The organism is Photobacterium proteolyticum, assembly GCF_001939735.1.
In the GTDB taxonomy this organism is placed as follows: domain Bacteria; phylum Pseudomonadota; class Gammaproteobacteria; order Enterobacterales; family Vibrionaceae; genus Photobacterium; species Photobacterium proteolyticum.
Map to the genome: position 1 here is coordinate 239,971 of NZ_MJIL01000099.1, position 57,336 is coordinate 297,306.

48 protein-coding genes (1 of these 48 only partly in view) are annotated in these 57,336 nt (G+C 44.3%); 18 read left to right on the plus strand and 30 right to left on the minus strand.

What is annotated here, in order from left to right; translation table 11 throughout:
- On the minus strand, positions 1-695 hold the 5' portion of the coding sequence (locus tag BIT28_RS27290; protein WP_075768104.1) for a BCCT family transporter. It extends 865 nt beyond the left edge of the window; the window shows 695 of its 1,560 coding nt (coding positions 1-695); its start codon is at positions 693-695; the stop codon falls past the left edge of the window.
- Between the two features lie 383 nt (positions 696-1,078).
- On the opposite strand from BIT28_RS27290, the gene BIT28_RS27295 reads away from it, so the two are divergent.
- The gene (locus BIT28_RS27295; protein ID WP_075768105.1) at positions 1,079-1,798 is read left to right on the plus strand and encodes a phosphatase PAP2 family protein; all 720 of its coding nucleotides are present in this window, start codon (positions 1,079-1,081) and stop codon (positions 1,796-1,798) included.
- Positions 1,799-2,138: 340 nt separating this feature from the next.
- Here BIT28_RS27295 and BIT28_RS27300 read toward each other — a convergent pair whose 3' ends face one another.
- The 8 genes from BIT28_RS27300 to BIT28_RS27335 form a co-directional block, all read right to left on the minus strand.
- Positions 2,139-2,804: a hypothetical protein gene (locus tag BIT28_RS27300; RefSeq protein WP_075768106.1), complete on the minus strand. Its 666-nt coding sequence runs from the start codon at positions 2,802-2,804 to the stop codon at positions 2,139-2,141.
- Between the two features lie 603 nt (positions 2,805-3,407).
- On the minus strand, positions 3,408-4,073 hold the full coding sequence (locus tag BIT28_RS27305) for a hypothetical protein (protein ID WP_075768107.1): 666 nt from the start codon (positions 4,071-4,073) through the stop codon (positions 3,408-3,410).
- Between the two features lie 18 nt (positions 4,074-4,091).
- Positions 4,092-4,646, minus strand: a complete 555-nt coding sequence (locus BIT28_RS27310; protein ID WP_075768167.1) for a hypothetical protein — start codon at positions 4,644-4,646, stop codon at positions 4,092-4,094.
- A 729-nt stretch (positions 4,647-5,375) separates the two neighbouring features.
- A complete protein-coding gene (locus tag BIT28_RS27315) occupies positions 5,376-6,212 on the minus strand; it encodes a CsgG/HfaB family protein (protein ID WP_075768108.1) in 837 nt (278 codons plus the stop codon).
- Positions 6,213-6,223: 11 nt separating this feature from the next.
- On the minus strand, positions 6,224-6,625 hold the full coding sequence (locus BIT28_RS27320; RefSeq protein ID WP_075768109.1) for a curli assembly protein CsgF: 402 nt from the start codon (positions 6,623-6,625) through the stop codon (positions 6,224-6,226).
- 11 nt (positions 6,626-6,636) lie between these two features.
- Positions 6,637-7,092, minus strand: a complete 456-nt coding sequence (locus BIT28_RS27325) for a CsgE family curli-type amyloid fiber assembly protein (protein ID WP_075768110.1) — start codon at positions 7,090-7,092, stop codon at positions 6,637-6,639.
- Complete coding sequence (locus BIT28_RS27330) at positions 7,089-7,751, minus strand: LuxR C-terminal-related transcriptional regulator (protein ID WP_075768111.1); 663 nt, start codon at positions 7,749-7,751, stop codon at positions 7,089-7,091. The genes BIT28_RS27325 and BIT28_RS27330 overlap by 4 nt, the downstream gene beginning before the upstream one ends.
- 388 nt (positions 7,752-8,139) lie before the next feature.
- Positions 8,140-8,496 carry a helix-turn-helix domain-containing protein gene (locus BIT28_RS27335; protein WP_075768112.1) on the minus strand — a complete coding sequence of 119 codons (357 nt, stop codon included), beginning with the start codon at positions 8,494-8,496 and terminating at the stop codon, positions 8,140-8,142.
- A 357-nt stretch (positions 8,497-8,853) separates the two neighbouring features.
- Between BIT28_RS27335 and BIT28_RS27340 the strand changes: the two genes are divergently transcribed.
- Together BIT28_RS27340 and BIT28_RS27345 are read left to right on the plus strand one after the other, a co-directional pair.
- The gene (locus BIT28_RS27340; RefSeq protein WP_075768113.1) at positions 8,854-9,240 is read left to right on the plus strand and encodes a hypothetical protein; all 387 of its coding nucleotides are present in this window, start codon (positions 8,854-8,856) and stop codon (positions 9,238-9,240) included.
- Between the two features lie 90 nt (positions 9,241-9,330).
- Positions 9,331-9,774 (plus strand): DUF411 domain-containing protein, encoded by a 444-nt coding sequence (locus tag BIT28_RS27345; protein WP_075768114.1) that lies wholly within the window; start codon positions 9,331-9,333, stop codon positions 9,772-9,774.
- 97 nt (positions 9,775-9,871) lie between these two features.
- Here the strand turns inward: BIT28_RS27345 and BIT28_RS27350 are convergent, their stop codons facing one another.
- Positions 9,872-10,837 (minus strand): hypothetical protein, encoded by a 966-nt coding sequence (locus BIT28_RS27350; protein WP_075768115.1) that lies wholly within the window; start codon positions 10,835-10,837, stop codon positions 9,872-9,874.
- A gap of 134 nt (positions 10,838-10,971) precedes the next feature.
- Between BIT28_RS27350 and BIT28_RS27355 the strand changes: the two genes are divergently transcribed.
- Together BIT28_RS27355 and BIT28_RS27360 are read left to right on the plus strand one after the other, a co-directional pair.
- Positions 10,972-11,670 (plus strand): DUF2786 domain-containing protein, encoded by a 699-nt coding sequence (locus tag BIT28_RS27355; protein ID WP_075768116.1) that lies wholly within the window; start codon positions 10,972-10,974, stop codon positions 11,668-11,670.
- Between the two features lie 173 nt (positions 11,671-11,843).
- Positions 11,844-13,148 (plus strand): inosine/guanosine kinase, encoded by a 1,305-nt coding sequence (locus BIT28_RS27360; protein WP_075768117.1) that lies wholly within the window; start codon positions 11,844-11,846, stop codon positions 13,146-13,148.
- A gap of 98 nt (positions 13,149-13,246) precedes the next feature.
- Here the strand turns inward: BIT28_RS27360 and moeB are convergent, their stop codons facing one another.
- The 5 genes from moeB to hrpA form a co-directional block, all read right to left on the minus strand.
- On the minus strand, positions 13,247-14,668 hold the full coding sequence (gene moeB / locus BIT28_RS27365; RefSeq protein ID WP_075768118.1) for a molybdopterin-synthase adenylyltransferase MoeB: 1,422 nt from the start codon (positions 14,666-14,668) through the stop codon (positions 13,247-13,249).
- Between the two features lie 63 nt (positions 14,669-14,731).
- Complete coding sequence (locus tag BIT28_RS27370) at positions 14,732-15,178, minus strand: M67 family metallopeptidase (protein ID WP_075768119.1); 447 nt, start codon at positions 15,176-15,178, stop codon at positions 14,732-14,734.
- Positions 15,156-16,067, minus strand: coding sequence for a PLP-dependent cysteine synthase family protein (locus BIT28_RS27375; protein WP_075768120.1), 912 nt, complete (start codon positions 16,065-16,067; stop codon positions 15,156-15,158). Before BIT28_RS27375 ends, BIT28_RS27370 begins: the two co-directional genes overlap by 23 nt.
- Positions 16,068-16,276: 209 nt before the next feature.
- Positions 16,277-18,361, minus strand: coding sequence for a methyl-accepting chemotaxis protein (locus BIT28_RS27380; protein WP_075768121.1), 2,085 nt, complete (start codon positions 18,359-18,361; stop codon positions 16,277-16,279).
- 452 nt (positions 18,362-18,813) lie between these two features.
- Positions 18,814-22,695 (minus strand): ATP-dependent RNA helicase HrpA, encoded by a 3,882-nt coding sequence (gene hrpA / locus BIT28_RS27385; protein WP_425439661.1) that lies wholly within the window; start codon positions 22,693-22,695, stop codon positions 18,814-18,816.
- A 272-nt stretch (positions 22,696-22,967) separates the two neighbouring features.
- On the opposite strand from hrpA, the gene BIT28_RS27390 reads away from it, so the two are divergent.
- The gene (locus BIT28_RS27390; RefSeq protein ID WP_075768123.1) at positions 22,968-23,501 is read left to right on the plus strand and encodes an LA_2272 family surface repeat-containing protein; all 534 of its coding nucleotides are present in this window, start codon (positions 22,968-22,970) and stop codon (positions 23,499-23,501) included.
- Between the two features lie 149 nt (positions 23,502-23,650).
- On the opposite strand, the gene BIT28_RS27395 is transcribed toward BIT28_RS27390, so the two are convergent.
- Positions 23,651-25,057 carry an MATE family efflux transporter gene (locus BIT28_RS27395; protein WP_075768124.1) on the minus strand — a complete coding sequence of 469 codons (1,407 nt, stop codon included), beginning with the start codon at positions 25,055-25,057 and terminating at the stop codon, positions 23,651-23,653.
- 129 nt (positions 25,058-25,186) lie between these two features.
- On the opposite strand from BIT28_RS27395, the gene BIT28_RS27400 reads away from it, so the two are divergent.
- Together BIT28_RS27400 and BIT28_RS27405 are read left to right on the plus strand one after the other, a co-directional pair.
- A complete protein-coding gene (locus BIT28_RS27400) occupies positions 25,187-26,041 on the plus strand; it encodes a helix-turn-helix transcriptional regulator (RefSeq protein WP_075768125.1) in 855 nt (284 codons plus the stop codon).
- 145 nt (positions 26,042-26,186) lie between these two features.
- The gene (locus BIT28_RS27405; RefSeq protein ID WP_075768126.1) at positions 26,187-26,636 is read left to right on the plus strand and encodes a tellurite resistance TerB family protein; all 450 of its coding nucleotides are present in this window, start codon (positions 26,187-26,189) and stop codon (positions 26,634-26,636) included.
- A 136-nt stretch (positions 26,637-26,772) separates the two neighbouring features.
- Here the strand turns inward: BIT28_RS27405 and BIT28_RS27410 are convergent, their stop codons facing one another.
- The 3 genes from BIT28_RS27410 to BIT28_RS27420 form a co-directional block, all read right to left on the minus strand.
- Complete coding sequence (locus BIT28_RS27410; RefSeq protein WP_075768168.1) at positions 26,773-29,151, minus strand: DEAD/DEAH box helicase; 2,379 nt, start codon at positions 29,149-29,151, stop codon at positions 26,773-26,775.
- 149 nt (positions 29,152-29,300) lie between these two features.
- Positions 29,301-31,469, minus strand: a complete 2,169-nt coding sequence (locus BIT28_RS27415; RefSeq protein ID WP_075768127.1) for an EAL domain-containing protein — start codon at positions 31,467-31,469, stop codon at positions 29,301-29,303.
- Between the two features lie 8 nt (positions 31,470-31,477).
- Positions 31,478-32,455, minus strand: coding sequence for a phosphate/phosphite/phosphonate ABC transporter substrate-binding protein (locus tag BIT28_RS27420; protein ID WP_083652188.1), 978 nt, complete (start codon positions 32,453-32,455; stop codon positions 31,478-31,480).
- Positions 32,456-32,900: 445 nt separating this feature from the next.
- Between BIT28_RS27420 and BIT28_RS27425 the strand changes: the two genes are divergently transcribed.
- From BIT28_RS27425 to BIT28_RS27450, 6 genes are all read left to right on the plus strand, one after another.
- Complete coding sequence (locus BIT28_RS27425; RefSeq protein WP_075768129.1) at positions 32,901-34,589, plus strand: NAD-dependent malic enzyme; 1,689 nt, start codon at positions 32,901-32,903, stop codon at positions 34,587-34,589.
- Positions 34,590-35,014: 425 nt separating this feature from the next.
- Positions 35,015-35,374, plus strand: a complete 360-nt coding sequence (locus BIT28_RS27430; protein WP_075768130.1) for a hypothetical protein — start codon at positions 35,015-35,017, stop codon at positions 35,372-35,374.
- 10 nt (positions 35,375-35,384) lie between these two features.
- On the plus strand, positions 35,385-36,194 hold the full coding sequence (locus tag BIT28_RS27435; protein WP_075768131.1) for a DUF2145 domain-containing protein: 810 nt from the start codon (positions 35,385-35,387) through the stop codon (positions 36,192-36,194).
- A gap of 154 nt (positions 36,195-36,348) precedes the next feature.
- Positions 36,349-37,317 carry an RDD family protein gene (locus BIT28_RS27440; protein ID WP_075768132.1) on the plus strand — a complete coding sequence of 323 codons (969 nt, stop codon included), beginning with the start codon at positions 36,349-36,351 and terminating at the stop codon, positions 37,315-37,317.
- Positions 37,318-37,542: 225 nt separating this feature from the next.
- Positions 37,543-38,265: a SanA/YdcF family protein gene (locus tag BIT28_RS27445; RefSeq protein WP_075768133.1), complete on the plus strand. Its 723-nt coding sequence runs from the start codon at positions 37,543-37,545 to the stop codon at positions 38,263-38,265.
- A gap of 757 nt (positions 38,266-39,022) precedes the next feature.
- Entirely contained in the window at positions 39,023-40,393 is a 1,371-nt protein-coding gene (locus tag BIT28_RS27450; protein ID WP_075768134.1) for an SLC13 family permease, read from the plus strand.
- 84 nt (positions 40,394-40,477) lie between these two features.
- On the opposite strand, the gene BIT28_RS27455 is transcribed toward BIT28_RS27450, so the two are convergent.
- Positions 40,478-41,467: a Gfo/Idh/MocA family protein gene (locus tag BIT28_RS27455; RefSeq protein ID WP_075768135.1), complete on the minus strand. Its 990-nt coding sequence runs from the start codon at positions 41,465-41,467 to the stop codon at positions 40,478-40,480.
- Between the two features lie 316 nt (positions 41,468-41,783).
- Between BIT28_RS27455 and BIT28_RS27460 the strand changes: the two genes are divergently transcribed.
- The gene (locus BIT28_RS27460) at positions 41,784-42,866 is read left to right on the plus strand and encodes a ketoacyl-ACP synthase III (protein ID WP_075768136.1); all 1,083 of its coding nucleotides are present in this window, start codon (positions 41,784-41,786) and stop codon (positions 42,864-42,866) included.
- Between the two features lie 77 nt (positions 42,867-42,943).
- Here BIT28_RS27460 and BIT28_RS27465 read toward each other — a convergent pair whose 3' ends face one another.
- From BIT28_RS27465 to BIT28_RS27505, 9 genes are all read right to left on the minus strand, one after another.
- On the minus strand, positions 42,944-43,537 hold the full coding sequence (locus tag BIT28_RS27465) for a DNA-3-methyladenine glycosylase I (protein ID WP_075768137.1): 594 nt from the start codon (positions 43,535-43,537) through the stop codon (positions 42,944-42,946).
- A gap of 73 nt (positions 43,538-43,610) precedes the next feature.
- Positions 43,611-44,909: a GGDEF domain-containing protein gene (locus tag BIT28_RS27470; RefSeq protein ID WP_083652190.1), complete on the minus strand. Its 1,299-nt coding sequence runs from the start codon at positions 44,907-44,909 to the stop codon at positions 43,611-43,613.
- 298 nt (positions 44,910-45,207) lie between these two features.
- Positions 45,208-46,476 (minus strand): DEAD/DEAH box helicase, encoded by a 1,269-nt coding sequence (locus BIT28_RS27475; RefSeq protein WP_075768138.1) that lies wholly within the window; start codon positions 46,474-46,476, stop codon positions 45,208-45,210.
- A gap of 114 nt (positions 46,477-46,590) precedes the next feature.
- Positions 46,591-47,499, minus strand: coding sequence for an N-acetylglucosamine kinase (gene nagK, locus BIT28_RS27480; RefSeq protein WP_075768139.1), 909 nt, complete (start codon positions 47,497-47,499; stop codon positions 46,591-46,593).
- 204 nt (positions 47,500-47,703) lie between these two features.
- Positions 47,704-48,420: a tRNA-uridine aminocarboxypropyltransferase gene (locus BIT28_RS27485; protein WP_075768140.1), complete on the minus strand. Its 717-nt coding sequence runs from the start codon at positions 48,418-48,420 to the stop codon at positions 47,704-47,706.
- 90 nt (positions 48,421-48,510) lie between these two features.
- Positions 48,511-50,550, minus strand: a complete 2,040-nt coding sequence (locus BIT28_RS27490) for a methyl-accepting chemotaxis protein (protein WP_075768141.1) — start codon at positions 50,548-50,550, stop codon at positions 48,511-48,513.
- A gap of 257 nt (positions 50,551-50,807) precedes the next feature.
- Positions 50,808-51,155: a DUF3802 family protein gene (locus BIT28_RS27495; protein ID WP_075768142.1), complete on the minus strand. Its 348-nt coding sequence runs from the start codon at positions 51,153-51,155 to the stop codon at positions 50,808-50,810.
- A gap of 128 nt (positions 51,156-51,283) precedes the next feature.
- Positions 51,284-52,282: a sensor domain-containing diguanylate cyclase gene (locus tag BIT28_RS27500; protein ID WP_075768143.1), complete on the minus strand. Its 999-nt coding sequence runs from the start codon at positions 52,280-52,282 to the stop codon at positions 51,284-51,286.
- On the minus strand, positions 52,279-53,256 hold the full coding sequence (locus BIT28_RS27505) for a response regulator (RefSeq protein ID WP_075768144.1): 978 nt from the start codon (positions 53,254-53,256) through the stop codon (positions 52,279-52,281). Before BIT28_RS27505 ends, BIT28_RS27500 begins: the two co-directional genes overlap by 4 nt.
- Before the next feature lie 409 nt (positions 53,257-53,665).
- Between BIT28_RS27505 and BIT28_RS27510 the strand changes: the two genes are divergently transcribed.
- The 3 genes from BIT28_RS27510 to BIT28_RS27520 all read left to right on the plus strand — a co-directional run bounded on the left by BIT28_RS27510 (position 53,666) and on the right by BIT28_RS27520 (position 56,087).
- On the plus strand, positions 53,666-54,025 hold the full coding sequence (locus tag BIT28_RS27510) for a glutaredoxin family protein (RefSeq protein ID WP_075768145.1): 360 nt from the start codon (positions 53,666-53,668) through the stop codon (positions 54,023-54,025).
- 183 nt (positions 54,026-54,208) lie between these two features.
- On the plus strand, positions 54,209-54,889 hold the full coding sequence (locus BIT28_RS27515; protein ID WP_075768146.1) for a DUF3334 family protein: 681 nt from the start codon (positions 54,209-54,211) through the stop codon (positions 54,887-54,889).
- Between the two features lie 136 nt (positions 54,890-55,025).
- Positions 55,026-56,087, plus strand: a complete 1,062-nt coding sequence (locus tag BIT28_RS27520) for a ParB/Srx family N-terminal domain-containing protein (protein WP_075768147.1) — start codon at positions 55,026-55,028, stop codon at positions 56,085-56,087.
- Between the two features lie 56 nt (positions 56,088-56,143).
- Here BIT28_RS27520 and BIT28_RS27525 read toward each other — a convergent pair whose 3' ends face one another.
- Positions 56,144-57,040: a LysR substrate-binding domain-containing protein gene (locus BIT28_RS27525; protein WP_075768148.1), complete on the minus strand. Its 897-nt coding sequence runs from the start codon at positions 57,038-57,040 to the stop codon at positions 56,144-56,146.
- Positions 57,041-57,336: the final 296 nt, after the last annotated feature.

The following is a 57,336-nucleotide window of genomic DNA, read 5'->3' on the forward strand; positions in this document are numbered from 1 at the left end:
ACAGTGTTCTCTATCCCCATCACAGATTCAAGGCTATAGCCCAACTGCGAAGCCAGAAAGCCGATTGGGCCAATAGTGCCAGCCGCAACAGCAATAATAGAACAGGCGTCAATCACAGAACCCAACCAGTGATTCTCTAACCGATCACCCATCAGCGGATAAAGCAATGCCCGCGGGCGTAGTTTCACTCCACCTTGGTGGTGAGCGTACATAAGAACAATTGTTGCAAGCGTACCCAGAACTGCCCAGGCTAAAAAGCCCCAATGAAGAAAACTCTGACTCAAAGCGGGGGTTACGGCTTCTACAGAAGAGCCCACGAGCCCATCAAAGCTCGGAGGGGGTGTTATAAAGTGATAGATTGGTTCCGCAGCAGACCAAAAAACACCACCGCCGGCAAGTAAAGTGCACATGATCATTGCCAACCAGCGGAAAGTACCAATGGTCGGTTTCGCTTGCTTACCCATACGAATTTTTCCGTAACGGGTAACAGCGATAAGCACAGCCACTGCAAAATTGATAACCATCAACCATTGCCAAGCGTACCCAAAATGTGAAGTCACTGAAGAGAACATTGACTGAATCACACGGGTAACGAGTGACAGGTCGATGAGAGAAGAAAGCAGGAACAAACTGATGAACCCAATCGTTAGAGCTGGAACCAGTTTATCACCAACTTTATGTGTCGTGCTATGCATAATATACTCACGGTTACTGTGAGGGGCGGCACATTATCAGCTTGTGGGCTATATAACCAGAAAAAAATGCCTTTTTTTATGAAAGAAAATTCAAACATGGCAGCCAACAGACACCTTTCAGTCCATAACGATGGCTTTATACACATCACTCTAGCTTGTTTCAGTGCATGGCTATTCATTAGAGTTCAAATTGTTTTATATCACTCGATACACAGCTCGGTATAGTATGGCAGTTTGCTGCCATTCCCCTTTTCAACCAGTTACACTTACATTAAATAGACAGCAGAGCGCTTTCCAGTCATGGCTAGGTGGTAAAATGACATAAATTTCACTTTGTTAGCATTAGCCTCTGATACACTGCGAGTCCAAATTAATCATCCTTTATGACAATGCCAATCTATTCGTTCCTTCGTAACAAAATTCCTGGCTACATTGCCTTGCTCATTTTCGCCACCATTATGTCTGGCCTACTTATGTTTTTCTCATCTGTCGAGCTGACAGGCCACGTTTCAGATCTCACAGGCCAAACTTTCTCATTGCTTACCGCCTCAGCCGGGAACCCCTATTTCCTGGTCACCGTTTGTGTTCTGTGCTCAGCGCCGATAATTTCAAAGCTCCCCAAAAAAGCAGTTGTTCGGCTTATTTGTCAGTTTGCTATTCTGCTAATACTCAGCTTTATTGCCAAAACTGCACTGAAGCATATTACTGAAGTACCAAGGCCATATAGTTATCAATTGCAAAGCTTAGGTATCGTGCATTCAGTAGATGAGTTCTATCAGTTAAGTGCGGCTGAAAAAGAAAAAGCGGTTCAAATGGCTACGGCGAATGTTAGTGGTTGGCGCACATCCCATTGGCAAGGTGAGACGAACTACTCATTTCCTTCAGGGCATACTATATTCGCCGCTGTCTGTGTGGTTTTCTGGGGAGGATTCTTCTGGCATAGACGCCAACTAGCGGCTGCAAGCCTTCTGATCCTGTGGGCAACAGGTGTTGGAATCAGCAGAATCTGGCTTGGGATGCACTGGCCAACAGATATACTTGCCTCTATAGTAAGCGCCGGACTGTTATACCTTCTCATTCCTGAATGGAATGACACAAACTAACAAACAGAAACAAAAACGCTTCCTAGGAAGCGTTTTGAGTTTTCATATCACAGTTTCTTTGAATCACTAACGACTCAGAATGACCTGTTTCTAGCGTCACCGGGAACTGTGACTTGCTTAGAGTTAACGAACTCGAGCTATTACCCCTTCCACCTGAAACCATGACATTGTTAGTACTAGATACGATTCTTATATGAACAAAATCACTACTTTCATTTTTCAGAATCAATCTCACCCTATCCGTCTTCGATTCACAGGTAATACCTAGTGGTGGAAAAGTCGCTGCATTCACATGGAATGCAGCGATTAGAAAGGCCGTAATTAACGTTACTTTCATGTATTAGTACTGAGTTACATATACTGTGTTGTAAGATGAGCCATTGGTAATTTCTACATTGGAGTAATCGTTATTTGACTGCTTAACAAAAACAGTGTTGTACTTAGTTGGTCCATTGTAGTAATCATCAATGAGTACAGTAGACTTAGAGTAATCCCCAAGCTGTTTCACCGTTACATCGTTGTAATCAGCATTCTCTCCTAAAATATCAATATCAGAGTAGTTACCATGGCCGTACTGCTTAACGTAGGCACTATTCCAGTCACCTGCCTTAATACTAACTGAAGAATAGTTATAGGCCCCTTTTTGGTACACATCTACATCATTGTAGTCAGCATAATAACCAATGTTAACTCGAGATTTATTACGATAACCTTTTTGGTTCACAGTCACATAGTTATGATCTGAGTTATGGTTAATATATACACCTGAACGATTCTTTTTACCGTACTGAGAAACATCTACATCATTATAATCTGAACCATACTTGATATACACTTTTGACTTATTGCCTTTGTAGTTTCCAGGTGACTGCTGATACACAGACACATGGTTACCATCACTATTTTTCTTGATTTTAACATCAGACTTGTTGTCAGTGTAATAACCTGTTGCTGCAGCTGAAGTAGAAACAAGTGCAGCTGAAATTAATAGAGATAACTTTTTCATGATAATTCCTTTAATTGTGTTATCGTACAATACTAATCTTGCATTTATTATTCAGGTGATAATCAACACCAAACATTACAAATACGAATTAAAACAACCGTTGCAATAATTCAGTTATTATTGTAAGTAACCTATCCTTGGTTATCATCCCTGTTTGTTTTTTGATAAGACAACTTGCATTTAACTTAGCGCAATCTCTCAGCGAGATAATTCTCTTATAGTCATACACTATTCAAATTAGATTGATTATTTGCATGCCGTTATTCACACATTTAACTTGTATTATTAGTATCGGACTTTCTAGACAGCATTCCATAAACCTAATTATGAAAATATCTTCTCACCCTTAATACTTTTATTAATATTAATAACCTATACTCTAGTAATTTTCACTGATGACACTATTGAATTTCTAGTAAAAAAGCCAACCCAATTGAAAGTTATAATTTAACAAGACCTAAAACACAAAAGCAATCAACAAAGACTAATTTTATTACCCACAGAGTATATCAAAGATACATTTATTATTAAGGAAAATAAAAATTCGCTGCATTCATAATGAATGCAGCGAAAACACATCAATAATTCACACGTTTACTTAGATTAGTATTGTGTTACATACACAGTGTTGTACGAAGAGCCGTGTGTAATTTCTACATTCGAGTAATCATTATTAGTCTGAGTTACGTAAACAGTGTTATAGCTTGTTGGGCCATAGTAACCATCGCTGATTAACACCTTAGACTTGCTGTAGTCCCCCCCCTGGCTTACAGATACATAGTTGTAATCAGCATTTTCACCAAGGATGTCCACATCAGACATGTTGTAGTTACCATACTGGTCTACGTGAACATTGTTCCAATCGCCCTTGTTAATATACACATTGGAGTAGTTAAAGTAACCATCCTGATACACACCAACTGTATTCTCATCAGCGTAGTTATGTAGACCAACCTTGGAATCGTTATAGTAACCACTTTGGCTTACATAAACAGCATTGTTATCCGAGTTATAAGTGATATCAACATCTGAGTTGTTCTTTTCGCCATATTGATTAACGGTAACGTAGTTGTAATCTGAATCATAATCAATTAGGACGTCTGATGTATTACCATCGTAGCTACTTGGAGACGCTTGATATATTGTGACATGGTTGCCATCACTGTTATTCTTAATTTTAACTGTCGACTTGTTATCACTATAATATCCTGTAGCTGCGGCAGAGGTTGACACCAGCGCAGCTGAAATTAATAGAGCTAGATTTTTCATGACAATTCCTTAATTGTGTTATCGAACAGTAATGCTTTTGTTCATACCATTGATGATCACATGTGTCTGACCACCAGTTTGGTTGATATCGGATTTAAAATACCTAACGTTACTTTTTTGGACGATTAGCGCTTTATTGTCATTTCCATATTGCGCTATCTCGCCCCGGTTTTTGCTTCCCTTTTGTATTATTGCTGCTTTATTATTACTACCATACTGAAGAATTACCCCAGTATTATCAAAACCATCTTCAAGAACTGCAGCGTAGTTATCATCGCCGTTTTGATCGATATAAGCCTTATTACCGCTTCCTTTTTGAGCAATATACGCATCATTGCGACTACCACTTTGCTTGACCTTGGCTGTGTTACCTAACCCACCATATTTATTTTCCTGCACAACGGTAGCTGTACTATTGTACGCACCATTTTGTTTAACACTTGATATATTATCGTAGTCTAGTTGTAACTCTGACAACTTGCTGAGTTCGTTGTACGCAAGATCACCCGACAGTACATTAAAACTAATACCTGATAGAAACAGAGGAATAATTAGTTTTTGGTAACTTTTCATTCTCACGGCCATCCATTTAATTTGTACTATCAGTATCGAATTTCTTAAGTTTTGTTCCATCAACCTAATCATGAAACTCTTCTCTTACTGTTAATACTTTTATTGAGAATAAAAAACCTCTAACCTAGTTAAACCAAATGAAATAAAAACGATGAAACTAATAAAATAGTTTAATCATTTAAAAAAAACCAACAAACTCAACAATATAAAAACGTAACATCAAGGTTTATGATAATGGCTAAAACGACTTACAGAAAAGTTAATTAAACTCACAAAGAAGGACTAACGAAGCCATCTGAAAATTAGTTTTCATAATCAAAGACTTACAATTTACTTATACGTTGATTTCAATCTCAAAGCTGAGAATCATGTGTTGAGACCGAATGAGAGTTCGATATATACCCTAGCTACCTCAAGATGCTCGATTCAGCGAGAATTACTTAACCACTAGGCTAGGCACCGATTAGAGGATCTAGTGGCTCTAAATGAATAATCGTAACAACGCATAGTGTACAAGTAAACTCGCCCTTTGGGAGTGAACCAGTTGGTTCCACACTTTGATGCCTATTTCTGTGTCAAATAACGTTGAAAGGGACTACCATTCCTACCGTTACTTTCCTTGAACAGAACCCGCTGGTCTCACTTTGAATCCTGCAAATTGTGGTAGCTTGGGTATAGAACAAAAACCCTCTTGCAGAGGGCTTTTAATGTTATCGGAAGGGAATCAAACTATATGATGGGTCTGGCGCGAAGCATGTACTCCTGGATTATAGGGTGCTGAAGATCCGCATCTCTTAATGGTTCCCATAGGCCAGCCTGGATACCATCAACTATCACGTGTACAACTGCCGCGTCGATTGCTGACATGACAGCAAGATTTACAGGCTCGTTGGTTGTATAGCCTAGCTCTGCTTCTAGTAGGTCTTTATAGTCGATAAACTTAAATACACCCGTTTGAAGCTCTTTGGAAAAGATCGTTTTACTGGTCGTTACGCTTAGCAAAATTCTTCCACTTCTAACATCAACAGCCCGTACATTGACGGTAACCTGATCTGTGCGATACTGTCCTGAACCACCAATCCCCAAATAACGAGCCCCAGCACCACCAGTTCGGACGTTACTGTCATAGGCCACTATACCGCCTTCTACCATAATATTCGCCGAAGCCAATGAGGGTAAATGAACACCATGGTTCGTTGGTATTTCATCCTTTTTCTGTGCGGCACGGATGATTTTCCTTTCGGTTAACAAGTTCTGCAACCCTTCGCGTTCCAGCGGTATAAACCATTTAGAATCAAGCAGTGCTGTTGTTAGCAATGCGGCTCCGCCCTGTGGGACTGCGGTTGAGAAGTTACTATTTGGCTGTGGTTTATATTGGCCTGTTTGATCCCTAAAATCATATACAGAAACAAAGACTTTCCCTTTAGGTAGAGGTAAGGATACTAGATCCTGATATGCAACCCCCCTCGCCATTAATGTTGGTTCCTTACTTATCTCCGGCGTTTCCAGCGACATAGAACACCCGGATAATAAGAGAAGCAAGCTCCCCCAAACTAGCGCTTTCATCCACCTTCTCCCTATAAATCCGGTACCAGACCACTCACCTGAATTGTTGATGATTCGCCCGTTTCTTTATCTGTTATTTGAATAACCAAGCTGCCATTGTTATCTACGATGTTTAGGACAAAATCATTTGTAACAAGTTGCCCTGTATTTCCATTACCGACATCAGATAACAACTGACTTATCAGGCGTGACTCAAGACTTGCCGCCAAGCGCTCTAGATCAGATTGCTCATTAAGCAAACCGTCATCTGGCGCTTTGTGATCATTAATTGCATTGGCAACCCCCAACAGGTGAGCACTGTTTAGTGGGTTACCACCAAAACTGGGGTTTATTGGTGTGTAAACCAACTCTGTCGCCGAAACCTTAGCAGATAAAGCTAACAGGCAGACTAAGGCTAATTTGCTCCCTTTCATGATTAGTCCTCTTAAATTTCGTCATAATCAACATCAAAGGTATCTTTTAGATATCGCTCTATTCGCCACCGCACGACATAAGAACTGACCGTTTTTATTGCATCGTCCACCTTCGCTTCTATCTGATCTCTTCCAGGCGAGATAGCCGTTCGGTAGATAATAGTTTGTCGGTGAAATACGGTGATAATACTGCCAGACAAGGCTGTCGGTCGTTCTTTTACCGTCAAGTTCTCTTCCAAATCTTCGAATTCATCATTCAACTTCTGAGAAAAAAGCGAGTAGAACTCTTCTCCGAGCCGAGTCATGGTTCGGTCAAGAACCACACCACTGATTTCTCTTAAATCATCAAGTGCGCCATTTTTCTGTTCCAGCGGAGGCCCATTCTCGAGAGGTTTCTCTTCGTTAGCCTCCGCATTTAAAACCGAAATAATAAGCGCAGCAAACAGTGAGATAGTGACTGCTTTCATAATGGTAAATCATTGTAGTGATTATTTTTAGCCCACATAAAAGCCTGCATCCTGTTCTTTACATTGATCTTTTTGAACACATTGTATAGATGCGTCTTTACTGTATTCTCACTAACAAATAAGGTTTCCGCAATTTGTATATTGGATGCCCCCAATACTAACAACTGCATAATTTCCTTTTCTCTTGTCGTTAGGTTTGCTGTCGATTTGGCAACAATTGCATCCTTGTTACGATATGAGGTAATCAATTCATTGGTCAGCTTTCGGCTTAGCCAAAGTTCACCTTCAAGAACTTTTTTCATTCCTTTGGCGACAACGTTCATATCATCCCCGGCGAAAAAGACACCAACCATATTCGGCCATTTCGCTATCAAATTAGCGGCAACATTATTTGGAGAGTTAATTAATACTTCACTGCCACTTATTGACTTTTCTATGAGGAACTTGATATACAAATCTAATGACTCTTCATTGATGTGTGTGTTATCAATGATTACGAGCACCGAGCTTTTTTCAGGTAACGTTAATCCAGGCAAACCTTCAATTGTCGCAATTTGAATTGGAATACCCAAAGATTTCTCTAGGAAATCTCTAAATAGTGAGGATTGTAAACTGGAATCACAGATAAAGATTAGATTATTATATTTATCGCAAGCCATCTTGATATTCCCTTACTATAAATATCTTATTACTAAGACTTTTTAAATCTAGATCAAAGTGTTCAAACATCAAGACGACAAAAGATATTATTCGCCCCCACACCTACAAATCATTGATATAAAAGGAAATATTATTCATCTCAATTTTAATAATAAGTTCATCACTTTTTAGTAGTTTTAATAAATGCACAGAATTGAAAAAACGCCAGCTACGAAAAAAGTTAATATGCTTTATATATGAGAATGGTTTAAATTATAAGTCTCAATATATTTAACGTAATACATGGAGGAATATATAGGTATGGACAATCACCTTGCGCAGGTGAGCGCAAGGCTTTACTTTTTTAAACTATTCCTGATATTTCATTTAGTTAGAACTGATACCAATTTAGTATGTCTGTACGTTATGCTCATATTCAACAATAATCTGATTGCCACTATAGCGTACATTCTTAATATTTCCATCAACAATGTACGTATTCGTCAAGGTAACAGAGTTTGGCATAGTTCCGCCCACTTGCTCTCTTAACGAAGGAAGCGTCATAACCGGGTCAACACCGATATAGTTGCAAAACTGGTTAACAAAACTGTGCTCTAGCGGCACCTGACCCCGTAATATGTCTGAGAATACTAACTGGCTTAACCCCAGTCGCTTCGCCATCTCAATTTGTGTTACCCGCATCTTTGCTTTGTAGCTCATCCACGTGTCATGTAATACTTGTCGGTCTTGTTCTGTATACTGCATACCCATAAACCTTAGCGTCATCTTATATTTATCCCCTGATTAAAACCTAAAGCAGAGATAGGAATGTCAGAGCAAAGTTAGGGTTCAGAAATCACTATCGATTTTGGTTATTAATTCTCAGCCTTTAAAACTGCTTGCTAGCAAAAAGGCTTTAAGCTTCAATTTATTATCGCAACCTGCTCAATTATCAGACAATATACCCAAGCTACCTCAAGATGCACGTTTCAGCGAGAATTTGAATCCTGCATCTTGAGGTAGCTTGGGTATAAAGTTTTCTTAATCACAAAGCTTGTCGCTTAGGACGGAACATGGATATAATCCTAGGGTTAGTTCTCTTGTTCGGGTCATAGGTATTTCATGCAGCTGCAGCAGATAGTTTCGAAAATCATCATGCTTGCAATGCTATTTACAGCACTTTCCTCGACTGTGAGTGCTAACTCGTTCATCATGGAAAACCCGCTGGCACACTCTGGCTGTCACACAAATTCAGCGATGGTCTGCTGCAGCGAAATGACAGTGGCTTCTCCAGACCACACGGCAATGTGTAATACTGACACAATGAGTGATCATTCCGCTCCCACTTGCTGTGTCGATAACGACTGTCATACTAACAACATACAATTTGCACTTCTTAATCACCTATCCCAAATTTCTATCCCCTCTGCCAGCCAAATATTTCCTGAGCCTGAAGGCGAGCGTCTTTTCTTCTACGATGTGATCCTGCGCCCACCTGTTTTTTCCTAATTTCAAGTCAATCGTTACTTTATGGCCTTTTCAGCCATTGACCAACTCCGAATCACTTTAAATTTTGAACAATACAAACAGGATTTTACAATGAAACTTAATCACATCATCGCCCTATCCCTACTTGTAGGCAGCTCCTTCGCCGTTGCTGAGACAATTAAAGGGACTAACTTCCAGTCACCGTATTGCGGCTGTTGTAAAGACTGGGTTAAGCATATGAAAGACAACGGTTTTGAGCTTGACGTAGAGTATATCCAAGACATGACGGCAAAGAAGGTCGATCTTGGTATTCGCCCGCAATATGCTTCATGCCATACTGCTGAAATCCAAGGTTACACATTCGAGGGGCATGTTCCTGCAGAAGACATCCAGCGCTTTATCGATTCTAAGCCTTCACGCATGATAGGCCTTGCAGTACCCGGTATGCCTATGGGGTCACCTGGCATGGAATATAAAGATCAGAAAGACCCGTTTGAGGTTGTCGCCTTTGATGAAAATGGAAGCACCATGGTATGGGCCCGCCATAATCAATAAAGCTATCAAGCATTGACTTAAAACAACAAGGGCAGAAAAGAAGCTCTCTTCTGCCCTTGTACAAAAGCCATTGAGCCAGCAGTAGACCCAATAGTGCTTAACCTAGTCTCGCAAACAGTGCGCGGTTCGGGTCACCGTTCATTGCCCACTCATTATCTTTTTCACGCTTTTCCAGATAAACCTGCATACCGTTAAAGTAAGTAAAGGCTACCAGTTCAGATTCCTGCATAAAGCTCTCGAGAAAATCGTCCTCGTGCTCAGCAAGCTGACCCAATGTCGAAATGCCTTTTCTCAACACCCACTGCACCGCATAGGGCGAAACCATTGTCCGACTCAAAATCAGCTCTTGAATCTCTGAGATTGCGACTTCTATACCTTTTGCCGACTTTGATTCTTCAGTTGCCAGCACACTTTCTTCTGCCAACATAGCTTTTAGGCTCGCAATACTTGCTTCCCTCTCTTCCGCAGAATAACCATAGGTAGTTTTGGCAAACCGAATGGCATAAGCCAGACGATGACGGCCTACCGTCTCTACCACATCCTCAAGGTAAGCTTGTGGAATATTGTATACCTTGGCCAGCTGTTCGACAGCCTGCACTAAGCTCGTGTATGCAATGCCATTAAACTCAACCTGAAAACTGCTTGTCAGGCCTACGACAGGCAAGCCATCGATTGTCAGTGGCCAACCGGAATAATTTACCCGCTCTTTGGCGATTTCAAACATCGCCCAGGCACTTTCCCGAAAACCTTCCAGCGCTTTTCCCTCAAACTCCGAGTCCTCGAGCTCCTCCTTGGTCCAGTTCGCACCAATTTGGAGGTGCTTTTCATATTTGCGGTGAAGTTTCTCTTTCACTTTATCGCGTAACAAATCCAAACCACTGACTTTTATTGGCTGGCAAATGCGATAGCACTCCTCACAACAAGGAACCATTATCGGCAATTTCTGCTCATCATAATTTGGCGATGCCATAAATGAGTAGGACTCATAGTAGGGCTCGCCACAAAACCAGCAGGTATGACGAAACTCAAAGGGTATATCGATTGACTGGTAAGCTGTTGGCATGTCTGTGTTCTTTATCCTGTATCAACAAAACCATTATGCTGTTGACGCTGCGGTATCTCAAGTCACACGCAGAATTGTACTGTTCAACATAAAGCGTTAAAATACGTGCCCCTTTTCTCAATGAGTGTGATTGGATGTCTGAACAGAAGCGAAAGGCGCTGAAGAAAATTGCTAAATGCCTAGAGCTGGGTAACTCTGCGAACGTCAATGAAGCTGCACAAGCAATCAAGATGGCACACCGCCTGATGCTCAAGTACGGCCTTGAACAAGATGATATTGAATTCATTCAGATGGGCAAAACCAAGTCTTCGACACTTCTGCCAACTGACATCAGTCAGCAAATCCTCAAAATTATCCGAGGCATCAACCGCCGTTTCGGGGTTGAGTGTGTACTCACCAATTACAAAGGGCTAAAGCAGGCTGAATTTATTGGCGTCGCCGAACGTGCCATCTTCGCGGCCTTTGCATTCGATGTCGTCTATCGGGAAATGAACCAGCAAACCGGTCAGTTTCGAAATAGTTTTGCCGGAACTGGCACCAGTTCGGCAGAAGTTACCCGTCGCGTTAGCTCATTCCTGGCGGGTTGGATTGAAGGAGCGCTGGAAAAGCTCCCCGAACTCAATACCGATGATGATCATGATAAACGCATGACCAACTATATCGATAAAGAGTTTGAAAACATTGACCGAGAAACCTTCAAAAAGCAGCTTCAGGAAGCAATGAAGGCACTGACTGACGATTACGAAAAAGGGATGAAAAAAGGCCGTTCTATATCTGTTAACCGGCCTGTAGGAGGGTCGAGAGCCCACGACCCGAAACTATTAAGTTCATAATTTCCTGCTTAATTCGCTCTCTTACAGCTGCAGAAAATTGCAGCTGTAATTCTATACGTTCAAAAAAGAAGCAAAAGAATCAAATTATTCCTCATCACGCAATGAAGTGGGATGTAAATCCCATTTCTGTGATAGAATGAAACAAAATTCCTTAAAACCGATAGCTTTCACACATGAAATTCCCTGGTCAGCGTAAATCCAAGCATTACTTTCCAGTTAATGCCCGCGATCCATTAGTTGCTCAAATCCAGCAAGAAAATCCGCTATCTCGAACCCACTTAGTTGGTGTTGGTCAAACCATTGTTGATATCGAGGCCCGTATCGATGATGACTTTCTTCAACGTCATTCACTGAGCAAAGGCCACTCTTTGGTTCTTGATGAAGATAAAGCAGAGCTGCTTTACCAGGAGCTAAAAGAACGCAACCTGATCAGCCACGAATATCCGGGTGATACCATTGGTAACACTTTGCATAACTACTCTGTACTGGCTGATGACAAGTCGATTCTGCTGGGTGTGATGAGCCAGGATCTAAAGATTGGTTCTTATGCTTACCGTTACCTTTGCAATACCTCAAGCCGCATGGATCTTGATTATTTGCAGCCTGTTGATGGGCCTATCGGTCGTTGCTATACCCTGATCACAGAAGACGGCGAGCGTACGTTTGCTATCAACGAAGGGGAAATGAACCAGCTAAACCCGGATAATGTACCTGAGTGCGCCTTTGAAAATGCATCTGCGTTGGTACTTTCTTCTTATCTGGTTCGTGGCAAACCTGGCGCTCCGATGAAAGAAGCGGCGCTAAAAGCCATTGAGCATGCCAAGAAGTACAATGTGCCTGTTGTCCTTACGCTAGGCACAAAATACGTTGTCGAAGGGCTACAGGAATGGTGGATCGAGTTTCTACAAGAACACGTCACATGTGTTGCCATGAACGAAGAAGAAGCGGAAGCCCTGACTGGTGAAAAAGACCCTCTTCTTGCTGCCGACAAAGCGCTTGAGTGGGTTGATATGGTTCTTTGTACTGCCGGTCCTGTGGGCCTCTACATGGCGGGATATACCGATGATACACTAAAGCGTGAATCATCTCTGCCATTGTTACCGGGCCGTATTGCTGATTTTAACAAGTATGAATTTAGCCGTCCGATGGTTAAATCTGAGTGTGAGAACCCTATTCGGGTCTATTCTCATATTGCGCCATACCTTGGTGGGCCTGTTGAGATCAAAAATACCAATGGTGCTGGCGATGCCGCCCTGTCAGCTCTTCTGCATGATATGTCAGCCAACCGTTACCACAAAGAGAATGTACCTAATTCTGGCAAGCACACTGCTCAATTTTTGACGTATTCATCGTTCTCGCAGATTTGTCAGTACTCTAACCGAGTCAGCTACGAAGTATTGACCCAGCATGCGCCACGACTATCTCGTGGATTACCAGAGCGCGAAGACTGCTTGGAAGAAGCCTACTGGGAACGCTAAACAATCAGTCAACTAACAACGGAGCCTTTTGGCTCCGTTTTTGTATATTTATACGCAAACTACCTCAAGATGCAGAATTCAGAGTAAGTTCAGCATGTTCAGTATTTCATCAAGCTGGGATCTACATCGTCGATCCAAGCCAAAATCCCTCCCTTGAGATTGATGACATTGGCAAATCCGTTATCAATAAACTGCTGACATACTTTTGCCGAACGCCCACCCACCTTACAATGAAAAACAAGCGTCTGCTCCGGATTGAATTCGTTCATATGCTCCGCTACCACGCTCATAGGAATATGACGACTTCCTTCAATACGACAGATTTCACGCTCGTAAGGCTCCCTTACATCGATCAATACTAACGATGCCTCCTGCGCTAGCTGTTGCTTGAGCTCGATAGCAGATATTTCTTGATAAGGCACCTCAACCGGAGTACTGGAGATTCCACAGAACTGCTGATAATCAATCAACTGGGTAATAGTTGGTGAACTGCCGCACAGGCAACACTGCGGGTCTTTTTGGATACTAAGCTCTTCAAAGCTAAGTCCCAGTGCATCATAGGTTAATAACCGGCCACTCAATGCCGTACCGGCCCCAATGATCATTTTTATTGCCTCTGTGGCCTGAATACTGGCAATCATAGCCGGCAACACACCTAATACGCCCCCTTCTGCACAAGATGGCACCAGCCCCGGAGGCGGCGGTTCCGGATATAAACAGCGGTAACAAGGACCACCTTGATAATTAAAAACCGTTGCCTGCCCGTCAAAACGAAAAATACTGCCGTAAATATTGGGCTTATTGAGTAAGATGCAGGCATCATTGACTAGATACCGGGTCGGAAAGTTATCCGTTCCGTCAATCACTATGTCATAATCTTTGATAATCTCAAGTGCATTAGCAGAAGTGAGCATCTCCTGATAACACTTGATATCCAAATCAGCATTGAGCGAAAGTAATCGCTCTTTGGCACAATCCACTTTGGGCTGGCCGACATCCCCCAAAGTGAACAGAATTTGCCTCTGCAAGTTCGTCTCATCAACGATGTCATGATCCACCAGGCCAATCGTTCCAACACCGGCAGCAACAAGATAAAGACACAGAGGCGAACCTAATCCCCCGGCACCAATAATCAAAATCTTAGCGGCCTTTAAACGTTGCTGCCCCTCCATACCCAGCTCGGGCAACATAATATGGCGACTATAACGACTGATTTCTTGCGGAGAAAGTGTCGGTAATGGACCCGCCCCACCCGCGATAGCCGGGACAATTCGCAGTTCACAGCCATCACGTAATGGGGTTGCCATCCCGCTTTGTTGTTTGATATCGACCCGATCGAGAAACAAGTTTACAAAATTTCTAAGTTGCCCCTTGTCATCAAATAACTGTACCTGGAGGTCGGGGTGCTTTTCACAAAGTAGTGTCATGGCTTCAAAAACAGTTTCTGCCTCAACGTCAACCTGACTACTTTGCTGAGTAAACCGCCGTAAAGGTGACGGGATCTTAATTACAGTCTTCATAACTTAACCTATATGTTCGTAGCCTCTTTACATACGCTGCTATACATACATTTTAGGAAATGGCTACACGCCTTTATCGATTCGAACCTGCTCCTGATCAAAGTGCTCACGATCATCAGTGAGCCGCCAGGAGCGATAACCTGAAGCAGCTCCACTGCATACAGAAATAATGATATAGCTTAGTCCTGGCCAGGCATGAACGCGGTCAAATTCAGATGGAATATCAGGGTGATCAGGATGAGAGTGAACGATGCTTATGATCGACAGTCCTTCACTGTCTGCTTTGTCTTCGGCATCTTGATAAGCAAGTGGGTCTATTAAGAAGCGCCGCTCACGGTTTTCGCTTTTTTCATTAAGACACGGCAGGTAGTAGCTGCCTATAGCTTGCAGTTCGCCGCTCTGGTCTGTAGATGCTGTTCCAATAATAAAGCCGCAGCACTCATGCGGATAACTTGTTTCCGCTTGCTTAATGGCTTGAGTTATAATCTTATCGCTGATCTGAATGGCCATGGTTCCACAACCCCGCACTAAAGTAGCGCTCACCAAGGTCACAGAGTAATGTGACTACTGTTGCTTCCGTCAGATCCTTCATCACTTTTTCGCAAGCGGCAAGGTAAGCGCCTGATGACTGACCGGCAAAATAGCCATGGTGAGCAAGCTTCAAACAACAGCTTTTAGTCTCATCAGCTGATACATCAACCCAACGATCAACGTAGTCCGCCTCAAAGATCTGTGGCACAATATCTTCAGGCTCTCCTAATGGTTTGAGCCCTTCCACGCCAGGCCAGCGTTCTGGACGAACTGCAACAATTTCAATCTCCGGATAATGCTCTCTTAACCGGCGGGCAATACCAGTCAGCGAGCCCCCTGTACCAACCCCGCCAACAAAATGGGTAATTGAGCGCGGAACCTGTTCGACTATCTCAGCCGCCGTCCCCAAATAGTGGGCATTAACATTTTCAGTATTCTTATACTGATCACAAAAGAAATACTTATCTGGCGATGCCTTATACATAGCATGAACATGTCGCAGAGCTTCGTCGTAACCTTCAAGTGGATCGGTTTCAACCAATGTCGCGCCATGTGCAAGCAAGCGCTGCTTTCTTTCCTGGCTCGCATTCCCCGGAATGACAATAGTGACCTCATACCCCATCGCCGCACCGATCATTGCATATGAAATCCCCGCATTTCCGCTGCTGGAGTCAAGAATGATTTTCCCCGGCACTAGAGTCCCCTGCTCTACAGCCTTACACAGCATCTGCTTAACAGGACGGTCTTTGAGTGAACCACCAGGATTCATCCATTCTGCTTTGGCAAACAGTGCTAAATCAGGCTGTTCAGGATATAAAAAACTAAGGTCGATTAAAGGGGTGTTGCCGATCAGATCCAACAGATTCATGGCCGCCCTCCTTGATAAGGCTAAACGCTCAATAGCCCAATGAGACTGGTACTCATTTAAGATAGTTGATAGCCAGCTTTTACCCAAGGAAAGGCCATGCAAGCTGCCTGACTCACTGCTCAGGTAATAAAAATCAGCCTCAAAGAGTTTGAGGCTGATCCAAGTGTCGATCAATGAGCCTCGATGATCATGAGTCAAACTTCATTATACTAGTACCTGAAGAAATTAATTTTATCGCTAACATCATTGGTATAGCTTGCAACACGATTACTCTCTTCCTGAGACATTTGCGCTCCTTTACCGATACTTTCCGCTGCTTCATTAATAGCCACAATACTGCGATTTACTTCTTCAGTCACAGCTGCCTGCTCTTCCGCCGCACTAGCTATCTGATGTGCCATATCCTGAATCTTTCCGCTCTGAACACTCACCGCCTCCAGGGCTTTCACCGCCTCTTCGGCATGGGACATGCACTTATCACTTAGCCCCCGGTTTACCCGCATTGTATCAACAGCCTGTTTACTACTCGTTCGCAAGCCATCAATCATCTGCTGGATTTCATCAGTCGAGTCTGCAGTCTTGGTCGCCAGATTGCGTACCTCGTCAGCAACAACAGCAAACCCACGGCCTTGTTCACCAGCGCGAGCTGCTTCAATCGCAGCATTCAATGCCAACAAGTTTGTCTGTTCCGAGATATTACGAATGACTTCCAGAATACTGCCGATACTGTTGGTTTGGACTTCCAATTCTTCAATAACTTGGGTGGCATCGACGACATTGCTTGCCAATTCATGCAAGCCTTCAGCATTGGCTCCAACGACATCCTGCCCCTGAGCGACTGATTGCTGTGTAAGAGATACGGCTTCTGCCGTTTCCTGGGCATTATCGGAAACACTATGGGCAGTCGAAGACATCTCATTGGTCGCAGCAACAACCTGCTCTATCTCCTGACTCTGCGACACAATCTGTGATTGACTCTGGGTTGCTGCCTCGGCAGTTGCTGTCACACTCTGTTTGAGGGAGCACACAGAGCCGGCAACATCCGTCACGATCCCTCGTACATCCGAAATAAAAGTATTCAGATGGTTTGCCAGTTGCCCTGTTTCATCTTTGCGGTCGATATCAATTTGCTGAGTTAGATCACCGCCCGACTGAGTCAGCGCCTTAACACGTGCCACCAGCACACTGATTGGGGAAGCAATCGAAACAGACACGAACCACATCATCACCAAACCCACTAACGCAGAGATAACACCAACGACCATCTGTCCGGATAGATTGCTGGAAAAGTGTGCCACAACTGTGTCAACAATGGCTTGAGCGCTTGCCAAAGCAATATTTTGAGGGGCAACTACAACCACCTCCCACTCTGTGTCCGTGCCAATCGTCTTAAAGCTTTCAGCCGCAATAAGGTTACTACCGGCAGTCACCATTTCACCTAGGGTGCGATCCGCAATTAATGTCTTCAGGGAAGTGCCTGACAGCATCTTTCCGATATTGGTCGGCTCGGCACTATCTGCACCAACAATACCCAATGGACTTAAAATAATGACTCGTGAATGACCTGATATCAGGTTCTGACTGGCACTGGTAGCCAGTGACTGCAAGAAATCAAGAGAGTAATCAACGCCGAACATGCCCACAAACTTGCCGTCACGAACCACAGGGGAAACGAAAGAGCTCATTAGCGTCGAGACCCCCTGGATTTCATAACTGGCAGGATCGATAACACAAGAGCGCTTTGTCTCCATCGGACATAAATACCATTCCGACTCGCGAATACCTGTGCTTGTCAAACCTGTCGAATAAAATGGATAGGTGGCTTCTACATGAACCTCTCCCGAGGGGGAGCGGTTGAAATACGGACTAAATTCACCATTTGACTGAGCGAACTCGGTCCCTTTGTACAAGCTAGACTGCCCATCAAACCCATTAACTTCCCACCCGCTGTATATACCGATGATGTTTGGCGTGTTAGTGATGGTATTTTCTAGTAACTGAATGACACTCTGGCGGGATATCTTTGGGTCTGTGCCATTGAACGCTTCAGAATATGTTGTCGCAATATCCATTGCCTCGTTGAATACAAGGTTGATTTTTCCAGCTTCAACTTGTGCTGACAGACTTAATTGTTCTTTAAGGCCAGCCTCGGCATCACGCAAAACTAATTCATCAAGTTCTTGCATAAGCGCATCACCGTTATAATAGCTATAACCTAGCATCGCTATGGTGACGGCAAGCAAACTCGCCCCTCCAAACAACAATACTTGTTGTTTAATACTCGAAAACTGCATAAATTCCCCTTACTACATTTTTCCCTTACATTTTTGACTTGGGGTATCCGCGTCAATATCACAGTCAAATTCGGGATGTAGAAATCCCAGCCAATATATTGACTAATAAAAGAAAAATATTAATAACTAAAAATACAGAAAATTATTTCTATAACCACAATATTAGTAAGGGGGAGAAACTAACATATGCCACTATTGCATACAAAATACTTTATCAAAAAATATGGCACATAAGACAGATTTATTCTTTTTTATTCCCTATAGAAATAATTTTTTTATAAGTGTTAATTTTTAAAGGTTGAGTGAAATATACTTATTACAAATAATAATCTCTAGATATTTTTATTAGGGATAAAGTTGAATTTAATATCTACTATTTTCTATCCCCCATTACTTATAAATAAAAAACGGAGCTTTTTGCTCCGTTTTGTTATCAAGAGTTCATTAGCACTTTAGCATTCTGAAATCGCATTTTTTACCCGTTTGTCCGACACCGGGTAAGGTGTGCCAAGCTGCTGAGCAAAATAACTTACGCGCAATTCTTCAATCATCCAGCGAATGTCTTTCACTTTTTGCGGCACTGGCTGACCTTTCGGGATTTTATTCAACAGCTCTTTATAATCAGATACAACTGATTCAATCTTAAGGATGTGTAGCCGATCCTTGTTAGGATCAATTGGCAACTTCTCCATCCGACGTTCAATGGCCTTCATATAACGCAAAATATCCGGCAAGCGCTTCCAGCCACACTCGGTCGCAAAGCCTTTAAAGATCAAGCCGTCTATCTGTGACTTAATGTCAGAGAGCGCAAAGGCCATTGTCAAATCAACACGGCCTTTCAAGCGCTTGCTGATGTTGAATGCAGTAGTCAAAATCGCCTCAACCTGCTTGGCAATTTCTACCACGGTATCACCCAGTTCGCCGCGGATGTGTTCCTTCAACGTTTCGAACGCTTCAGGTTCCCATACCAGGCCGCCCTTCTCTTCAATAAGCTTATCGATACCACAAGCAATACAGTCATCAATCAAGTCCAGTACCCGCCCATACGGGTTGAAATACAAGCCTAGTTTGGATTTATTTGGCAGGTTGGCATGCAGATACTTAATCGGCGACGGGACATTCAACAATACCAAACGGCGCTGACCTTGCTGCATCGCTGTCTGCTGCTCTTCCTCGGTTTCAAATAGCTTGATACCAACAGAGTCCTTGTTATCAACAATTGCCGGGTAGGCTTTTACTTCAAAGCCCCCACGCTTTTGCTGATAACGTTCAGGCAACTTACCAAAGCTCCAGGTTTTCAGGCCTTCCTGTTCAATGTCGTCATCTGCAACCTGAGACAAGGTTTCCTGTACTTTTTCCTTCAAGCCATCTTTCAGGCTATACAGGTCTTTGCTTTCTTTTAACTTACGGTTACGGTGATCAACCACCCGGTAAGTGATCTTCAGGTGATCAGGCACCTGTTCCAAGTTCCAGTCTTCACGCAAGACAGTCACGCCAGAAATACGCTTAAGCTCTTTTTCCAGTGAATCGAGCAATGGCATTGCCATCGCCTCGGCCCGAGCCAGGAAAGCATCCGCATAGTTCGGTGCCGGTACAAAGTTACGGCGTACAGGTTTTGGCAAAGATTTGATCAGCGCTACCACCAGCTCTTGGCGCAGCCCCGGGATCTGCCAGTCAAAACCATCCGGCTCAACCTGATTAAGAATAGGCAGCGGCACATGAACCGTGACACCGTCACTATCTTCACCCGGTTCAAACTGATAACTCAACTTCAGCTTGAGGTTGTCTTGATGCCAGAAGTTCGGGTAGTCCAAGTCGGTGATATGACTAGCATCTCCCTTGAACAACATCTCTCGCTCGAAGTTCAAAAGGTCTTTGTTTTCACGACTAACCTTCTTCCACCAGGTATCAAAATGACGGCCGGAAACGACAGTCAGCTCGATACGCTGATCATAAAACTCAAACAAGGCATCATCGTCGATCAAAATATCTCGACGACGCGATTTATGTTCGAGCTCTTCCACTTCCCGCAATAGCTTGCGGTTCTGGTGATAGAACTTATGCTTGGTTTCCCAATCACCCTCGACAAGTGCCGAGCGAATGAAGATATCCCGTGAAAGCTGTGCATCAATTCCGCCATAATTCACTTTGCGCTTGGCGACAACCGGAATGCCATACAGTGTCACTTTCTCGAAGGCATAGACTGCGGCCTGCTTTTTCTCCCAATGAGGCTCGCTGTAGCTACGCTTAATGAGATGGCCAGCCAATGGTTCAACCCATTCGGGCTGAATTTTGGCGGCAATACGTCCCCACAATCTCGAGGTCTCAACCAGCTCAGCAACCATTACCCATTTCGGCTGTTTCTTGAAGATGCCTGAACCAGGGAAAATATTAAAGCGCGCATTTCGAGCACCTTGGTACTCATTCTTTTCCTGATCTTTCAAGCCAATATGGGAAAGCATGCCAGATAGCAACGCCATGTGGACACCCGCATAGCTCGCTTCCTGATCGTTAATGCGAAGATCCAGCTCCCTCACGACCTGAGTAACCTGATAATAAATATCTTGCCACTCTCGAATACGCAGGTAATTCAGGTAGTCCTTCTTACACTGCCTGCGGAACTGATTGCCGGACAGTGCCTTTTGCTGTTCCTGAACATAATCCCACAGGTTAACAAAGGTGAGAAAATCAGATTCTTTATCGTAAAAACGACGGTGTTTCTCATCTGATGCCTGCTGCTTTTCCATCGGACGCTCACGAGGATCCTGAATCGACAAGGCACAGGCAATAATCATAACCTCTCGCAGAGCACCCTGCTTCGGCGCTTCAAGAACCATACGCGCCAGGCGTGGGTCAAGCGGCAAACGTGCCAGCTGACGTCCAACAGGTGACAAACGCTTGCGAGGGTCCTTGGCCTTCGGGTTAATCGCTCCCAGTTCTTCCAGTAGGCGAACACCGTCTTGGATATTACGATTATCCGGCGCTTCTACAAACGGGAACGCCTGAATATCTCCCAGACCGATAGCCGTCATCTGCAGAATAACGGATGCCAGATTGGTGCGAAGAATTTCAGGATCGGTAAACTCAGGGCGGGAAAGAAAATCATCCTCCGAATACAGGCGGATACAGATACCTTCCTGCACACGGCCACATCGTCCTTTTCGCTGGTTGGCGCTTGCCTGTGAGATCGCCTCTATCGGCAGACGCTGTACCTTGGTTCGATAACTATAACGACTGATACGAGCAGTACCCGGGTCGATAACATACTTGATACCCGGTACCGTCAGTGACGTTTCAGCGACGTTTGTAGAGAGTACGATGCGGCGACCGCTGTGCGACTGGAATATCCGGTTCTGCTCTCCGGCTGACAAGCGCGCATAGAGCGGTAGCACTTCAGTATCACGCAAGTTACGTTTTTGCAGAGCATCAGTCGTATCTCGGATCTCGCGCTCACCATTCATGAAGATCAGGATATCACCCAGCCCTTCATCACACAGCTCGTCCACTGCATCAAAAATCGCCTGCAACTGATCACGATCGCTGTCCTCGCCGTCTTCAGAAACAGGACGATAGCGAACTTCTACCGGATAGGTACGGCCAGACACTTCGACAATCGGAGCATTGTTGAAATGCTTGGAAAAACGCTCCGGATCAATGGTTGCCGAGGTGATAATCACCTTCAGTTCGGGGCGTTTTGGCAATAGTTCACGCAGATAGCCAAGAATAAAATCGATGTTCAGGCTTCGTTCGTGGGCCTCATCAATAATGATGGTATCGTACTGGTTCAGATAACGGTCGTTTTGAATTTCTGCCAGCAAAATACCGTCAGTCATTAACTTAACCTGACTGCGGTCAGACACTTTATCGTTAAATCTGACTTTATAACCAACATACGAGCCGAGCTCACACTGAAGCTCTTCGGCAATACGGCTGGCGACAGAACGGGCAGCAAGACGACGAGGCTGGGTATGGCCGATCATCCCCTTGGTGCCTAATCCAAGCTCCATACAGATCTTCGGCAGCTGGGTGGTTTTACCTGAACCGGTTTCACCCGCAACAATCACGACCTGATTGTTCTTAATTGCCTCGGCAATATCATCTTTTTTCTGGCTAACTGGTAGCTGTTCTGGATACGTAATGGTTGGTCGCTGGGTAGAGCGCATCTCAACGACCTGCATAGATTTGGCTATATCCAAAGCGATTTCATCGAAAACAGCATGCTTGGCTTTTTCGTTTTTGATTCTAGCCGCACCTTGCACTCTTTTGTGCAAACGGAAGCGATCGCGCATCATGCAATCTTTAATCGCGGCTTTTAACGTTTTCTCACTATTCAAAACGTCTGACTGAGAGGTATTCGACTGAGTCAAAGGAATTCCTGATATTTCAGCTTGGTATTAAATAAAATTGGCGGGATTCTACCATAAATCGCCTGGTTACGGCGGGATAAACTCACTGATACAAGCCAAATTAGTTTTCATATAACACGGCTCCGTGTCACAAGGTCGTTCATTGTTAATCAAAACCTGGCCTGAAAAATGGTTGGATATGTGTGCATTGCATACAATTTACAACTAAAACCAACAATTAATACAGTGAGCCTTCCTTGATGAAAAAAGTCCTATCCGCCCTATTGCTAACGCTCGGCTTGTCTGCTCCAGTGTTTGCACAACAAGCTTTTCAACTTTCTGTTCCAGATGCCAACTTTCCGCCAGGCAATGTAAAAGGGGTTCGTTTTACCATTCTTCACGGTAAAACCTCCCAGGTTACCGGCCTTGACATTCCTTTCCTCGGTCTCTCTGAAACCCAAAACTTTTCAGGTATTAGTGTCGGACTTTTTTTCGGCATTAGTCGCGTGACAGGTAGCTCTAACGGCGTCAAACTCGGTCTGGCCAACTGGAACGACGGAAATGCCAGGGGAGCTGACATCAGTTTCGTTAACTATAATGCGGGTCAGTTTACAGGCTTACAGGTTGGCGGCTTCAATTATACCGGACGTCTCAACGGCCTGCAGTTTGGCTTTATTAATGCCACCGACCGTATCGAGAAAGGTATTCAGATTGGCCTGATTAACTACGACAAATCAGGCACATTTATCAGCAAGGACATTCCGGTGTTCCCGCTTATCAATGCCCGCTTCTAACAAACTTAGTGTAGCTTAGTAAAGCAACAGATCTGACTCAGATGTTCGAATAAGGCCAAGTCATAAAAAAGGGAACCACAGAAGAGGTTCCCTTTTTCAATATATTGCAGCACGAACTAGAGACGCAGATTTAAACACGGAGTCATAAATTATGCAGAGACGATACATTGCTCGTCGTCTTGCTTTGGCTCATCATTCACTAGATTAATTAACCAATGACGACCTCTGATTCGGTGTGTAGTCAATAACACTTTAACCAGCTCTTCACTGAGTATTGCCAGCATGACCCAGTGCAACGGCCACCCGAGCACAATTCCCGTGAACACGGCAATTGGAATACCCACCGCCCATTGGGCAAACAGGTCGATAAAAATGCTATAGCGAATATCCCCGCCACTTCTCAATACACCAGCTATTCCAACCATGTTATAGACTTTAAGAAACAGCCCCAATGCCATCACCAAAGTAACATTGATAGCCATCTCCAGGTTTGGCATGTCTGCTTTCGCTAACAAGTTCCCTACACCGTCATGGAAGAACAATACTGTCATACCAAGCAACAAGGCTAATGACGCACTCAATCCAATAAATAACCAAGACTGGTGCCAGGCCCGTTGATAGTTTTCCGCTCCAAGCTCATGACCAAGAATAGTGGAAGCGGCCACTGCAAAACCAATAAAGCCCGAAATCAATACACCTTCAATAGGTGATAGCAAGCTAATGATTGCCAGTTCAGAGACACCAAGCTGACCAATGATATAGTTATAAACCAGTAAGCCCATCGCCCAGCCACCATCATGAATAATCATTGGCAGAGCTACCGACATATACTTTTTTCGCGCTTTCGGTTCCGCTGCAGTATCAACATCAGAAACCTTTGGAAAAATAGCATTATACTTCCAATGAGCAACCAAGAGCAGAATCACTGTTTGTATACCGCGTGAAATTGTCGTTCCCAACGCAGCACCCGCCACTCCCATTTCAGGAAAACCGTACAAACCAAAGATAAGCAAGGCATTCAGAGCCGCATTGATTATGACAGCAACCAGGCCAACAACGGTCGGCATTTTTGCCTCACCGACAGCCCGCAATGCCGACTCCAGAGGAACGACAATTGCGGTAAATATAATGCTCCAACCACACACAAACAGATAGCTAGTTGCATGTTCGACGAACGCGGGATCATCGGTCACCAGTCCCACTATTTGCCCCGGTGATAAACGATAAAGCAGCGCAAATGGAATCGTGAAAACAATAGCGCAGACCCATGACTGCAGCAAAGTACGTCTTACACCATCCATTCTACCGGCGCCAAAATACTGCGCAGCCAGCACACCAACCGCACCACTCACGCCAATGATCAGTAACAAATTAAAAAAGAAAATTCGATTCCCGACACCAACCGCGGCAACTTGCGCCTCGCCCAGCTTGGAAACCATCATAACATCCACTAAACCGAGGATTGCAAATAGCATAGACTGCATTGAAACCGGGATCGCCAAACGCCAGGTTTTTTGCCAAAAGTCTTTATCTGCAGAAGTTCGCCAGTTGTGCATATTTGCCTCCTTTTATTATTTTGATTATGTGATTGAAATCTTACTCCTAAAGGCAAAAAACAACTTATGCTAGCCTCTTATAAACTTTTGCAAAACTATCATATTTCTATTTGAAGTGAGTAAACCATTATGGGGTGGCCCGAGTACTTTGAAATATCCGATCAATGCCGCTCGACGATAATTGACCAGGCGCAACTCGTGGCCCTTGAAAAGCACAAAATTGTTCAATGTGGTATCAATTATGCCCGCGACAGTTTCACCATTTACCGCCGCAACCCGAACATGCACATGCTGCTTTTTACCTGTAACGGAAAAGGCTGGCTAGATACGCCTTCACGCAAATGGCATCTGGTTCCCAATAGCGTGATGTATGTGCCTCCGGGGCATGAAAATGGATTTGGTATCGACCATCAAGACAATGATGACGAAAGCTGGGATGTCGCCTGGGTAATGCTTGCGTCGGAAGGGCATTGGGAAGATATCTTACCCCACGGTGTCACCTACAGTGATACCCGCTGCGCAGATTTACTCCGGCAAACAATCGACTGCCTGCACCAATCTATGTCATTGCCCTACCCCGTAGGTCACGAACTGGGGGAAAACCTCGTAGAACAAATCAGATTGCTTGTTTCTCACCGACTGCCAACATCTAACCCGACACCTCTTCAACGGCTGGATAAGGTATTTTCCCGGGCTCAGGAACAGTTTCACCGGAACTGGCAAGTGTCCGAACTGGCAGCCTTGCATCCGTGCTCCGAGGCTCACTTTCATCGTTTATGCCAGCAATACTATGGCCATGGACCAATGTCCCACCTCACTCGATTGCGGATGGAGTATGCGGCCCGTCTGCTGAGTTCGACTGAATGGCCAATCCAGCATATTTGCGAGTTAAGTGGCTATCCAAACCCGGCCAACTTCAGTACCCGATTCAAAAAATGGAGTTCATTGACGCCAAGAGAGTTCCGTCGGCGATTTAAATACTGACGCTTCGCTCAATATAGCCTCGCAATACAGCGGCACAAGATCGTCTTTTTTGCGGTCTCACTACTAGTACTTATCTCCTCTGCCTTGATTTATTGCACAATCAACCGCAGATATGGAGATAGAAGGCATTAGAAAGAGGCACCCTATGTTTACACAACTACGTACACTTTTTCGTCAGGTTATGCATGAAGGCTCGGACGGAGGGGCGATTGATACTCCAACAATGAATCTCGCCATGGCTTCACTGCTGTGTGAGGTCGCCAATGCGGACCATGAGGTCGACCCACGAGAAGAGTCTGCCAAAGTACACCTATTGGTTAATTTGCTGGATATAGATGACAGCAGCGCTAAATCTCTACTGAATAAAGCAAAAGAGCAAAGTAACCAATCTGTTTCTCTCTATGAGTTCACCACCAAGCTTCGTACCTTGATGCCAGAACAGCGTTATCAATTAATTGAAGCAATGTGGCAAGTCGCCTATGCCGATGGTGTTATCGATCCTTTGGAGGAAGCGGTGATTCGCCAAGTCGCCGAACTGATTTATGTTGATCATTCTGAATTCATCCGAGCCAAACTTTCAGCACAAGACAAATAACCCAGACTATTCCAGCTATTAGCAGTATTTTAGAATTAAAGAAGGTAAAGTCAGTTACTGCCAGTGGTAGGCTGACGCATTATTGCAGCCAGGCGAATCCGATTAATGACGAACATCAATGGCTATCATCGCATGTCTATTTAATGTCTATGGTTCGGCTGGCTTTTCGGTATTGGATTCTCCACCCCTGCCAACGCGGCAACTCCCAGCGCTTCGGATCGGCTTTCCGTTTTCCACTTACATGCACGGCCGTAACCAGCTTTCTTGCGATATGGTACTCGATTCGCATTGTTAAATCGGTCAATTCAACCTGATACGGATACGCCAGATCAAATTCTTCACGCTCCCAGTCAGGAATACCATCAAAAGGGAAGTCATCAACACTAAACAGTTCCAGGTCTTCTGCTGCCTCAACTCCAAGTGCTTCCAACTGCTCGCTGAACCACTCAGTCATATCCACCTGTGTTGCAGGACGCGAACAAACCTCTTGTTGATAGCGCCCGAGCGCCACATAAAGATTCCATTGATGAATATCGGCCGATATCCTATCAACAAGCCCCGGTAAGGCCGCTCCCTCAAGAATCATTCCGAGTAATGCCTGTCTTGCTGACTGTCCCTGCAGCTCTTGCCATTGTGAGCTGATCACACGCCCTGCATAAACACGCTGTACTTCAACCAAGCATTGATCATCTGTCATCTGACTTTGACCCTGTACCTCCTCACCAAAACCCTGTGAGCTCAACATCTCCAGACTGACAGGAGACATACAGGTTGCCAATGACAATGTTTGCTTTATCCCTTTCCCCGGCAAAGCAAACTGATCGAAAACGATAGCTGCCTCTGCACTATCAGCAAATCGGCTGTCACGTCCTACAGTTACTTCGTTGTAGCCATTTCCTAATGCCTGGCGACGCTTTTCGCGTCTGATGTACACCAACTCAGGCGCAGCTGTCATTACAGCCTGTAGCCAATTTTCACGCTTAATCGATGTGGCGACTTCCAACTGCGGGAGCTCAAGAGCCTCACGAATTTGTTCGGATAGCTGCTTTGCTTCTTTAAGGACACTTTCGTCAACAGTAAGAAAGTCGGGGATCGGTTCTCGAAGCAGTTTTACCATCGTCATGGCGTCACAGGCCATCGGTAACCATTTTGACAGCAGTTCACGCCGTTCTTCACCGCTTGGCAATTGCCAAAGCCGCTGCGTTACACTGAGCGCAGCAGACAAGTCAACCATCATCTCCTGGCTGGCCTTATCTGGCATCACTGTTATCAGATGTGCAAACAGTGTATCAATCGGCAGTGGATACAAACGCTGGCCATGAGTAGTCACCTTCCCCTGCTCGTCAATCGCTCGCATTTGCAGTAGCTTGTCCTTTGCTTTTTCAAGCGTTTGTTGAGGCAAACTGTCAACAAACTTCAGCTCTGCAAATGTGAACCCACAACAAGCTGCAGCCAACATCGGCTCAACCAACTCCTCCCGATGCAGTTCGGGCGGAGTCAGCCTCTCAAGCGGTGCTGCCTTACCGTATAAACGTATACAGTCCCCTTCACTGACTCGACCAGCCCGACCTTTACGCTGCTCGGCACTGGCTCGTGATATTGCATGAAGCCCCAACACTGTTCGACCGTTTCGCTGGTGTGTTCTGCGCTCAAGGCCAGTGTCAACGATAAGTGTTACACCAGGAATGGTTAGCGATGTCTCGGCGACATTCGTGGCCAAAATAATCCGTTGTTTGTCGCTTTCGGTTAGCGCTCTGTGCCTCTCTTCGTCAGAGACAGAGGCATGGAGCGAAATAACATCCATCAGCCCCGAAGCAATTTGCTCATTAAAAGCTTGTTTTAACTGGGACACGCATTGTGCAATTTCTTTGCGACCCGGGAGAAAGACCAGAATATCCTGATGCTGCTCATAAACTCCTAGTATCGCTGCACTTACTTTCTTCTCAACCCCTCTGATGTCAGGCATGTTTCTGCTATCACTGGCAGAGTGGGTAACTTCAACAAAATAAGTTCGCCCCTTAGCCTGCAAACGCTGAGCGCCCAGATACTCTGACAGACGCTCACCATCCATTGTCGCCGAAGTCGCGACTAGTCGGTGCCTGTTAAGCTTCACGAGCAAAGCCAGCAGCAAATCGGTATCCCAGCGCCTTTCATGAAATTCATCGATGATCACGGTATCAAAGGACGCTAGCTGGTCTTCGCTTAGCCATCGCAATGCGACACCAGGGGTCACAAAAACAATGCGGCTCAAATCGGTATATCGATTATCAAAACGGATCGCATATCCCACGCCTTCACCCAGCGTCTCCCCCGCCAATTGCGCGACATATTCGGCCAATGAAGTACATGCCACACGTCTTGGCTCGACAACCAATACCCTGCCCTTTTCTGCGGCCCATAGCGGTAAACGGGTTGACTTACCCGAACCGGTTTCGGCTTCGACAACCAGATGTTGCTGTGAAAGTTGGGAAAGGAATGTTTCTTTAAGAGAGTCTATGGGTAACGTCTGCGACATGCCTGTTTCTGCTGCTAAATCCAATTCTTGCAGTATTTTGTCAGCAATTGACGTCCATGTCATACTTACTTTGCTACGCATCAAATTAATAATGCCATACAGTATTGTAGTCTAAACTATACATCTCGTTATCTCAGGCGAACAATCATCTACATCTTCACTAGTGCTAATGTCGTCTTAGCGATTGTATTCTCAGTCAGGTATCTGTCCCTAAAAGCATCGGTAGTCAGTGGCTTGGAGTAATAATAGCCTTGTCCGATATTACAAGATTTGGTTTTCAGGAACGCTTCCTGTGTGGCGGTTTCAATGCCTTCGGCTACCACAGACATGCCAAGGTCATTTGCCATCGAAATGATTGCGCCAGACAACGCCTGATCATAGGTATCTGTATCGATGTCACGAATAAAGTCTCTATCAATTTTGACGCCATCAAAGCTGAACTGACGAAGGTACTTCAATGAAGAATACCCTGTACCAAAATCATCAAGCCATACCTGAACACCGGCATCCGATAAGGACTTAAGATACTGTTGTGCTTTCCTTTCGTTTTTTATCAGCAAGCTTTCCGTTACCTCAACATGCAGCCTGTTGGCCGCGAGGTTATGCTTATCTAACATTTCTACAATTTTCTCGCAGGTATTTTGCCTGTAAAGCTGTTTGGCCGATATATTAATTGCAATATGGAACTGTGACGGCAAATCGGCTGACCAATCCACCAAATGCCGACAGACGCTTTCTATTAGCCAGTCGCCAATTGGAATGATTAACCCGGTGGATTCGGCGATGTAGATAAACTCATCAGGGTGGATCAAGCCAAGTTTCGGGTGGCGCCAACGAATAAGAGCCTCAGCCCCTACTACTCTACCGCTTTTGAGATCAATCTGAGGCTGAAGCCAGATTTCAAATTGCTCCAGGGCTGTTTGAGCCCTCCTTAACTCTGTTTCGATCAAGCTTCGGTGCTCAAGCCGGTTGTTCATTTCTGCATTAAAATGACTGAATGTTCCCTTTCCTTTCGCCTTGGCCTCATACATTGCAATGTCAGCATTTTTAATCAAATCGTTGCCGGTATCAGAAGATGCCGACAAACTTGATATACCAATACTAGCATTAATAAATAACTCCTTACCTTCTATGGTGATTGGCCGTTTAATCAATTTGATCAGCCTTTTTGCGACGGTCGAGGCCTCGCTATCATTAGCCAACAGAGGTAAGCACAGCAGAAACTCATCCCCACCCACCCTGGCCAGAATGGCCTGACTCTCGCTGCATTCAGAATTGAAGTCGGTACGACGAAGACTGGTAATAATCCGCTCCGAAATCTGCCTCAACAGCGCATCGCCGACCGGGTGCCCGAAGGTGTCATTGGTGTTTTTGAATTCATCAAGATCAATGAACATAACAAACAATGGCGAAAACTGTGTCTCGCGCTTTCTGATCAGCGCGTTGAGCAACTGCAGGAAATACTCTCTGTTGGGTAACTTCGTCAGTGGGTCATGGTAGGCAAGAAACTCCATTTCTTTTGTTCGCAGCTGTAATTTAACACTGAGATTGTTAAATGAGTTCGCCAACATCCCTACCTCATCACTGGAGTTAACCTTATTCAATCGAGAAAAATCCCCTTGAGACATGCGTTTCACATGATCAACCAGATCAGATATGGGGCCAGTTATCGAGCGCGTCAAAAAGACCGACAGACTAAGGCTCATTAAACAGACAAATAACACAGAGACAACGGTTATCACTTGGATCTGTATCAATTTCAACTGCGTGAAATCCGACATCAAGTGCCTTGAATTGTTGATATCACCATGAATGGATGTCAGAGAAAATTGCAGAAATAAACCGCCCAGTAACTTATCACCAAGGAAAATTGGCGTAGCAAGCTCATAGTGCAACTTGGTCTCATTTGAGTAGTCTCTCTTTTCGGTTAACACCGCATTCAACACATCAGTTCGATCAAACAGCGCACCGTAGCTAGTGATCTTTCGCTCAGCTTCATGAAAAATCTTTCCGTTATCATCAAAGACAACAATCGCATCAACTTTCTTGGAACTTAATGCCGGATTCAATAACCGATATGTCGACTCTAAGTCATACATGTAAAGCGGGTTAACCAAGGCCTCCGAGAAATACCTCAGTGAGTGATTGGCACGCTCGTACAGTTGCTTCATCAATGTTTGAGAGGTCAACTTCGTCGTATCTTCTAAGACTTCTTTCGAGCTGTCTTTGACAATCGCTATCTGAATCGTCGAAACCAGTACAATACCGCCGACGACAAGCAAGGTATTCCATAATGAAAAGCGGGTGAGCAAGTTCATTATACCCCCTAGGGAACCAACTGCTGTTCAACAATTTCTCTAAGCTGTTTGGCATACGCGATGCCATCTAATGCATCAGAGTTTAAATGAGTAAATTTTGCCGTTGACTGATACCGCCGCAGTGCCGCCTTCCCGGCTTCGCTGTCATTGGCACCAAGCAACAGTTGCTGAATCTCTTTCTTTAGCCCGTTGTCGATCCCGGAGCGAATTAAAACAACGCTTCTTGGAAATGAGGGAGACTGATGAATAATATTCATCTCTTCCCGCATCTGCGACGGCAGATCTTCCTCATCGTTCCAATTCAAATCACTAAAGGCACCAGCCATTATCACCCCGTTACAGACCCATGATGAAATATTAACTTCGTTATGCGAAGCCGTCATTTCATCAGAAAATAGATAGCCGACCCGATTCGCATCAGGTAACTCTCTCGGCGACTTTAACTCCTGAAGTTCAAAGCCTGACTGAAGCAAAATTGATGCAGGAATATAGAACGCACTGGTAGAGCTCCTGTCTTCAAAAGCAATGGTTTTTCCAAGTAGATCACTCAATGACTTAATACCACTATCCTTCCGGACAAAGAAAACCGAGCGATATTTCTCCACCCCTTTCTTCCACCTAAGCAAAAGCAACTCGGCATTGGATTCATTAACGAGTTTACTGGCTGTAAATACCGTTTCCGACAATACATCAACCTTGCCTTGCTCAAGCAGGTTCATCATCTGTGCGGTATTTCTGGCGACGATCACCTCGCCTTTTTCGATACCGAAAGCGTGAAGATTACTGGCTAAATAATCAGCCATCGGCTTAATGAATTTATATTGCTTCTTCGGGTTGGTACTGATGACACCAACAGTAAGTACGCTAGAAGACAGGCTCGAGCCAGTTTGACTCTCTGTCGCAGCATTTGCTTCTATACCCACAAACAATAACGTCAGACACAGAGCCCTGTAAATCATGACTCGACATAGTTGAACGTCCTTCATCGACTACCCTTCATGAAATTGCTCTAAAACAGATTTCATAATAGACCAACGAGAAAATTGTGTTACTCAGTTCTCAATTTTTCGGTGACAAAGATGCATCACTCATAACTAACTATTCCGACCACCTATTAGCGACGAACTTGTAATTTGGCAGTTATTTCTCTCACAAATACTTTCAGCGTCGTTAACAAGCACTACGGCTGATTACAAGGTCAGCATGACTCACTAACCTTCTTCCACTATCAGCACATTATTTGTTAACCCGATAACTACAAGCAATGGGGAAAAATCCCCCCAAAATAAAGAAACATGATCATTTTCTCGAAAATAATCCTTACAGCCTTTGAAATAACTCGCTTATAGGCATACGATTAGCCCCTAAATGAAAATGTTGTATACAATTTTCATTGATAACTACCAACTCCCCAAAAACAGAGTCTATTGCATGAAAAACGATAAAAGACCCTTATATATTCCCTACGCAGGCCCTGCGTTGCTTGAAACACCTCTGCTAAACAAAGGTAGTGCATTCTCTGTCGAAGAACGCATGTTCTTCAACCTGGAAGGTCTGCTTCCAGAAGCAATTGAAACCATCGAAGAACAAACTGAACGTGCATATCAGCAATATCAAAAATTTGATAATGATATGGATAAGCACATTTACCTGCGAAACATCCAGGATACTAACGAAACTCTATTCTATCGCCTGGTTGAAAATCACATCACTGAAATGATGCCAATCATCTACACACCAACTGTCGGTGCGGCATGTGAAGATTTCTCCAATATCTATCGTCGCGGGCGTGGCCTGTTTATCTCGTACCCGAATCGCGACCGCATTGAAGACATGCTTAACAACGCATCTCGTCACAATGTAAAAGTAATCGTTGTGACCGATGGCGAGCGTATTCTTGGTCTTGGTGATCAGGGCATCGGCGGTATGGGGATCCCAATTGGTAAACTGTCTCTGTATACCGCCTGTGGTGGTATTAGCCCGGCATATACGCTTCCGGTTGTTCTTGATGTGGGTACCAATAATCCGCAGCGCCTGTCTGATCCTATGTATATGGGCTGGCGCCATCCGCGTATCTCCGGTCAGGAATACGAGAACTTCGTTGACGAGTTTATCCAGGCAGTAAAACAACGTTGGCCAGATGCGTTAATCCAATTTGAAGATTTCGCTCAGAAAAACGCCATGCCTCTGCTTGAGCGCTATAAGGACAAAGTTTGTTGCTTCAACGATGATATTCAGGGGACGGCAGCTGTTACTGTTGGCTCATTGTTGGCAGCTTGTAAGGCCGCGGGCAGCAAGCTGTCTGAACAACGAGTCACCTTCCTGGGCGCAGGCTCTGCCGGTTGTGGTATCGCCGAAGCAATTATCGCGCAAATGGTTTCAGAAGGCATTTCCGACGAGCAAGCCCGTAGCCAGGTATTCATGGTTGATCGCTGGGGTCTGTTGGTAGACGACATGCCGAACCTGATTAACTTCCAGAAGAAACTTGTTCAGCCTCGTGACGAGATTAATAAGTGGGAAGCTCAAGACAACAACATCTCACTACTTGATGTTATGCGAAACGCCAAGCCAACAATCCTGATCGGCGTATCCGGTGTCCCGGGACTGTTCAGTGAAGATGTGATTCGAGAAATGCACCAGCATTGCGAACGCCCTATCATCTTCCCGCTATCAAATCCAACGAGCCGCGTCGAGGCAACTCCAGCTGATATTATTCGCTGGACAGATGGTAATGCGCTCGTTGCGACAGGTTCACCGTTTGAACCTGTTGTACATAACGGTAAGACCTACCCGATAGCCCAGTGTAACAACAGCTATATCTTCCCGGGGATCGGCCTGGGCGTATTGGCTGTCGGCGCACGTCGCGTCACTGACGAAATGCTGATGGAAAGTAGCCGTGCTCTGGCAGAATGCTCGCCGCTGGCCATTGATGGTAAAGGTGCCCTGCTCCCACCATTGGAAGAGATCCAGACAGTATCTCGTCACATTGCTTTTGCTGTTGCCAAAAAGGCCGTTGAGCAGCATAAAGCACCGAAGAATACTGACGAACGAATCAAAGAGAAGATTGACGCAAACTTCTGGCAAGCTGAATACCGTCGTTACAAACGTACTTCTTTCTAATAAATACCTATCAAAAGCCCGCGCTATGTGGGCTTTCTTCATGTTAAGCATCTTCTAGCATCAGCCTACCTAGATCTCTTTATCAGCACACAACATTAGCCTTGCTGAAGCAAGAACCTAGCCTTTTCTCTCTACTAACAACTGTTACATTGCTTCATTTATTTTCGTGATAAACCTCAAAAAAACACTGTTCGATTATTGTGTAAATGACAAGCACATATATATTAGTTAATAACAAAGCTAATTACTTAAACATGGTGAATATATTAATAATTCAGTTTAACCAAATGTATTTCATAAAACACTCATATTAGTAATGCTATTAAATCTTGCATTTCTAAAATGCTATTGTTTTTATTCTTGCTATCCAAAACATGTATTTACTTTTCTTACTGTATATTTATTAATTTCGATTGGAGATTCACATGAAAAAATTATTCTTAGCCATTGCAGCCATTATCGCCTTCACTTCCTCTACCAATGCAATTGCCAGCGGCAATCATAGTGGACAAGCTTTAAAAGAAACAGGTAAGTCAGGCTCACATGCCAGTGCCAGCGTTGGTCACTCCGTTGCAGGCTCAGGACAGGTAACCTCAGCCGCTTCTGCCATGCCACTCGCCGTTGTTGGATCTGTCGGTACAGTAAGTAAAACAGCATCCAATGAACTCATGGAAGCCGCAACGGCACCTATTGGCACCCCACTAGAAATTACGGAAGAGTCAATTTCAGCAGGCCCCCCACCCAGTGAAGCATTAAATCCGAAGCTAAATAACCAAGAAATATAGGAGATAACTGATGAAGGTTATAAGGCTTTATATCCTAATATTTTCTCTGTTTCTATTATCATTACCGAGCGCTTCGGCGCTCGCAGGAATGAGTCAGGCAGGATCAGAAACATATTATACGACAGAAGAGATCTTATCCTTCTCTAAGAAAGTTGAAAAGACATTGGCACAAAAAGGAGCCAGAGTCGCTATTATTGCAAGGGTTGGTAGTTCGCGCACTAATTTACCGCCAGGGATAAGGTTCACTCATACAGCCGTTGCCGTCTATTCTCAGATTACCACTGAAGATAATAGAGTTGTGCCTGGGTATGCGATATATAACCTGTACCAAAAAGAACAATCACCAGATGTGAGCGAGCTGGTACAAGATTTTCCGGTCGATTTTTTTGCTGGTGTCGAAGTTCTTGAAGCAGGTGTAATCATACCCACGGCAGAATTACAAAGAAGACTGTTAACCATTATTTCTTCATCCAGCTATAACAATTTACATAACCCCAATTACTCGCTCATTGCGAACCCGTTTACAACGGACTTTCAAAACTGCACGGAGTTTACCCTTGATCTTATTACAGCCGCTATCTATCAAACTGACGATATAAAAGCGATTAAACTCAACCAAAGGGCTTACTTTAGGCCTCAGCCTTTACGTGTAAGTCCTGTTAAGCTTGCGCTTGGCTCTATGTTTGTTGCAGATATCACAACGTCCGATCATCCGGGATCTCCTGAAACTGCCACCTTTACAACCATTGGCGACTTTCTAACCAACTACAACGCCGCGTCTGAAGTATTTACTATCACACTTGATACTCAGGATGGATAAGTTACCGCTACAAATATCGCTATTTCACATAACGAGAACCTACTCAGCAACATATAATGCAACGCATGATAGTATCGAGCACCTATACAACAGTAATGCAGTTTGCGATAACAAAGAATGAACAACTTAAGCTTGGTTCATTTAAGGAAGTACGATGAAAGAAGATAATAAGAACAAAAGGTGGCTTGCTAGTTTTTGGCGAAGAATTGCAGCATTTTTAGTCGACATTACCATACTTGGTACCAGTGGCTCCTGCTTAGGCTTCATGTTTCAAGACTTCTTCGTTCAAATAGGAAACTGGGGGAACTTGATTGGGTTTTCAATTGCGCTGCTTTACTACAGCATATTAAATAGCAGCCTTGGCCACGGGCAAACACTAGGTAAAAAGCTATTTAAAATAAAGGTTGTTGATTCTAATAACAATACAATAACTGTTATTAGGTCATGTAGCAGATATTTAGTGTTATATATCCCTGTATATCTTAATGGTGTCCAGCCTAGTGGTAATATTACACCGATGCTTTTAGAGTACTTATACCCTCTTATCATTTTTGGTGGGCTATTCTCTACATACTACCTATACCTTTTCAACCGTACAACGAGACAGTCACTACATGACCTGGCCGTTGGTACCTACGTTGTAAACATCAATAATGAACAACAAGATGTTGGAAAAGTATGGCGACCACACTTGGCTGTCATCTCTCTCTTTTGCGCAGCTATGCTTAGCTTACCCTTTTTATTGCCAGATAACGATCAAGCAGAGCTCCTTACAAAACTTAGTACAACTCAAGATGCTGTAATGGAAATTCCTCCGGTGCTCTCGGTAAAAGTAGCTGATGGTGAAACTGTTTTCAAATCAACAGAGGGAGAAACGAGCAACACTACCTATGTTGCCGCAGACGTATTCCTGTTAAAGGATAAAGTTGATGATGCAGAACTCGCTCGGCATATTGCAGAGATAATCGTTCATAGCTACGAGCCTTCATTAGAAAAAGACATTATCAAGGTTCAATTAATTTACGGCTATGATACGGGTATTTTTTCGAGTTGGAATAAACAAGAGTACTATTTTGAACCTTTAGAGCTAACATCAAGTCTGCTTTCTAAACACGAGAAATAGTACTGGCTCAGCACTTAATACTTAACAGCCAGCAGCAGAGTTGGCTGTTAAATATCACTTTCCAACCATACGCACCTTTGATTCAAAGAGTCTGACCTTGCTCTCACATGACATTGACTATAATTGACAATTAACTAACAATTCAAAGGGTTGTGACATATAGTACCTTGATGAGGTATTAGGGTACTATTGCCGATAGCATTTAATGGTTACACTTAGGTTTATATGAAACTGCTCTCCTTCATTCGCATTTCTGCAGTTCTCTGTATCGTTCTTACTGGAACGACTTTGCTTATCGATCGTTGGATATCGGAATCAACTACGGATCGCATCTTTTTTGATCCCTCCCTCATCCCTTCGCGCTCGATTGGTCTGGTGCTAGGAACGAGTAAGTACATCGCCAAAAACCTCAATCCCTATTACGACTACCGTATGTCTGCCGCTCTCGAGCTATATGAGCTTGGGAAAGTCAATATATTACTGTTAAGCGGTGATAACGCCCATCGCTCGTACAACGAGCCTTGGACAATGAAACGAGACTTATTGAAAGCCGGTATTCCTGATCAAGACATTGTTCTGGATTACGCCGGTTTTCGCACGCTGGATTCCATCGTAAGGGCCAAGAACGTCTTCGAGGCCGACCATTTTGTTATCATTACCCAAAAGTTCCACTGTGAACGGGCATTGTTTATTGCCCAAAGCAACGACATTGATGCAATTTGCCTTGCAGTTCCGGAGCCCAGAGGTATGGCTGGATTAAAAATACGTGTTCGAGAAATTCTTGCAAGAGTGAAAGCTGTGGTTGACCTCTACCTGTTAGACATTCAACCCCGCTTCCTCGGCCCCAAAGAGCCTATAGCCACCGAACAGGCGATCCTTGAAGGTCCCGTGCTTGAAAAGCAAGAAATTGAAGAACCAACGACAGAAGAGCTGCAAACCAGCGGATGAGTTTTTCCGTATCAGAAAGACAACAAAGCCACTGTGATTCTTCAGTGGCTTTCTTATATCATCAGAGATTGCGGTTTAACGATTGGAAGTAAACTGTTAGTTCGCCTTTTGTTTTCCTTCCTTCTCGATATAAGCTTTTAAAAACTTCATTCGCACATCTTTCATGTGCGCTTGTGCCTCGCTATGAACGCGCTTACGCAACCCCTGCGTTTTGGAACCCATAATGACCTAGCCTTATAATTTTATTCAATTTTATTAATTTACAATTCCCTTTGAATTTATGATACCGAAGGCATAAATTTGCACCTAAAGTTTTTTTGTCGCTCTAGCTGACATCTGTGATCTAACACACATATTTCGAATAAATAATTACCCTATTGACTGAATCACAACCAACTGCAATAAGCTTCAAAACGAGCACTTAGTAAGCAGACAAAAATCCATTTTACATTTCTTATTATCTGTCATTTTCACTTACCAGCGTAAACATGATAAATTCTGGTGGCCACAGAAAATTCAACTAACAAGCCCACCAAGTTCATCATTTCGCAGCATGATCATCTAACCGAGTTTCTGATGGGTACATTTCCACACATTCGCAGACAATAACCTCACAAAAAAGATAATCAACAAGCCAAAAGCACAACAAACAACCACCCGATGGTTAACAATTACCAAAGTTTCTGTAACATTTAACTTAAGTGACATGTTGTGCATCGCATTGCGCATTATTAATAAACTAGCGAAAGGAAAGCATATGACAGCCTTAACCCTGACACTGAAAAAGTGGCTGTTTGACCGGAATAGTATCATTCTACTGGCAGACATCGCCCTGTTTAGCATTTTGTTAAATACCCTTCCCTTTGAGGAAGACGTTGTGATCGGCTTGAGCATTCTGGCCTTTGTGGCTGTTTTATGGCTCACAGAAGCGGTTCATGTAAGTATTACGGCTATACTCGTTCCAATCATGGCTGTCGCATTTGGGATATTCAAAACACCACAGGCACTAAGCAACTTTGCCAATCCAATCATTTTCTTGTTCCTTGGTGGTTTTGCCCTTGCTGCTGCATTACACAAGCAAGAACTGGACAAGGCCATTGCCGATAAAGTTCTTCTTATTGCAAAAGGACGTATGTCAGTCGCCGTCTTTATGTTATTTGGTGTAACTGCAGCCCTGTCAATGTGGATCAGCAACACGGCAACGACAGCGATGATGCTCCCTCTCGTACTTGGCGTGTTGAACAAAGTGAATGCTAAAAGTGAACGTGGTACCTATGTGTTTGTATTACTAGGTATCGCTTACTGCGCAAGTATTGGTGGTATCGCAACTGTTGTCGGCAGCCCTCCAAACGCCATTGCCGCTGCAGAAGTTGGCCTGAGCTTTACCGAGTGGATGGCGTTTGGTCTTCCTGTATCATTGATTTTGCTACCAATCACTGTAGGTATGCTCTACTTCATGCTAAAACCGAACCTAAAGCATACCTTTGAACTGGACCACAAGCCAGTCGAGTGGGACAACGGTAAATTAGTTACACTTGCCATCTTTGCCCTTACCGTTTTACTGTGGATATTCAGTAAACCGATCAATGCATTCTTAGGTGGGTTTAGCAAATTTGATACCCTAGTCGCACTAACTGCAATCGTTCTGCTTGGTGTATCTCGTGTTGTTCAGTGGAAAGATATTGAGAAATCAACAGACTGGGGTGTACTACTACTGTTCGGTGGCGGTATCTGCCTAAGTAATGTTCTGAAAGCAACAGGCACCAGTGTTTTCCTTGCCCACAGCCTAAGTGGCTTCCTAGAGCAAGCCGGCCTGTTCTTCACTATATTGGTTGTTGCCGGATTTGTTGTGTTCCTTACCGAGTTTGCCAGTAACACAGCCAGTGCTGCCCTTCTGGTACCTGTATTTGCAACAGTCGCTGAAGCTCTGGGCGTATCACCAGTTATTCTGTCAGCCCTGATTGCAATTGCAGCATCGTGTGCCTTCATGCTACCGGTGGCTACACCACCTAACGCAATTGTCTTCGGCTCTGGTCATATCAAACAAAGCGAGATGATGAAAGCCGGTATCTATCTTAACATAGCATGCATCGGTGCCCTCTCTGCCTTTGCATGGATGTTCTGGTAAGTTTTCGCCCTGCACTATTCTAACAATAAATAATCATTTCCTTTTAGGTGGCCCAAATTGGCCACCTTTTTTTTGCCTTTGTTATCAGACTAGTGGTTGTTCATCGGCCGGGAAACGAACACCAATAATATCGCGGGCCTGAGTAATGATAGCGCTAACAATACGAGCCCTTTCTAACCTGGAATGACCCACTTGCTGCAACTCGACCAAACGAGCAAATTCAAGCGCTTCGTAATACATCACGTTTTCTTCTTGAGCAACACTAAGATCAACTGCGCCTTCCCCCGGACGATGCAACGAAACAGACTTACACTCCGAAATTCCGTCAACCAGCATACTCGCCTGCTCACCCTGGAGTTCACTCGGGATCAGGCCATCACTGACTTTTGAATGGCTGATAACAACATCGAACCCGTTATAGTGGAGTACTAATGTGCCATGTGCATCAACACCGGAGTCCAGTAAGGTCCCCTGGGCAGTAAAGCTATTTGGTTCGCCAAACAACCCAATTGCGGCACTTAACGGATAAATACCGATATCCATCAGCGAGCCATTGGAAAAGGCCGGATTAAAGGTATTGGGATTTTCGCCGTTCAGGTACTTCCCGTAGCGAGAGGACAGTTGGCAATAAGAAAAGTACACTTTGCGCAACTTACCGAGCTTTGGTAGTGACTCACGTATACGCAAAAAATTCGGGGTATACGTCGTTTTCATGGCTTCGAACAGAACAACACCCTTGTCAGCTGCGGCGCTAATTAATGCGTCTACTTCTGCATAATTTGACGCCAGTGGTTTTTCTCCAGCAACATGCTTGCCCTGCTCAATAAACTGCTTAGCCTGTGGGCCATGAAGTGAATTAGGGCTAGCAATATAGACTGCATCAATTTCATCGCTTGCAGCCATTTCATCAAGGTTGTCAAAGTACCTGTCGACTCCGTATTTTGCACCAAACTGTTGAGCTTTATCCAGCTGACGTGAATACACTGCCGTCAGCTGATACTTTCCTGTTTTCACAGCGGCTTCGATGAAACTATCCGTAATCCAATTCGTACCAATCACACCAAAACGGATCATAATCGTCACTACTACCTTATTGTTATTCCATGCTAGTGAGTTCAATCATAACAGATTGTACTCACGGTATTTAATCGCCAAATTTCGCTATCAAGGCAATAACTGAGCGATAAAGTCCGCACTGCAAATATGATTATTCACACAATGAATAAATTCAATCTCCTAAGCCCATGATTGAGCTCGTAAATTTCGACTTGTTAACTATCGTTGCCGAGATGAGTTTGTTACAGTCTAGACATAACAGCAATCACAACCATTGGTTGCTTTATCATTTTGCCCTCAATAACACAGTTCCATAATGACTACGAGACAGCCTATGTACTATGCCGAAATAACCGGCTGGGGGAAGTGTTTACCTCCAACGGTATTAACTAATGATGAACTAAGCCAATTTGTCGATACCTCTGATGAGTGGATCCGCACACGGACGGGTATAGAGACGCGCCATATCAGCCATGTGAATACATCAGAGCTGGCGAGAATCGCAGGTTCGCGTGCGCTGGCGGCAGCTGGTATTGATGCCAGTGAACTGGACTTAATAATCATTGCCACCTGCTCGCCGGATACATTAATCCCAAACATCGCATCAAAGGTTCAGCTAGAACTCGGGGCCACCAAGGCCGCAGCATTTGACATGAATGCAGCATGCACAGGCTTCCTATACGGACTCGAAACAGCCACACGCATGATTCAGGCTGGCAATTACAAACATGTATTGGTAATCGGTGCCGAGCGCTTGTCCTGGCTTCTTGATTGGAGCCAGAGAGATACAGCCGTTTTATTCGGTGACGGAGCCGGTGCCGTTGTGCTCAGCCAATCAGAACAAGAATGCGGTCTGCTGGATGCGCAACTTGGATGTGACTCCGAAGGTCGTGACGTCCTGGCTATCCCACAATTTGGCACCGGTATGGACAGATTTAGCCCCGACTCAGGCCATTTTGCCTTTGATTTTGTCGGACGCGAGATTTTCCGCCGTGCTGTAAGAGGGATGGATGCTGCTGCGCGAAAGGTAATGGAGCGCGCTCAACTAAGTAGAGAAGATGTTGATATTGTTATTCCTCATCAGGCCAACAAACGTATTATCGAAGCACTATGTGATCATGCAGGGATCCCTATTGAAAAAGCATTCGTCAATATCAACAAGTACGGCAATACTTCTGCAGCTACCGTGCCGATTGCACTATGCGAAGCCGTTGAGCAAGGAAGGATCCAGCCGGGTAACACTATCTTGTCAGCCGCTTTCGGCGCCGGGCTAACCTGGGGCGCAAGTGTTATCAAGTGGGGAGATCGTACGACACCAGTAGCCCTCTCTGATGCCAGTCTTACCGAGTGCAACCAGACGGCGACAGAGCTTCTTGCAAATGCCATTGAGCATTGCGTAAATAAGAAACCAGCCTAAACCTGGTAAGCACGGTTTTGAACTAGATGTTAACCCTTGTATCAGCCAACTTAGCTGGCTGATACAATTGCAACTAATTAGTTATCGGCTTCGGCTTCCAGTATTTCGGCTCTGCGAAAGCAGTCAATGCTATGATCATTAACCATACCAGTTGCCTGCATGTGTGCATATATTGTTGTTGAACCGAGAAACTTAAAGCCCCTCTTTTTCAGATCTTTGGCAAGCGCATCAGATTCTTTGGTCGTCACCGGGTAGTCAGATAACGACTCGATATGATTTGCCTTCGGCTTTCCGCCAACAAAGCCCCAGATATATTCAGCAAAACTACCAAACTCAGCCTGCACCTCCAAAAAACGCTGAGCATTATTGATGGCCGCCTCAATTTTACGGCGATTGCGAACAATACCTGCATTTTCCATCAACTGCTCAACTTGCGCCTCATCAAAAGTCGCAACTACCTTGGGATCAAAGTTAGCAAATGCCTCACGATAGTTTTCCCGCTTCTTTAAAATGGTGTACCAGCTGAGGCCGGCCTGAGCTGATTCGAGGATCAGGAATTCGAAAATTTTAATATCTTCGTACATGGGGACGCCCCACTCTAGATCATGGTAAGCAACATAATCAGGCTTACTCGTATCTACCCATGGGCAACGTGTGAGACTTTCAGACATAGGGAACCTTTGATGCAACATCATATTTATTTAATATAAACACCAACATAGAGCAGGCGAATAATGGTGTCAACTAAGCTGTCGCAACCCTATTACGGCCCAATTTCTTCGCCTTATAGAGCGCGTTATCTGCCCGTTGTAACAATGAATCAAAATTCTCGTGACCAGAAAGTTGAGCAACACCGATACTACAGGTGATTGCCAAACCATCATTCCAGTCATTATTTTCGATTATTTGACGAAGTTCTTCACTGAAACCTGTAACTCCTGCCCTGTCTGTTCCTGAACAAAAAATAATAAACTCTTCGCCGCCCCAGCGAACTAACACATCAGTTCGTCGAATTCGGTTATTCAGAAGCTGCGCAAATTCCCGGAGGATCTCATCACCTTTATGGTGACCGAAAGTATCATTTATCGACTTAAAATGATCAATGTCGAGATAAATAATAGAAAAAGGTTGATGATTTATTCTCGCGTGCTCAAGGACTTCCTGCAGCCATCTATCAACCGCATTACGATTATTCGTTCCGGTCAATGCGTCCTTATAGGCAAGCTCTTCAAAAAACAAGTTTTCCTGATGTAAGTTTTTATTTGCATTCACTAACTGAACTGCCTTTTTTTCTATCTCCTTAAGACCACAATGTAGCTTCCACCGCTCCCAGACTAAAAAACCAATAGCGCTGAGTAACCATAAGAAAATATTAAAACGCAACAGCATAGATTCCGAAATCCACTCGCCATAAAACACCAGCTTTTTCAATTTAAGACTATAAGTTGTTGGTTTTACATTACTACCGGTCGCGATTTCTATAATCGTGACATTATTGAACTGCGGCCCGGAATATTCAATCGGCACTTCGTAGTCAGCAATCCACCAGGACAAGACCTGAAAAGCCTTCATAGGGATAACTTGCATTCCATTTCCTACTCCGGGAGCAAACTCGATAGCGTTGAACTTCGATGATACGGGATCATCTTTACTGGAGTATGCCGGATCAAAATTTCGCAAATACACTCGAATGCGCTCGTCACTCAACGGGCTATTGTAGTCAATGTCCAGACCGATAGAATGATATTGACTAAGGTCAATCCCTTTAACGCCCGATGATAAGTGAATTGCCACTTCACAAAATGGCCATTTTGCCACATCTGAGATCTGACAACTTAAACTTAGCGACTTACCATCATAATCAATCCACGACTGTGTATTTCCGCCTTGGGTGGTATCGTCAATATTCTGGAAGGTCGCATTCCGTGGCGAAATAACAAACTCTCTGTCAAATACACCACATTGGTATAATAGGTAAGATGACGTGGTAATAAAAATAAGAAAATAGGCAGTCTTGCGCAGTCGTTGGGTAAGCTCTGTCACATCTCTCACCTACAGCTAGCCTTATGAATAATAAATGATCTAGTTTCACAAACAGTAGCAAATAGCCTGAGCCAATGACAACAACTAATTTTTAATCGTGAATTAATTCGCTTTCTGGCACATGTTTTTGTACTTTTATTTTTATACAAATGCCCACTTTTGGCACAAAAAACCAAAGCACGGCATCAAAACAAGCGTAACAGCACAACCGCCACAATATAAGAGAATAGAATGGCGGTTGAAATGTACACTTATTTTTCGAATTAATGTTTGTGATGCCCGGCAAAAAAGACCGCTGTTATCGCATACGACCACCACGGTTTTTGTGGATTTTAGACTTTGCCTTTGCCCTTCGCTTCTCAGCCGAACGGCCGCGTCGATTATTATCCGATAGCTCGATGTTAGGATCCGGTTCATATCCTTCTAACCATTGCTGTGGCAATCGGGTATCAAGCAGTTCTTCTACCGCTCGTAGCGCCCACTCCTCATCTATGCTCATCAATGAAATAGCATGACCTGTTTGTCCTGCGCGCCCAGTTCGACCTATACGGTGTACATAATCTTCAGCCTTAAAGGGCATATCAAAATTGATGACATACTCAAGCTGTTCGATGTCCAGACCACGAGCAGCAACATCAGTAGCAACCAATACACGTGCCTTACCTTCTTTAAAGTCGTTTAATGCCCGTTGCCTTGCGCCCTGGCTTTTGTCGCCATTGATAGAGACCGCCTTAATACCATCTAGCCCTAACTCTTTGGCTAAGGCATCAGACCCCTGTTTCGTCTTGGTAAAGACCAGCACTTGTTGCCAGTTTCTTGAGCCAATCAAGTATGAAAGTAACTCGCGCTTTCTGTGTTTATCAACGGGGTAAACCATTTGCTCAACCGTAACCGCGGCACTGTTTGACGGAGTGACTTCTATCAGCTTCGGCTCATCTAAAATATCATGCGCCAGCTTTTTGACCTGCTTCGAAAAGGTTGCAGAGAAAAACAGTGTCTGGCGGCTGGCTTTCATGCGGCGCATAATGCGCTTGATATCATCAATAAAGCCCATATCCAACATTCTATCGGCTTCATCAAGAACGAAGTACTCCACTTTCGATAAATCAACAGTGCCAACATGGGCATGATCAAGCAGTCGGCCCGGTGTGGCAACCAGAATATCGGCACCTGTACGAATTGCACCCACCTGAGTTTTCATACTGGTACCGCCATACGCTACCGCTAGTTTTATCTGCGTGTTCTCGCTATACGAGGCAATACTGTCATAAACCTGTTGAGCCAACTCACGAGTTGGCGTCAGTATCAACGCCCTGATCTGAATATCTGATTTTTCGTTCCTACCAGCAACCTCTGCCAGACTAGCAGGTTTATCCAGTAATTGATGAAGCAGCGGAAGACCAAAAGCCGCAGTCTTCCCGGTACCGGTTTGCGCGCCAGCCATAATGTCATGACCGGCCAGCACTTCAGGGATCGCCTGTTGCTGAACGGGAGTTGGTGATTGAAACCCCAGGGCAGTGACGGTATCAACTAGCTGGCTTTGCAGCCCCAGCGCTTGAAATGACATTATGTTTTTCCGGTTTTAAACAAAAGAGCGCGGATTTTAGCAAAATTTTCGGCAAAAAATAAAAAAAAGCACTGCTCGGCAGTGCTTTTCTTCAAAAATAAGTGCAGCTCGCAGTTACTTGATGTTCAAGAATGCAGCACCACGAACACCACCAGCATCACCGTATTTGGCTTTTACGATTTTTGGCACTCGTGCTACAGACAGCAGGTGTTTAGGTAGTCGCTTCGGCAGCTCTGTATATAGCAGCTCAAAGTTTGATAAACCGCCGCCAAGTACGACAACGTGCGGGTCTAGACCAGTAAATAGATTTGCAAGACAGATAGCCAGCATTTCCATGAAGCGATCAACGTGTTCAACCGCCTTCTCATCACCGGCAGCGTGACGTTTGATCAGCTCAATCGCTTTCACTTTTTCGCCGTAATAGTGGGTATACAGTTGCTCGAAGCCACGACCAGACAGGTAGTTATCGATACAACCTTTATTTTCACAACCACACTCAAACAACGGTGCATTTTCACCAAGGTGGAACCATGCATCAATAGGCATACGTGTATGACCCAGCTCGCCTGCAACGTGGTTCTTACCAGAGAAGACATGACCATCAAAAACCAGGCCACCGCCGAATCCAGTGCCCAAGATTAGGCCCAGAACAGATTTTTCGCCTTGTAGTTCCTCATCCCATGCTTCAGACAAGGCAAAGCAGTTTGCATCGTTGTCGATAGAAACACTACGGCCTAATTTTTCCTCAAGATCCTTGCGAAGAGTGTGCCCTTTTGCCGCAGGAATGTTAGATGTAAGCAATGAGCCATCCTCAGCATCTTCCATTCCAGGGATACCGATACCAATGTGCCCTTCACAAGAGAATTCCTTATCTGCCTTCTGAATAATGCCCACTAGCGTATCGACTAATTTGTCGTAATCATCACCCGGAGTCGGTACTCGTTCTGTCGCTACTCGCTCAAGTTTCTCATTAAATGCACCAAACTCAATTTTGGTACCGCCTACATCAAAGCCGTAGTACATCCTGCACACTCCGCAAAAAACATAAAAAAACAAAACTGTAAAAATTATCCACACATCTACACCTACTGACTGTGACTTAGCACAAATTTAGTAGGGATAGCGGTTGGCGTAGCTCGCGTTTGACGAAAGAAACAGCAAGCTGTTACATTTTATGACAATTGGCTGTTATTAAATTACCAAAACAGAAGATTAAAAATTCAACATTTAAGCAGCAACATATTGTTTTAATTGCTTCAAAGCTGAATCATCCGGCAATACTCGGTTCATTTTTCCTGTCAGGTAATTCTCTCGAAACACATCAAACCAAAGATCCAGAACTTCTGCATTTTGTTGCTCGCCGTAAAGATCTATAACACGGGCAGCCACCTCGGCAGTGCCAAGCTGATTTTCTTTCGAGGCTTCCCTGACTTTATATCGAGACGGCTGGTCCGGGTTGATAGAAAGAACCGGAAAATTGTTCAGATACGGGCTTTTACGAAACATTTTCTTTGCTTCTGCCCAGCTGCCATCAAGCATAATAAACAACGGTCTTTTACCCGTATCAACGTCTACTTTCTCCGCGACACGCTCTGGTTGAGCATATTCGGCAGGGAAAACAACATAGGGTTGCCACTGAGGATCTTCTAACAGCTCAAGCATGGCAGAGTTTGGCTCTGTGCGCGACCAGATATATGCAAAGGTATCTTCAAACAGATCTGCGATAAGTCGACCGGTATTACTCGGCTTTAATACCTCATCGTCATACATAACCAATAAAAAAGCGGCATTTGAGCTAATCACGGGTTTTTCCGAGCAAATGCACAGGTGCTCACGGAGCATGCAGTAACTACAGCGTTCAACCTTGCAGCCTCGGGCTCTGAATGGGCGTGTAGAACGTGCTAGACGTTCTTCATATAAATCATGTACCGCGTGAATACGCATAGCAGCTATACCTAAAACAAGAAAACGCCAGCATTTTACTGGCGCTTAGCTTAGTTGCAATCAAAACTTATGCTTTCACTGATGGCTGGCTCACGATGATAACTGATATCGAGAAAGAAGGGTTTGTTGCAGGTTAGCAATCTCCGCCACCTTGCTGGCTTCATTAACCAAGGTTTTCAGCTGTTGATTGTTTGTCTGTGCCTGACCGGCAACATGTTCTACGCTTCGTCCGACCTCAACAGAAGCATTCTCCTGCTGCTGGGTTGCCGCAGCAATCGTGATCACCTTATCGTTAATGGAGGCTATCATTTTTTGGATTTGGTCAATCGCCGCCTGAACCTCACTACTCAATTCAATCGACGAAGTCATCTCAGTTCGGCTCACTGCCATTGCTTCATTGGCATCCTTTGCAGCCTGATGAAGCTCACCGATTGTCTTACGTATCGACTCTGTCTGCAGGTTTGTCTCGCTAGCCAGTTTCCTGACTTCATCGGCAACGACGGCAAATCCGCGCCCCTGCTCGCCAGCCCTGGCCGCTTCAATGGCGGCATTCAATGCCAGCAAGTTCGTATTATCAGCAATGGAGCTGATCAACTCGACAACTTCGGTTATCTTGTTCACATGATTTCCAAGCTCTGCCATACGTTGTTCGTTAACTATAAACTGCTGATCCAGAGAACGAAGCCCAGATGTACTGCGCTCAATAATTTCTACCCCTTGCAGGGCTAACCTGTTCGCCTGCTCGGCTTCAGATTCTGACTCGGTAGTACTGGCAACAATCTCCTTAATCGAACATTCCAGTTGAGAAATGGCGGTTGCAATATTTGTAAGCTCACTGCTTTGTTGTTTCAGTGCAACGCGAGAGTTCGACGCTGCCTGCTGGCTACTCTCAGCGGCTATATTTAAGCTGTTGCTGTTTTCCACCAGCTTACCGAGTATCTGGCTATTATTGATATTCGACTGATTTAGCAACCCGCCCAGGATAGCAAACTCTTTGGGTGCATTTTGGGTCGCTCGGGCTGTTAGATCGCCTTTACTGGTTGCATTTACGACATGATCAATCCGTTTAAGAGACGTCCTCACCGTACGACTTATCCAGCCGCTTGATGCAATAGCAAGTATCAAACCGGCAATACTGATGGTAACAAACAGGGTTATCGCATTCTCACTGGCTGCCATTACAGCAGCCTCCCCTTCGCTGACCATTACATTGGCACCATTTGTCAGGGTATCGAGCTCACTCATCACAGAGGCTATCACACCTTGAGTCTGCTCTACTTTCAACAATTGAGCATCCATTAGCTGCAGTGTTTTCAAATGACGTTCGACAATTCCCTGCTTGGAGAATAAGGCCTCAACCATTTCCAGTGGTACAGTAACACTGGTAAAGTCGGCGATCGTGCCATCGATTCTATTAAGCTCACGCCAAGCGTACTGCATTCCCGAGAGGTTCGTCCTTTTCAGTTCACGTGCAATTTTCTTGGCTTTTACCGGATCTTTTTCAATGAGTAACGCGATTAGGTTACTGGCCATTTCCAGCGAGTGATTGACAAAATTATTAACATGGCTCAAACCCTCGGGATTAGCATTATAGAGCTCCATTCCCAATCGGCTCATTTCAGCTCTCACCCCCGAGACAGCATAGCTCATCATTGCCTTGTCACCTTCAACTTTGGCCCGATTGAGCAATATCTGCTGTTGAGAATCCTTCAGGCTTAGTGACATTCCTTCTATCTGGTTTATTTCCTTCTTAAACCGAGCGACATCTCTGGTCAGCCAGTCAATGTTGTAGTTATCAGCTAGCGACTCCAGCTTACTCATTGCTGATAGAACGGACTGCTGATCCGTCTGAAGCTGCTGGTAAGCCACCTCTAGTACCTCAACGGAATCGCTGTTGATTATCTCGGCCAACCGCTGTGCCGTTTGTAACGACCCCTGAACAATAGCGGCATTGTTCATTGTAACTGGCAGTGCCTGTCTACTTAATCGCTCAAACTCTTGTGAGACATTATTCAACCCCTTGTTGCCAAAATAGGACAAGAGCCCTCCTGTAGCGACAAGTAACAAAAAAACTATCTGAATATAGGTAACGATCGAGAGCTTTGTCTTACCAAGCTTAGTCTGTTTCATTTTGATAAATCCCTGATAAACCTTGCGCTATTATTCCTAGCGAAGATTTCAGTTTTAATGAGCGCCTATAGTTACAACCAATGAAAGCACTGCTGGGTTAATGCTCGGTAACTTACTGAGGGATTGTTACGGTAGGATTTCAATTTTTTGACTTATCAATAAAATCTTGAGGGTATTTAATGTGTTAGATATCACGCATACAAATCGCAGGCACTAAAAAGGCAGCTTGCGCTGCCTTCTTATGATAAAACTCTGTTTTAGCCTTCTTGAAGGCTAATTGCACTATCAAATAGATTTTTCACTAAGCCAATATAATCTTCAAGGAACGCTATCTGTTCATTGGTCGGACAGCAGCGCCAAGCCCCTGCCAGCACTTCTGATAAATCTTCGACAACCCTATCGGCTTCTTGCATCAACTTGAAACGAAAATCGGCTTCAAGATCAGGGTTTTGCGAAAACACTGCCATTAAATTCGTTGCTATCATGTCTGTCACAACATCTTCTACCGTTTCACTACAACTGTCTTTACTCGCACGCTCGAACAAAGACAGGTGTTCGGTAAAATATTCTATAAGCGCATGATAACCTTCAGACTCAACAACCATAATTTATCTTTGGATTAGTAATAATTTTCTCCAATTCTAAGAAGAATCAAAAAAATTACAACCGTATCGACGGATGTTCTTGCTCTCGATCAAAGAGAATTCGCAACAAAACCGCAGTATATACTTTCTTAGCCACTAACAGCCCGCAAAGACTTTTCCTGTTCCTGACATAGCTCCCTAGTATAGACAGTCGTTTGATTTCTGCCGTTCTGCTTTGATTCGTACAAAGCACTGTCTGATAGTTCCAGCCATTTTTCATAGCTTGACATCCAGGGCGCCCATTCACAAACACCGAGGCTGATAGTCACACTGATATTCCGGACATCGACTGCGACAGATGCATCTTCGACCCGGCTGCGCAAACGTTCAGTAAAATACAGCCCTAGCTCTGCGGACGTACCCGGTAAGATGACACCAAACTCCTCGCCACCATAACGTCCGGCGATATCACTATGCCTTTTGGTTCGCCGCAGCAAGCTGGAAACTTTCCGAATCACACCATCCCCGGCAATATGTCCGAATGTGTCATTCACCTTTTTGAAATGGTCTATATCAAACATCACCAGCGTCGAAGGAATATTCGCCTTTCGGCATCGTTCGAACTCTTCGGCCAGGCATGCCTCCCAATGCCCCCGGTTATACAGCTGTGTTAACCTGTCCGTCATGCTTAGGTGCGTCAGCTGTTCGTTTGATTCGCGAAGGTGTGTTTTATTCTTGGCTATGTCCGAGACATCAGTAATCGTCAGGCAGATATGCGACAACTCACCACTAAGCGATTTTAGCGGCGTTAGGGTCATGTTCTGGAACATCAATGAAGAACCACCAGTGACCGGGCTAAAGTTGGAGAAGTTAAAAATGCTTGGCCTGTCTTCCCAGCAACTAAAGGAGCGCATTCGCAATTTGAAGGTAGATGCTATTTTATTTTTCAGCCATTTCACCGGCAGGTCATCGACAACGTCGAACAAATTCTTGCCCATAATTTGTTCCGAGGTAATGCCACTATAGGCCTGCATAAACGTATTCCACGCCCAGACGTTATATTCTTTATCAATGATCACTACACCAGCATCTATATTGTCCATTACCTGCATGGTTAAGTGAAAGTCAGCAAGTGCTACTTGATTCAATGTAGAGTTTCCATCATCTTCTTGATAACCTGCGTAGAGCTGTTATCCATCATAAATAAAACATCACATTCCAAGTCTAATGATTCAGCCTCATAGGTATACTCGACAGTGAAGAGTTCTGTTTTAATACTCTCACTATCACTCCATACCATATAATCTTCCAGCACAATAGGCTGACGCACCGAAAAAGGAATATTCATTTGTTCAGACAGCGCAACTAAGAACGAAGACACCATAAGGTTGGCAATATCAATCACGATTTCGCTCTTGTGCTCATCAACCTGGCTAAAACCCATACGGGCTCCAAACACATCAACGTCCTTACCACGTAAGCAAACCAGCGCTTCTCCATGAATGCCTCCACCTACAAAACGCTGAGCAATCGCAACTGACTCACTCTGTTGCTTAATATCATCAATCGCCATCTCCAGCTCCCCGGCACATAACCTGGCAACATTCGGCAACGGCATCTTGATAAACTCTCCGAAGTGGTCAGAGATAATTGCAGCCCCTCGGCCCAAAGCGACATTGGCCACTTCTTTAAACGTCTGTATATATTCGTCACCACTGCGATGAACCAAAGTCGGTGCCACATTATCAACGACATAGACACCGAACTTATTTAATATCGAGATGAGGTGCTCAGGGTCAAAGGGCTTAGGTAGGAAATGATATGCACCGAGTTCTATACACCTTTCCATTGCCTGCCGCTGAACATCAGCAGACAATATGATTATTTTAATCTGGTGCTCACGGCCAGATAAGACCTGTAACACCTCAAAGCCATCCATAACAGGCATTGTCAAATCAAGGAACATCACATCAATATCATGACGAGAAAGGCACTCGAGTCCTTCTTTTCCGTTCTCGGTAAAAAACAGCGTCAAACCTTCCTGCCCAGATAACATCTTGGACATGGCTCTGTGCACTACCGGCGAATCATCACAGATAAGAATGTTCTGTTTCCTTACCACGTTGATTTTCTTCCTAAGTTTTCCATGGACTGTCTAATAATAATCAATATTCAATAGAATAATAATCGAAGCGTATGAAATTTATTTAATAAGTGAGCTAGATCGTCTTTTTAGACCTTATAGATCATTTAGCACTAATTTATTCGACTTGTTTTTATGGGCTCTCCGGTAAATATCACTCTGATATTTTTAGTTTTTATCACCTAACAAACATAATTAATAGTTAATAGTAACGATTAATTTGCATGAATTGTTCATATGATCATATTTCCCCTCCACATTACTCCATGCTAAAAATATGAGCATGAAATGCTTTACACAATCATTCCTATGTGATTTTCTAGTTATCAAATATCACTCGTTATAATACAATCCCCGGTAGAAATCATAACAACATGGATAGCCTTCTATGAAAGTCATTCGTTGGATATTAGGCAGAGTCATTTTGCTGCTTAATACCGTTTTTACACCAAAGTCAATCAAGCGCTCAGATGCCGAACAAAAAGAAATTGACGATGCTGTTGCTCAACTCCATCTCTACCAATTCGATGCGTGTCCTTTCTGCGTTAAGGTAAGACGCCACGCAAAACGACTCAACCTGCCGCTGGCGACCAGAGACGCGAAACAAGCGCAATGGGAAGAAGAACTGGTTAATGGTGGAGGCCGAAGAAAAGTCCCTTGCCTGCGTATTGAAGGTGAAAATGGAAATGTCGAATGGATGTACGAATCTAAAGACATCATTAACTACCTAGAGAGACGCTTCGCCTGATACATCTGTCTACCTAAGCCCATTAAGCCTGCTTTTTGAGCTTAGGTGTCGTTGATTAAGCATATTTTTGTGAGTCTCGCTATAAAACAGTGAGCCATATCAACCCGCTTTCTTTAAGGCTGTGCAATTAATAGCGTTTGATGACACACTGCCGATAAATGCAAGCTAGGTACCGAGTACACAATGAAAAAAACGAAAACCATCACTACAGACGACATCCTGCTAAAGCTTTGTCAGTCAATTTCTAATGTTCTATCCACTGCTACTGACAGCCAGATCGGCTACTCTGCAATGGTACAGAAAATCAATAAAACCAGCCTTAAGCCAGACATTGGCTGCTTTGTTCTTTTTGACGGCGGCTTTACAGGCTTGGTCGTTACCAACTTCTCTCAGCAAGCAGCACTGGAGCTCTATCAGAACTACATGCTTAAAATGGGCATACCGCAGGATGATTTAGCCATTCATCATACTTCCGATGAAGTAGCTGATGTACTGGGTGAACTGATGAACCAGGTTGTGGGGGATTTCACCAGCAAAATCCGTCGTGAACTACGTATTTCCATTACGCAGAACCAACCTAAGATGCTTGCACTTAACAAGCAAATTTTGCTTTCTGTTGATACAAACCTGGATCGCCCTCAGGCCCGCCGCGTTAGCTTCACCACTGAAGATAACAACATTTTCTACCTTGAGCTGGCCATGGATAAAACTGAATTTATCCAGCTTGAAGAGTTTGAGCAACATGATGAAGTCGATCCTGACACTATCATTGAGAATGCCAAAAAAGAACAAGCCAATAAAAATAAGCAGGCTGTCCCTGTAGCCGAAGTTGATCTCGATTTGCTCGACGAGTTAGGGATTTAAGTCGCTCTGCTGCCAACCTGGTCTCGTCTATCACACTAGATTAGATCAGGTTAGCTTTATTAATTCTTAAACACCCTCCACTTATCACTCTTTGCTAGACTCAGTGATGTCAGTTATTGCCCGAGAGGCCTGATTTATGCTGAGATTCCGTAACACAGTCTGGCTGGCTATATTGTCACTCGCCGCCCTGTATTGCACCTATTCCACCGCAGAAAAGGTAACCTATGACGAGCTGAACAATGGTGACATCATTACTGTTACCTTAGATCAGCTACTTCCTACTCAGGCCGTTCTCAGCTATGACAGAGAGTATGCCCGACTCAGCCGTTACAAAGACAACCTAAAACATATGTATAACGATCTCTGCCAGATCAACGGTGCCAAAGGTGTCAAGAAGTGGGGAGAAGAGTCACAGCCTACCGATCCATCTAGCTATACCTGCTCTGACAAAACCGGCACACATACTGATGCACTCAATACGGTTGTTATCGGTCCCCAAAAAGGCAGCCTCTATCTCACCAAGGGCCATCATCTTTTTTCAACGTTCTGGGATATGCCTAATGGTGGTACCAGTGTCCCGGTAACAGTAAGAGTTGCCCATAATTTATTTGGTTCTGGTGAGGATTTTTGGCCGGAAATGAGCAATGACCAAGAGGTGTGGCTGTACGATTCAAAAGGCGAGAAAATAAAAACCGATGATTTACCGGAATATATTGGTCAGAAGCAGATGAAACATGACAAGTATCTTTCACTCGTCCATTTTCTGAATGGAATCAGCTATTCCCCCCCGGTGAAAAAGAGCAAGAATGATAAAGCCAATTCGGATTCGTTCATTCCTTTTCTGGAGCTACATTGGGCACTTGAAGTTCGCAAACATATGAAAGTATCGGACTACAACCTAAACGAGCCTGAGGAGTATGCTGCGGCTCTGGCAGAAGCGGCAACCGTCATGGTTGATCTGCCTGACGATGCAGTTATCGGACAATCAACACTAACCGCTAAGGAAATGGGGAAATTCAGTCAAGTAGACAGCAAAGCATTAGCCGCACTAATCAATGATAAGACGTCCGGTTTCAATCATGCTCTATCCTATCGATTGGCGAAAAAAGAAAAATCGACCCCAAAAAGGTTACTTGAAGAGGAAGCTGCAGCAAAAGAAAAATCCCAGTCAAGCGAGGCAACCAATGATAGTGAGTAGCTCCAATAAACTAAGCTACCGACTTCTGACTTTAAGCCATTCTACAACGAGCAAAATCAATCAAGGGACTGCTCGTCGCATGCCCTATCAGGAACACATCGCTGAAGGTTGTCTTGCAACCAATGAATAAACCTTTGTTCAAGCTGATCATCGGATGTTTTTTCCTGACTGAGTAACATATAACTATGTCCAGATAGCAGAAACCCGAATGGTGCAATAAGGTTGCCGCGTTTTAGATCATCAACAACGAGCGGGTATGAGCCTAGAGCCGCGCCAAGCCCATCTACAGCAGCCTGAAAACAAAAATAAAAATGGGCGAAAGACTGGCTTGAATTATCTAACAAACCCATTTTTCCAGCGCTTTGACACCAACTAGCCCAAGCTTGTGGTCTTGTTTCACTGTGAAGCAACCTCACCTTACTTAAATCGCCTTTTACCTGTTGCCAGTAACCTGGGGCGAACACCGGCCCTACCCACTCATCGACAAGTTTTGTCCGTTTATAATCATGCAGCAGCTCAAAGTCATCACGACGAATTGCCAACGACAAAGCGTTCACGCCCAATGTAACAGGTCCGCCTGCCGTTGATAGCCTGACATCCGCATTAGGCACTTGGGAATAAAAGTCGCTTAGCCGTGGCATTAACCAGCGCATGGTTAATGTTGGTTCGCAAGAGACTTCAAGACACTTGTTCCTCACAAGAGTTAACTTGTCGATCCCTTCATCAAGAGCGTCAAAGGCCTGTGTCGTGTATTCTTTTAACACCTCTCCCTCTTGCGTCAGGTATACATGCCTCCCTTTCTTGTAGAACAAATGTTGAGAGAGGTAACTTTCCAGTACTTTTATTTGTTTGCTGACAGCTCCGTGTGTAATGCACAGCTTGTCAGCGGCTTCACTATAGCTTGATGAAGACGCAGCAACATGGAAAACGTGGAATGCTTTCAAGTGTCTCATATGTGAAAATTTCTCACAGTTCGATTGAAATTGTTTCGATTATAGTGACCTCAATAGCTCGTTACAATCAGTCCTAGTCAATCAGCAAACATCTATTTGGAGTAATAATGGAAGTTTTGGGCCTTGCGTTCTTAGGGTTACTTATCGTTATCAGCCCGGGTGCATATTCCGGAGTATTGCGACCCCTGATTCCGGGATTATCCGATCGCTCATTCCGGTTTAAACCGGAATACTTACTTTTTTTCTTTTAAATCAATTACTCACTATCCTTGCTATACATCAGAAGGCTGCAAGGA

Coding starts and splice junctions, on each gene's coding strand:
- BIT28_RS27390 (WP_075768123.1), top strand. CDS start 22,968: ATGAAAAAAGTCCTATCCGCCCTATTGCTAACGCTCGGCTTGTCTGCT.
- BIT28_RS27320 (WP_075768109.1), bottom strand. CDS start 6,625: ATGAAAGGGAGCAAATTAGCCTTAGTCTGCCTGTTAGCTTTATCTGCT.
- BIT28_RS27375 (WP_075768120.1), bottom strand. CDS start 16,067: ATGAATCTGTTGGATCTGATCGGCAACACCCCTTTAATCGACCTTAGT.
- BIT28_RS27310 (WP_075768167.1), bottom strand. CDS start 4,646: ATGAAAAGTTACCAAAAACTAATTATTCCTCTGTTTCTATCAGGTATT.
- BIT28_RS27410 (WP_075768168.1), bottom strand. CDS start 29,151: ATGTCGCAGACGTTACCCATAGACTCTCTTAAAGAAACATTCCTTTCC.
- BIT28_RS27490 (WP_075768141.1), bottom strand. CDS start 50,550: ATGAAACAGACTAAGCTTGGTAAGACAAAGCTCTCGATCGTTACCTAT.
- BIT28_RS27445 (WP_075768133.1), top strand. CDS start 37,543: ATGAAACTGCTCTCCTTCATTCGCATTTCTGCAGTTCTCTGTATCGTT.
- BIT28_RS27510 (WP_075768145.1), top strand. CDS start 53,666: ATGAAAGTCATTCGTTGGATATTAGGCAGAGTCATTTTGCTGCTTAAT.
- BIT28_RS27485 (WP_075768140.1), bottom strand. CDS start 48,420: ATGCGTATTCACGCGGTACATGATTTATATGAAGAACGTCTAGCACGT.
- BIT28_RS27360 (WP_075768117.1), top strand. CDS start 11,844: ATGAAATTCCCTGGTCAGCGTAAATCCAAGCATTACTTTCCAGTTAAT.
- BIT28_RS27315 (WP_075768108.1), bottom strand. CDS start 6,212: ATGAAAGCGCTAGTTTGGGGGAGCTTGCTTCTCTTATTATCCGGGTGT.
- BIT28_RS27380 (WP_075768121.1), bottom strand. CDS start 18,361: ATGCAGTTTTCGAGTATTAAACAACAAGTATTGTTGTTTGGAGGGGCG.
- BIT28_RS27405 (WP_075768126.1), top strand. CDS start 26,187: ATGTTTACACAACTACGTACACTTTTTCGTCAGGTTATGCATGAAGGC.
- BIT28_RS27450 (WP_075768134.1), top strand. CDS start 39,023: ATGACAGCCTTAACCCTGACACTGAAAAAGTGGCTGTTTGACCGGAAT.
- BIT28_RS27335 (WP_075768112.1), bottom strand. CDS start 8,496: ATGCAGTATACAGAACAAGACCGACAAGTATTACATGACACGTGGATG.
- BIT28_RS27515 (WP_075768146.1), top strand. CDS start 54,209: ATGAAAAAAACGAAAACCATCACTACAGACGACATCCTGCTAAAGCTT.
- BIT28_RS27440 (WP_075768132.1), top strand. CDS start 36,349: ATGAAAGAAGATAATAAGAACAAAAGGTGGCTTGCTAGTTTTTGGCGA.
- BIT28_RS27435 (WP_075768131.1), top strand. CDS start 35,385: ATGAAGGTTATAAGGCTTTATATCCTAATATTTTCTCTGTTTCTATTA.
- BIT28_RS27495 (WP_075768142.1), bottom strand. CDS start 51,155: ATGGTTGTTGAGTCTGAAGGTTATCATGCGCTTATAGAATATTTTACC.
- BIT28_RS27425 (WP_075768129.1), top strand. CDS start 32,901: ATGAAAAACGATAAAAGACCCTTATATATTCCCTACGCAGGCCCTGCG.
- BIT28_RS27295 (WP_075768105.1), top strand. CDS start 1,079: ATGACAATGCCAATCTATTCGTTCCTTCGTAACAAAATTCCTGGCTAC.
- BIT28_RS27305 (WP_075768107.1), bottom strand. CDS start 4,073: ATGAAAAATCTAGCTCTATTAATTTCAGCTGCGCTGGTGTCAACCTCT.
- BIT28_RS27355 (WP_075768116.1), top strand. CDS start 10,972: ATGTCTGAACAGAAGCGAAAGGCGCTGAAGAAAATTGCTAAATGCCTA.
- BIT28_RS27475 (WP_075768138.1), bottom strand. CDS start 46,476: ATGTCATTTCAAGCGCTGGGGCTGCAAAGCCAGCTAGTTGATACCGTC.
- BIT28_RS27525 (WP_075768148.1), bottom strand. CDS start 57,040: ATGAGACACTTGAAAGCATTCCACGTTTTCCATGTTGCTGCGTCTTCA.
- BIT28_RS27350 (WP_075768115.1), bottom strand. CDS start 10,837: ATGCCAACAGCTTACCAGTCAATCGATATACCCTTTGAGTTTCGTCAT.
- BIT28_RS27420 (WP_083652188.1), bottom strand. CDS start 32,455: ATGAAGGACGTTCAACTATGTCGAGTCATGATTTACAGGGCTCTGTGT.
- BIT28_RS27415 (WP_075768127.1), bottom strand. CDS start 31,469: ATGAACTTGCTCACCCGCTTTTCATTATGGAATACCTTGCTTGTCGTC.
- BIT28_RS27400 (WP_075768125.1), top strand. CDS start 25,187: ATGGGGTGGCCCGAGTACTTTGAAATATCCGATCAATGCCGCTCGACG.
- BIT28_RS27455 (WP_075768135.1), bottom strand. CDS start 41,467: ATGATCCGTTTTGGTGTGATTGGTACGAATTGGATTACGGATAGTTTC.
- BIT28_RS27300 (WP_075768106.1), bottom strand. CDS start 2,804: ATGAAAAAGTTATCTCTATTAATTTCAGCTGCACTTGTTTCTACTTCA.
- BIT28_RS27340 (WP_075768113.1), top strand. CDS start 8,854: ATGCAGCTGCAGCAGATAGTTTCGAAAATCATCATGCTTGCAATGCTA.
- BIT28_RS27520 (WP_075768147.1), top strand. CDS start 55,026: ATGCTGAGATTCCGTAACACAGTCTGGCTGGCTATATTGTCACTCGCC.
- BIT28_RS27460 (WP_075768136.1), top strand. CDS start 41,784: ATGTACTATGCCGAAATAACCGGCTGGGGGAAGTGTTTACCTCCAACG.
- BIT28_RS27395 (WP_075768124.1), bottom strand. CDS start 25,057: ATGCACAACTGGCGAACTTCTGCAGATAAAGACTTTTGGCAAAAAACC.
- BIT28_RS27465 (WP_075768137.1), bottom strand. CDS start 43,537: ATGTCTGAAAGTCTCACACGTTGCCCATGGGTAGATACGAGTAAGCCT.
- BIT28_RS27325 (WP_075768110.1), bottom strand. CDS start 7,092: ATGAAAGCAGTCACTATCTCACTGTTTGCTGCGCTTATTATTTCGGTT.
- moeB (WP_075768118.1), bottom strand. CDS start 14,668: ATGAAGACTGTAATTAAGATCCCGTCACCTTTACGGCGGTTTACTCAG.
- nagK (WP_075768139.1), bottom strand. CDS start 47,499: ATGTACTACGGCTTTGATGTAGGCGGTACCAAAATTGAGTTTGGTGCA.
- BIT28_RS27430 (WP_075768130.1), top strand. CDS start 35,015: ATGAAAAAATTATTCTTAGCCATTGCAGCCATTATCGCCTTCACTTCC.
- BIT28_RS27345 (WP_075768114.1), top strand. CDS start 9,331: ATGAAACTTAATCACATCATCGCCCTATCCCTACTTGTAGGCAGCTCC.
- BIT28_RS27330 (WP_075768111.1), bottom strand. CDS start 7,751: ATGGCTTGCGATAAATATAATAATCTAATCTTTATCTGTGATTCCAGT.
- BIT28_RS27370 (WP_075768119.1), bottom strand. CDS start 15,178: ATGGCCATTCAGATCAGCGATAAGATTATAACTCAAGCCATTAAGCAA.